The organism is Tychonema sp. LEGE 06208, from assembly GCF_015207505.1.
In the GTDB taxonomy this organism is placed as follows: Bacteria; Cyanobacteriota; Cyanobacteriia; order Cyanobacteriales; family Microcoleaceae; genus Microcoleus.
The window spans coordinates 1-54,855 of record NZ_JADEWT010000032.1; the positions used below are offsets into that span (position 1 = coordinate 1).

Below are 54,855 nucleotides of genomic sequence, written 5' to 3' on the forward strand. Positions count from 1 at the left end.
CAACCAAAGAAACCGGGTTTTTACTGAATCTGTGGGCTATGACAAAGTATTATCGCAAAAAAACCGGTTTCTGACTATTTTTATGGACTGCTCATGATTATTTTAGGGTAGGGAAACGGCATTGCCATATCCGAATTTGCTTGGTTTTGAGATAAACCGATCGCACTCCCTACCATATCCTATTCCCAATAGGACCTTTATAAACTCAATTTATCGTTACCAGGCTCTGCCTGGGAATGCGTATAGCTGGGCGATCGAGTTTTCTTAACTTCTATTTTTGTGGAAGTTTTGCTAGCAAATTTGTATGAAGATATTCACTTTGATGTTATACCTAATCCGGCTTAAATACCTAGAGGGATTAGGCTTGTCTAAGAGCGGTTTTAACCGCCCACTCTTATTAATCGATCGCCCGTGAATTCCTCGCCCTGACTAACAAACCGTGTTTCGGAGCAAAAATCATCGCCAACACAAACAGCAGCGTTTGCAAAACAACAATACATCCGCCCGTCGCCCCATCTATGTGATAGCTGATATAAGTTCCCATGACGCTAGAAAATACCCCACTCGCCATCGCAATTAGCATCATATGGTCAAAATTATCGCTCAATAAATAGGCGGTGGCTCCCGGAGTTACCAACATTGCTACTACTAAAATAATCCCGACAGTCTGAAGTCCAGCCACTGCGGTGAGCGATAGTAAAGATAGCAGCACGTAATAGAGAAACGTGATATTTAAACCGATCGATCGCGCGTGAGTCGAATCAAAACAAAACAAAATTAAATCTTTGCGTAAAACTGCCAGCGTCACTAAGCTGATGACACTAATAATTACAGTTTGAACAATATCCGAATCGGAAATTCCTAAGACATTACCAAATAAGATATGCGTCAAGTCGATCGAACTTCTGACTTTAGAAACTAACACCAAACCAAGGGCAAAAAATCCAGTAAACACTAAACCGATTACCGTATCTTCTTTGATGCGAGTTTTCGCTTTGATAAAGCCGATCGCAATTACGGATCCCACACCAAACACAAACGCCCCCACCGCCAAAGGAATATTCAGCACATAAGCAATCACCACCCCCGGCATCACCGCATGGGAAACCGCGTCACCCATCAATGCCCATCCTTTTAAAGTCATGTAGCACGAAAGCGCCGAACAAACAAGCCCGACTAAAGCACTGATTAAAATTGCTTTTAGCATAAACTCATGCTGCAACGGCGCGGCAAACCACTGAATTAAATCCATTATTTTTTCTCCAAATCGACTTGAGTTAACTGAGATCGGACACCACAATCAATAATCCTATAGGGGCGGGTTCGCGATCGGGCATTAAACCTGCAAACCCACCAAAAAATCCTTTGTTGACATTGCTGCAATATCTCAGGTTGACCGACTTTTGGCAGAGGAAAAATCGCCAACGGAACCGCCAAAAGTTAGCGAAAGATTTTCCTCTGTAAACACATCAGAGGTATTGCCATAGGCGAGAATGCTGCGATTAATTAACACTACTTGGTCGCAAAACGTGGTAATAGACTCTAGATCGTGAGTTGAAACGAGAATTGTATGTCCTGTTTGACGCAGTTCCATCAACAAATCAATCATCAATTTCTCAGTTTTGATATCGACTCCGGCAAAGGGTTCATCCAGTAGCAAAACCGTTGCCTGTTGCGCCAGAGCCCGCGCAAAAAAGGTGCGTTTCTTTTGTCCGCCGGATAACTCTCCGATTTGCCGATCGCGCATCGGCCACATTTCCACCCTTTCCAAGCTTTCTCGCACCACTTGTTTGTCCATCGATCCAGGAATCCGCAACAGATTCATGTACCCATAGCGCCCCATCATCACCACATCGCGAACATTCACCGGAAAATTCCAATCTACCTCTTCCGACTGAGGCACATAGGCAACCAAATTGCGTTTTTGCACTTGACGAATCGGCAACCCATTAATTAAAATGCGTCCGGTATTTGGCTTCACAAACCCCATAATCGCCTTGAACATCGTCGATTTTCCCGCGCCATTCATCCCAACCAAACCGCAAATCGTCCCCGCTTTGAGTTGCAGCGAGGCGCTGTGCAAGGCGACTTTGCCGTGATAGGCAACTGTCACATTCTCAAGATTGATGCCGATTTCATTCATCTTTTTTATTTTCCTTAAGTAACTTTACTTAATTAAACGTAAGATACAGATGGCTAAAAAGCTTGCTGTATGAGAATTCTTCCTTCTTCCGACTTCCATCGGACTGATGACGTTGGACGGAAAGCTCGGGGGGACAGCATTAATAACTAATGACTAATGACTAATGACTAATGACTTCTTCCTTAATTTCCCTGTAACCCTTTTATCAAAGTATTGACATTGTATTCAAGTAACTTAAGATAGGTTGATGCTGGGCCATCCGCTGGAGAGAGAGAATCGACATAAAACACGCCAGCAAATTTTGCGCCTGTTTCCTTGGCTACCTGAAGCTGTCCTTCATTGCTGACGGTACTCTCACAGAATACAGCAGGTATTTGATTTGCTTTGACTGTATTAATCACCCGTTCGACTTGTTTCGGTGTGGATTGCTGTTCGGCGTTGACAGGCCAAATATAAACTTCTTTCAAACCGTAATCGTTAGCAATGTAAGAAAAAGCGCCTTCACAACTTACTATGTAGCGTTTGTCCGGGGGAATGGCAGAAATCGCTTGTTTGAGTTTTTCGTCGATCGCCCGAATTTGTTCACTGTATTTTGCCGCATTTGCGTCATAGGTTGCAGCATTAGCAGGATCGATACTTCCTAAAGCCTTACGAATATTATCAACATAAATCAAAGCATTTTTGGGTGACATCCAAGCATGGGGATTTGGTTTACCTTGATAGGAATCTTCTGAAATATTAACTGGTTGGACTCCCTCGCTCAAAGTAATGTGAGGAACCTTGGGAAAACTGTTATAAAATCGAGTTGCCCAGCGTTCTAAACTCAAGCCATTGTCTAAAATCACATCGGCTTTTTGCCCTCGTGTTAAGTCACTGGGGGTGACTTCGTAGCCGTGAATTTCTGCCCCTGGCTTGGTAATAGATTCAACAGTTGCCTTGTCACCGGCGACGTTCTGAGCCATGTCTGCCAGCACTGTGAAGGTAGTGAGAATGACTTTTTTGTCTTTTCGGGTCAAATCGGTGGCGGTTGGGTCTGAAGCTGGATTTTGGTTGGTTTGAGGCTGGGTCGTCTGAGTGTTGCACCCGCTGAGACAAACTGCCAGCAACAGCCCGAATCCTAGGAGATGATGTTTTTTACTAGGGGGAGAGTCCGGGAGGGGGAGAGGGAAATTTAGGGTAATTTGACGGTTTTTCCGCATATATTCAAAAATTCCAAGTGAACTTCGCTACAGTTTGCTGCTGACGGTACGATCGCCCGCCGCTATTTTTCATAATCGTTTCATTTTTGACTTTACCACAAAATCACAAAGAATGAAAGGATTATGAAAAAGGAATGAATGCGGGCCCGTGCAGCATCAGTCTTGTGTCAAAGAACTCAAATAGTGCTAGTATCTCGCCTGGTCGATCGGCTGTGATGGCGAAGGGCGATCGAACGTTTGGGGGAAAGTTGGGTGAAAATCCGGCGCTGTCCGCCGACTGTAATGGGACGATCGTATGGTTAGTTAGATTGAGATTTTTTTGACCGCAGATATCAGCAGATAAACACAAATGAACGCTGATGGATTTTTGTGATTTTGATGTCAATTTGTTGCAAAAGTTTGCTTTTTTGGCAGTTCAGTGTTATGAACAGGTATGCAAGGGCTGGGAAGAATTTTAACCCTCCCGGAAATCCTTAAATTAATCTAACTTTCTCAATGTCGAAGCAAAAATCAATCTCTATTTCTAAAGTGACTCGCTACCAAAATGCGGCGCTGAATTACTATTTGGGGTTGACGGATTCGCCGTATCTTCATTACGGTTATTGGAAATCTCTACCTGTGCCCGCTGAGGATCTCACTATCGGGCGGCTGCGTTTTGCTCAGCAAGCTTACACAGATAAACTTTTGGATTTTATTCCTAAACAAATTAAGACTGTGTTGGATGTTGGGTGCGGGATTGGCGGAAATGCGGCTTATTTGCTCGATCGCGCTTTTGCAGTGGAAGGGCTAGCACCAGATCCGTTTCAACAACAGCGCTTTCTTAAGTGTACGGGCGATCGGGCAGTTTTTCACCTCACTAAATTTGAAGATTTTCAAGCCACCCATTCCTACGATTTGGTTCTCTTAAGCGAAAGCAGCCAATATATGTCTGCTGTCGATATAGCCAAAGGTGCAGCGGCTGTACTCAATCCTGGAGGCTATCTGCTGCTGGCGGATATGATGCGCTCTAATCCTAATTATACAGAAGGAATGTTTTCTAATTGTCATGTTGTCAAAGAACTTAATGCTGCTTTGTTGCAAGCTGGGTTCACGTTAGTAAAAACTGAGGATATTTCGACTCATATTTTACCGACTATTGATTTGTATGTCGATAGTTTTCGCAGGTACGGACTCAACACAATGATCTATGTTGCGGATTTGATTTCGATTGCGGTTCCGCCCATCCACAAATTCCTGCGCTGGATATTTCGCCGCTGGTTTAAGAAATTGGTGGTTGAAGGCTTGGAGGCGAGTAAACTTTTTGAAGAGCATCTTTGTTATGAAATTCAACTTTGGCAGTTGACAGTTGATAGTTGACAGTTGACAGTTGTTAGTTGTTAGTTGTTAGTTGTTAGTTGTTAGTTGTTAGTTGTTAGTTGTTAGTTGTTAGTTGTTAGTTGTTAGTTGTTAGTTGTTAGTTGTTAGTTGTTAGTTGTTAGTTGTTAGTTGTTAGCAGCAACCAATAACTAATGACTGATGACTGGCCTTCGACTTCGCTCAGGCTAAAATGACTGATGACTATAGCAATCCTAAATGATTCACAAAATTTGTAGATAGTGCCAAGAATGCCTACCCTGGATGGGGGAAACCGAGCGGGGCATTCTCCCTACAATAAATTATACCAATAATCTGAGGATTGCTATAATAAAAGATAACAAATAACAACTAACAACTAACAAATAACAACTAACAAATAACAAATAACAAATAACAAATAACAAATAACAAATAACAAATGACTAATTTCTCACTCCCAATTCTCGAATTCGATTGCACTTTCTACTCCTATCCCTGCGGTTCGCGAGTAGCAATTCAGGACTTAAGCCTCAAAGTCCCCGCCGGGAAGCGCTGCGGGCTGATCGGTCAAAATGGCTGCGGCAAAACCACCTTTTTCTTGTTAGCAAATGGTTTGTACCAACCGCAACAGGGAATCATTCGCTGGGAAGGTGAACCCTTTCGCTACGATCGCAAATCTCTCACGCAACTGCGCCAACAAATCGGACTCGTGTTTCAAAATCCCGAACACCAATTAGTAGCTTCTACGGTAGAAGAAGATATCTCCTACGGGTTGTACAATTTGGGTTTGGCAGAACCGGATATTGCGAGAATGGTGCAAGAGGCGATCGACCAATTCGATCTAAACGAACTCGCCCGCGAACCAATTCACAACCTCAGCTTAGGACAAAAAAAGCGCGTTTCCATCGCCGATATCATGGTTCTCAAGCCCAAACTGCTGCTGCTAGATGAACCTACGGCCTATCTCGATCCGCGTCACACGCGACAACTGATCGGTTTGCTGCAACAAATTCATGCAGCCGGAACCACTATCCTTTTAGCAAGTCACGACCTCGATTTCATCTACCGCTGGGCTGATTGGGTGTTTGTGATGGATCGCGGAAAATTGATTCTAGAAGGAACACCGGAAGCTGTTTTTGCTCAGCGGGATGTCTTGGAACAGTTGCAGCTTGGCGTACCACTGGCGATCGAGCTGATGGAGCAAATAAGGGCGATATTTGAGAAAGATAGTAGCTCACAAATCCCCGCTTTCGAGGAATTGCAACAACAAATTTTAGACACGCGGCGACGGCTTTAAAAATTAAGCAGTTGTGTCATCAGTATGGACTGATCATCCCGTGCATACCGGAATTGATCTTATGCCCCTTTTGATGACGTTACAGACTGTACAATTGGCTGGGAGGGGGAATGTTGAATCAGTCGCATCAATAGGCGCAACCCTTCATTAACTGCGCCAGAATCTGGAAAAATTGTTGCAACATCAGGATCTAGTTGGACTGTTAGGGTGGATTGTTTGCGTCCTTGACCGCGGGCTACAACAGAGAGTTGAGTAAAGTCATATTCGGGGCGCAAATCATCATCCATTTCAGAGGTCTGACTCATAAGCTTTACGTTCTTTGCGGGTAACGGGACGAGCGCTGATTAGGCGCGTGATGCCTGCACGGTCAGTGTAAGCGACAACTAACAATCGTCCTTTGGCTGATTCTCCCATGATAATGAAACGTTGCTCTTGAAAGGAGTGTTCTGGATCACCAAAGGTTAAAAATAACGGATCGTCAAACACAGAAGTGGCTTCATCGAAAGAAACACTATGCTTAGCAAGGTTGCTTCTGGCTTTTTCCTCGTCCCAATCAAACAACATGGGTTCAATTTACAACGTCTGCTTTTTCAGATTATACCAGCATATGTGTCGTCCGACTGCATAAACTACGCCATGCTTCAGCCTTACTGACCAAACGGGGAGAGCGCACTATGCCCGAAAGGCGATTAACTGCGTCTTCCAAAACTCAAAGAATAACAAAATCCCGATCGCCCTGCCGGTGAGAAAAAGTGACAGGCTTTTGTAAAGGTTTGTAAATTGGTAAATTGTTGAGCTAGGGGAAAGAGCGATCGCACTTGCAACCTTCATTTCCTGTTATTTGGTGAGGAGATGAAGAAGTGACGAGGTGCGATCGCTACTCTAATAACTAGCAGTTTGGCTTACCACTAACTTCTCGGCGGTCGGTGTGCATGGGCATTGTTAGGCCGCGATGACTAATGCTGCAAGAACTCATAAACACGGCGCATTCTTAGGAATCGAACAATAGATTAGGACGATTTGTATTCGGGAATGCCCCCAATAGCAATGGCGACCACTGTTGCCAGAGCTAGCTAAGAAAAGCCATCTATAGGCGATTTCATTAATCGCTTAATAGTTTTAGAATTTTCCCAATCCGTACCTAGCGAACCATCAACATCAAGTGGATCTCCCGGATTATGCTTATTCCAGAGGCTTTGGAAGGCTTTAATTCCTAAACTGCGAAGATCGGTCCCTCCCGCAACAAAATCATAATGAGGAGGATCGACAGGTCCAAAATGTCTCCATCCTTGATCTTCGAGGAAAGGTTTCCAAGTCAAGGGTTCATTTATGTCTAACGCTAGGCCACTTTCATGGTTGCTGGTTCCGGGTCGAGCAACAGGATTAGGATTGCACCCACCGAGATGCTTCAGGCGGAACAGTAGGAACTGTTGGGCAAAAGTTCGATACCCAGAATTAATGCTAAGTGTTATGCCGCGCTTATCGATCGCTGCTTTCAATTTTGCTTTAGCGGTAGGTCCCCCTACAAAAGGAACTGCCGCCGCCGCCCTACTGAGAGACACATTGAGATCGTCAATTCTTATGAGTTTACCGGGAGCAACTACATCGAACTCCGCCAGAATCTGATCATTGAGACCCTTAATGATTGGGGTAGAGGGACAAAGACGAAGATTAATTTCTTTGAACAATACCATGATATTTACTCACAAAAAATAATGATTTTGGTTTTTTAGAACTTACTCAGGATCTCGTTCAATCTTTAGCAAGCCCAAAGATTCTAAGACGAAAACACCTGCTACACCATCAGGTGCAAATCCCTGACTGTCTTCAAAATCGATCACTGCTTGTTCGACTTCTTGACCAAAAAGACCATCAATTTGTCCACTATAAAAGTCAAGTTCTTGTAACTTCTGTTGTAGCTTTTCTACATCTGTACCCGTACAGCCTACGTATAAGTTAGGCATCAATTCATTCATTGAATTTGACATGGTTTTGTTCCTCAATTTGATATACCTATACAGTATTAATTCCACCCGGCAAACTTCTGAAACCAACCTGCTCGATCTAATACGTCTTTACCGTAATCACCTCCTGCCGTGACCGAATCAACATCAATTCCTCGATCGAGAGCACGTAAAACGGCTCCAAGTCCGGCATTATAGCTGGCGAGAGTTGCCTTCAGTAGCTGCCTTCCAGTCAACCCTTCACGTTTTTGAACAGCCCTATTATCAGCGAGAAGATCGCAACCATAACGAATATTGGCTCTCGGGTCTTTCCAGTTACCAGTTCTAGCGAAATCATGAGCACCATCATCAATTTGCATCAGCCCACGACCATGCCCAGCATCCCCTGTACCTGCTGCTCCTGGTGGGCTAAGAATTATCCCCCAAAGGGATTCACGCGATCCCACACCGCCAATTACCGAAGGTTGAATGTCAAAGTCTTCAGCCGCTTCCATGATTAAGGTTTCATAACCACGGCTTCTAATCTCATCAAGTTGAGAGATAATTTCACCTTTGGCATAAGATGTTGTGAAAACAAGTCCATCAGGCATCGTAAGTACGTCATAGTAGACATTTGCAGTTTCCTTGCCAATCACACCTCTTAAACTACCGTGATTACCCCCTGGTAGATGAATGTCCTTAAAGCGGATTACACCTTCATTAGATAGATCCAGTCGCTTTTTTTCAGCAAGGTCAAGAAATTTGAAGAGTGTATCTGCATCAAGCAAGTCTGAGGAGCCACTAATTTTCAAAAAGTCTTTCTTGAGCTTGCTAAAGCGTTCTATAGGCAAGTTAGTCATGATTGCAAGCGCATTTCTTTGTTCTTCACTTAGCCCATCACCGATTCCTTCAATTCGTATTGACATACATTTTCCTCAATTTTGAGACTACTGATTCATATTCACTAGAAGCATTTATTTTACATAGCCTTACAGCCGTGCTTTAACGGCTTGTCGAAGGTCTTTTAGCCGAGCTTCTCCCATGCCTGGACAAATTGTATCGACTCGATCGCGGTGTCCAATAATACGGGGAAGACTCTTAGGGGAAGGTTCTCTATCCTTATCAATTGGTGTAGAGACTAAAGTCGTTGGATCAGTAATCCCAATTTTTTTACATAGCTGGGTACACAATGCAACGGTAGAGTCAAATTGCTCATCTGTGATATTGCTTCCCGACAGATGGAAAGACCCTTCCATTGCAATTCCAAAACCATCATTAAATACATCATGTGCACCTTTTTTGCTGTTGGGACGGCCTTCATAGATACGACCACTAGGCATGATCACATAATGATAGCCAATGTCACTAAAGTTTTGGGGAGACTTCATTTCTGATGCTTGAATATCTCTCATTCTTTGTTCTTCAGTGGCTTGACTCGCTGTAACAAACAAAGTTGGAAAGACAGTATGATGTATGGTGATACGTTTCGGACTAGGAAGATCAGCTAAGGAATTGTTCGGTGGTTTTGCTCCCCAAACCCTTCGAGAAATGATTTTTATCTCGCCGCTTTCCAGACGAAGCGTAATTTCTGCGCGATCCTGATCCGACGCAATGACCTCAATCTTGCGATCGCCTGTTTGATTAAAAATCAAGGTAATTTCCCATTTACCTCCTTGGACGCGAGGACGTGCCACTTCAAATTTGTCATCAACTAAGATTAACAACTCATCTCCGTCGTCTACGTTAGTAGTAGTTCCCTTTAAAACAAAGGGTTCGGATGTGTTGGCTTTTGGGGGAAACTCAGTAATTCTTACAGACATAATAAACTCCTGTGAACTTATAGCAGGTCGAACAGTTGATGTTTAAAATCAGCCCTACTCTCAACTCATAAAGATGTTTGAAGGTAAAGAAAGTATGCTTTCTTATAAATTAGAGCTTGAGTAACCGATTTCAATCTAAGTTAATCATGATTTCAGAACTATGGGTCACAAGTTACGCCCAAACAGATGCTCAAGCGGTCTAACTTATAATTGCGTCGCAGATGCAGTAAAAGACTCTTCCTAGTCGGTTTATTCCGCACACCAGCGGTTTATTGAACAGTCTTAACAACTTGTTCTCTGACGTAACTTAAAGAATAAACTACCCCGATCGCCCTGCCGGTGAGAAAAAGTGACAAGCTTTTGTACGGCTGAAATCATCAGTTTTGAATAGCCGGAACACCTTCTGATCTGCCTTAACTCAAAGAATAAACCCCCCCGATCGCCCTGCCGGTGAGAAAAAGTGACATGGTTTTGTAAACTTACGTAAATTCCTCGATCGATAATCGATTTTAGATTTGAGATTGTGGAATTAACCTCCTCCCAAGTCCGGCTTAAATATCCCTCTTACTTCTTAGTCCGCATTGGCGGACTTTGTTTGTGTAAACCTGGTTTCAACCGCCGAATATAAAAGGGACTACGTTGCGGTTAATTAAGTAAATTTGTTTTCTATCCTGAAAAGCAACCCCCACTCAGAATAATCGGTAAATCTACTGAATTAATCAATCAAAATAACAACTATGACAGCAGAAGAAGCGATCGCCCTAATCGACCATCTGTTACACGCGAACAACCAGCAAAAACTCACTGACTTTCAATCCTGCGTCTTTCTGGGAACTTGGGAAGGACATTCTTATCAAGAAATAGCCGATCGCTTAGCCCATCGCTTACTTTATTACGAACACGATTATATCAAACACGTCGGTTCGCATTTGTGGCGAAATCTCTCTCAAATCATCGGCGAAAAAGTCTCAAAGCAAAATCTGCAAGCAGTCTTGCGCCGCTACCAGCATGGCCGCGCATCAGATAACTGCATCCAAGACTGGGGAGAAGCGATCGATGTTTCCGAATTTTACAATCGGCAACAGGAACTCGAAACATTAGAAACTTGGATTAGCGGCAATTCTACTCGTCTGATCGGTATTTTTGGACTTGGCGGTATCGGCAAAACTTCTCTGTCTGTAAAACTCGCTCAGCAAATTCAATCTCAGTTTGAATTCGCGATTTGGCGGAGTTTGCAGCAAGCACCAACCTTAGATGTTATCCTCAGCAATATTTTGCCGATTTTAACTAATTCAGAACACACAAACAATCACTCTATTGATGCTCTCATGGAACAGTTGCGGCAAAAACGCTGTTTGTTAATTTTCGACAATTTGGAGTCGATTTTGCAAGGTGGAAATCGCAGCGGACAATATCAACAAGGCTATGAAGATTACCGACAGTTGTTGGCGCGCATTGCTGACGAACCCCACCGAAGTTGTCTGATTTTAACCGGAAGAGAACAACCGGGCGGGTTTGCTGTGCGATCGGGCGAAAATTTACCCGTGCGATCGCTCAAACTCTTCGGAGTTTCACCGCCAGTATGCCAGCAAATCCTCGCGGCTAAAGGATTAAAGGCAACGCTATTGCAGTGTCAAGATATTGTCAACTACTTTGGCGGCAATCCCCTCGCCCTCAAACTTGCTGCAACAACTATTAAAACACTTTTTGGCGGTGATATTCACGCATTTTTAGTGCAAGGAAATACTGTTTTTAGCGATTTGTGGGATTTGCTCGATCGCCAGTTCGATCGCTTGTCTCCCCTGCAACAAAAAATTATGTACTGGATCGCCATTAATCAAGAAGGAGCGACCCCTGCAAAGTTAAAAACGGAAATTTTGCCCAAAGTTTCGGGAAGGCACCTGATGGAAGCATTGGAGGCGCTAGCTGAACGATCGCTCATCGAAGATCGGCGATCGCTCAATGATACCGCATCAACAAGTTTAATGCTACAACCGGCGATCGTCGAGTATGTCAGAGAATGCTTGCTCCAAACTGCTGAGCAATAAACGATCGCAAACAAACTTACAGCATATTCCAGGTTTATGGAGTGTAGGGACACGGCAATGCCGTGTCCCTACGGGAATCGAACGATAGGCGGGTGTACTTCATAAACATAGAATCTGCTGTAACTTTACGAAAATACTGCGTTTTGGCCCGCAGATTCGGTATAAAAACCCGGTTTCTTGGTCGGATTGCGATCGCGAACTGATTAAGTGCGATCGTACCAACTTTGCAGCGCCAAGCGGTGAACTTCCCGCCAACTAATATTTTTCACTCGCGCAATTTCCGCGCAATCTTCGTATTCCGGTTGCACGTTAACAATCGTTTCTCCAGACTTCGCAACTTTGATCTTGACTTCACCGTATTCTGTTGTAACTGTCTGGATTTCTCGATCCAAAATCGTTCTTTGTTGAGTCGAGATTCTAATTCCCAGAGTAGTAGTCTCCCGAAACATCACAGCTTCGCAAGCATCCTGAAATTCGGGATGACAAATTGCAGTTAACAAAACCCCCAGCCGCGACTTTTTCATCACAACTGGTGCAGTAAAAACATCCAGAGCTCCGGCCGCAAACAAAGCATCAAAAACATAGCCGATCGCCTGCGGACTCAAATCATCAATTTGCGTTTCCAATACCGCAATAGTTTCTATGGAATTGGTAATCGGTAATTGGGAATCGGGAATGGGGAATTGGGAATTAGTAGCCGTCTTTCTCCCACTCTCCCACTCTCCCCCTCTCCCCCTCTCCCCCTCTTCCTTCTTCCCAATCCAGAGGCGCAAAATATTAGGAATTGCCAGATTGCGAGAACCCGCACCCAATCCGATCGCCTGAAGCTGCATCGGCGGCGGCGGGCCAAAAGCAGCAGCGAAAGTACAGGCGATCGCAGTTCCCGTAGGAGTGCACAATTCGCGATCGATCCCGTTGCTATAAACCGGCACTCGGTGCGTTTCCCACAACCGCATCACCGCAGGCGTGGGCACAGCTAACCTACCGTGGGCGGCCTTCACCGTACCCCCACCAGTCGGCATCGGCGAAAAGTAAAACTCGTCAATATCCAACCAATCCAAACCCAAACAAGTACCGACAATATCAATAATTGCATCCGTAGCCCCCACCTCGTGAAAGTGAACCTCGCTTGGGGGTATACCATGTACTGCAGCCTCTGCATCTGCCAATTTGCCAAATACGGCCAAACTCCAAGCTTCCACGCGCGGAGGCAATTTTGCAGAGACGATGATTTGCTCAATTTCTGGCAAATGGCGGTGATGACTGTGGCTAATTTCGGCATCTGCTTCGCCGTGACTGTGAGAATGTTCTTCCCCGTGATGGTGGTGGTGGCGGTTGTCGAAAGTTGGGGATTCAGTTTCCGAGGGATCGAGGGCGGAGTCAGCAGCCGGATTGTTTGATTTTAAGGGCAAATCGGCAGCTATATCGACATAAAATTTAGTTGCTTGTTGAGTATTCCGGTGGACTAATTGGGCCCGCAATTGGTACTCAGTCGAAATGCCGAGTAAGTTGAGTTTTTCGATTAGGTAGTCTAAGGGAACGCCCGCGTGGAGTAGGGCTCCGATACACATATCGCCAGCAATGCCGGTGGGACAGTCAAAATAAGCTATTTTATTCATTATTAGCAATTAATTTTCAACATTGATTGTTTTAGCACATTTGTCGATCGCCCACTTAGCCTACAAAATCTTAACATGGCAATTATTTACGGACTGCATCCAGTTGCACCCCAAAAAGACAGGATCGAGAAGATTGCAAAAGCTCTTAAAGATGGAGCAGTGATGCTTTATCCCACAGATACAGTTTACGCGATCGGCTGCGATCTCAACTCCAAATCAGCCGTAGAACGAGTCAGGCGGATCAAGCAACTATCCAATGATAAGCCTTTAACGTTCCTGTGTTCTTCACTGTCAAATATCACCGAGTATGCGAGTGTCACGGATGAAGCATATCGAATTATCAAGCGGTTAATCCCCGGCCCTTACACATTTGTGCTACCAGCTACCAAGTTAGTGCCCAAATTGGTAATGAGTCCAAAACGCAAAACCACAGGTATTCGTGTTCCCGACCACCCGCTTTGTTTTGCACTTGTGGAAGCCTTGGGAAATCCAATTATTTCCACATCCGCTCACATTACCACTGATGAAGAAGGTACAGCAGCAGTGCCGTCTGGAAAAGAAGAAAGCTTTGGCAAAGCTGAACTTTTTGATTGTTTTTTAAAGTTAGTAGATATCATTGTCGATGATGATTCCGATCCCGGTCATCACATTTCTACCATTCTCGATTTAACAGCAAGTGAACCAATTGTTGTTCGTCGCGGCTTGGGATGGGAAGCAGCCGCTGGTTGGGTAAAAGATTAAAATTTGAGGGGGCGGCTTAAGTGCAAAAATCGCACAAAACCCGCCCCAAATTTTTAACTCATCCACTCGTGTGATATCGTTTCCGATTGCATCGGTATTGTTCAAATATTCAAATATTCAAATATTCAAATGTCCAAACAGTCAACAGCCAACAGTTATTTCTGATTGCATTGATCTTGTCCAAATGTCCAAATATTTAAACAGTTAACAGTCAACAGTCAACAATGATTTCTGAATTCAACCGGAATTGATATCAAGCCTCAACCTTAACTCCTTTCCAAAAAGCAACATATCCTGCAATATTCTTAGCAGCATCTTTTGGAGTAGGATAGTACCAAGCAGCATCCTTATTCACTTCCCCGCCGACTTCCACACTGTAGTAACTAGCAACACCTTTCCAACCGCAAGTAGTGTGAGTGCTGCTATCCTTGAAATACTCGCGGTTGATTGCATCCGCCGGGAAATAATAGTTGTTGTCTACAACTTCGCACTTATCGCTTTCTGCCAAAACGGCACCATTCCAAATTGCTTTCGGCATCGGTTTCTCTGGTTAAATTTAGATTCTCAAATATTGTAACTGTATTTGTGCTCAAAAGACCTAGAATAGGGTAGAAGTCAACAACCAATTACTACAAATGTCAGGGTCGAATCCGCCAACATCTCTCGCGCCCTCATCCCTCGAACAATCCCTCAAACATTTTTTTGGCTATGACTCTTTCCGCACCGGGCAGCGGGAAATTGTCGAAGCTGCTTTACAAAAACGCGATATGATGATTGTCATGCCGACTGGCGGTGGCAAGTCTTTGTGTTTTCAATTACCGGCTTTGTTGAAACCGGGACTGACTGTGGTTGTTTCGCCGCTGATTGCTCTGATGCAAGACCAGGTGGAAGCTTTGCAGGATAATGGCATTGGGGCGACTTTTCTTAACAGCACTTTGAGCGCGATGGAAACCCGATCGCGCCAAACAGCAATTCTCGAAGGTAAAATTAAATTGCTGTACGTTGCGCCCGAAAGATTGTTGGGTGAAAGATTTTTGCCGTTTTTGGATATAGTAGCAGAAAAGTTAGGAATTTCGGCATTTGCGATCGACGAAGCCCACTGCGTTTCAGAATGGGGACACGACTTTCGACCAGAATACAGGCAAATGCAGCGAGTGCGCGATCGCTACCCAAACATCCCCATTATGGGACTCACCGCCACCGCCACCGAGCGCGTCCGTGAAGACATCATCCAGCAGCTAAATCTGCGAAATCCCTACATCCACGTCGCCAGCTTCAACCGCCCCAATTTATACTACGAAGTTCGCCCCAAAACCAAACACAGTTTTGCCCAAGTTTTGCAAATCATCCAAAAAAAAGGCGGTTCAGGAATCATCTACTGTCTCAGCCGCAAAAAAGTTGACGAAGTTGCCTACAAATTGCAACAAAGCGGCATCCAAGCTTTACCCTATCACGCCGGCATGAGCGATAGCGATCGCACAACCAACCAAACCCGCTTCATTCGCGACGACGTACAAGTAATGGTAGCAACAGTCGCCTTCGGTATGGGAATCAACAAACCCGACGTGCGGTTTGTAATTCACCACGACTTACCCAAAAATCTCGAAGGTTACTATCAAGAATCAGGCCGCGCAGGCCGAGACAACGAACCGTCCCACTGCACCTTATTTTTTGGATTCGGCGATGTCAAAACCATCGAATACATCATCGAGCAAAAACCAGACGAACAAGAACAAAGAATAGCCCGCCAACAGTTACGGCGAGTAATTAACTATGCAGAATCCAGCGAGTGCCGCCGCACAGTCCAATTAAATTATTTTGGCGATTCATTTCCCGGCAATTGTGGCAATTGCGACAACTGTTGCAACAAAAAACCAGTTGAAGATTGGACAATAGAAGCAATGAAATTTCTTTCCTGCATCGCGAGATGCCAAGAGAAATTCGGCATGAATCATATTATCGACGTACTGCGCGGCTCAAAAAATCAAAAAATATTGCAATACCAGCACCAGCAACTTTCTACTTACGGCATTGGCAAAGACAGAAGTGCAGAGGATTGGAAAAGATTGAGCCGTTCGCTGATCAATCAAGGTTTATTAGATGAAAAAACCGACGGTTTTCCCATCTTGAAACTCAACGAGAAAAGTTGGGAAATCATGAAACGCCAGCGAACTGTTGAAATTGCCATAGAAGCACAGCGAGAAGTACAGGGAAGAGTGCGGTCTTTGGCTGTAGAAGTCGAAGGTTTATTTGCCATACTTCGCACGCTACGAAAACAAATTGCCGACGAACAATTTGTGCCGCCTTACGTAGTTTTTGCCGATAGAAGCTTGCGAGACATGGCAGAAAAACGCCCGCAAAATCTCACCGAATTTGAGGATGTTTACGGTGTTGGTAGCAATAAACGAAATAAGTACGGTAAGGTTTTTTTAGAGGCAATTCACACTTTTTGTAAAGAACAAGGATTGTCCACAGGTGCTGCACCTTCTGATGTGGTTAATCCTCCCAATCTTGCTAATGTTCCGTCTTATTCGCAGATGCAAACCTGGGAATTGCACAAGCAAGGTGTGACTGTAGAAGTTATTGCAGAAATGCGGGGGATGAGCCAGAATACTATTGCGGGACATTTGGTAGAATTGATGGATACGGGCCGGGAAGTTGATATAAATTTGTTGGTGGAATCGGAACGCCAGCAGGCTATTGTAAACGCTATTGAAGTTATTGGAGATGAACGGTTGAGAGCGATTTATGATTTTTTACAAGAATGTTATACGTTTGAGGAGATTAAGTTTGTGCGGGCTTGGTGGCGGCAAAATTATGTTAGTTTTTAACCGCAGATGTTGGCTGATGGACGCTGACAATTAATGGATTGGAGGGGGAAATGAGCATCAATAAAGTAGATTTTTTATATTTTATGAGAGTGGCTTTTTGAACTAATCTATTTTTCTGATTTTGCCTTACTGGTTGGGGTGTCTGGTGTTGGCAAAATTGAAGTGTTTAAGGGAATTTTGAGGTTGACAAAAATAGCGAATGGTGTTTTGTTAAATGGCTGAGGGCGGGATATTACATTTTCGACAATTGATGAGGATGTGGAGTACAAATGGCAAGGGAAGTTTGAAACAAAAAGTGACGCTGAGGGGAATTGTCGGATCTAAAATCCGGCTGATGTTTATAAAGTTGTGTTTTCTAGTAAGGGTTATGATGAGGCACAGTATTGGCTTTTAGAGGATGAGTATGAAGCCGTGGAAAGGCGGCGCAGAGTGTCGGAGTTGGTTTGAATGATACAGTTCCCAGAGGTCGCGCTTTTTGACAATTTGGGATGTAAGGGCGATCGCTAAACTTATCAGGTAATTATGGTAATCTCAAAGTTAGGTAACTAGGACTGACAAGAATGGAGGAATGTGACAACACAATTTTTCTGTCCATATCTCGATAGTGAGGTTGAACTCACTGAAGAGCGAGAACTACATATTGTCGAGACACATCCCGATTTGCTACAATCTTATCAGGAAAGAATTGCTAAAACTCTAGCTGATCCAGATGAGGTTCGATGTGATTTACGTTTCGGCAATACTCTTCTATTTTCACAGCAGTCTGGTAAGGGTCGCAAGGGTAGGTATGTTGTAGTAGCTGTTGTGAATGATACAGATCCCACACAGCGCTATTGGATCGTGACAGCTTACTTAACAAAAAATGTTACCCAAGGAGAGATAATATGGCAGAAAAATTAACTTTTAAATACGATGCTATTGGGGATATTTTGTACGTCAATAAATGTTCACCTTATGCAGAGCAAGAATCGCAAGAACTAGACTATGGAATTGTAGCTCGTCTCAATCCTGACACGGAGGAAATTGAAAATCTGGAAGTTATGTTTTTCTCAAAGCGGTTGCGAGAAAGTAATGTATTTGAATTACCAATTGTCGGTGATTTGCACTTGAGTTATCAGACTTAAAAAAGAATGGATTAAATCTGTCTAAAATAGTGTATTCTCAACCGAAACGGCACGAAGGCTTGGGATTTTCGTGGCTTTTTTGAAAAACACAGGCGAGGGGCGATCGCACTTTGTGACAATTTGGGATTTAAGGGCGATCGCTCTTTTTCAGTAACTAGGATTTCAGAAGCTAAGGTTTTGGCTTAATCTCTGGTAATTTAAAACTTAATTAGTAATATGGATAAAATCAAGGAGTTTCAGTTTTAATTCTGCTGCTTATTATTACATAATTATTCTGATAATCGGCAAGCTTTTCTTTAGCTTTAACTTCCACAAATGTACCTTGAGGAATAGCATTTAACAAGTTGATCGCCTGCTGCAATTTTGATTGAGCATTCTGCCAGACTTCTTTAGAATGAGGTGGCTTATTCACGATGACGGCAGCTTCCCATGCTAGTTTTTTGGCGGCTTCTAAATTAGTGGCTGCTTTCTGTTCAGTGACGATTCTATTAGTAATCGCCTGATAGTTAGTTCGATAAACACTTAGCTTTTCTTGAGCTTGAGTTGCAACAGGCGAACTGTCTGGAATTGCCTCTAACAATTTGATTGATTCCTGCCACTTCACTTGTACTTGCTGCCAATTTTCTAGTGGATGAGGCGGGTTTTGAGTCATAACGGCAGCTTCCATTGCTAGTTTTTGGGCTGCTGGCAAATTTGTTGCTGTTGGGTCTGGCGGAGAAGCTGGTGTTAAGGTGGGTGAAGGTTCAGAATTTGTTTTTTGCTCTCCAATACTTAGGGGAATTTCAAAAGTTGCTATCGTCTGCTGAACCTGTGAAAGTTGAAAGTTAGTTTTCCAGCCGATATAACCCAAAACTCCTAGAGTCAGTGTGGATAGTATCAGTATCCAGCCACTTTTACCCCCGCGTCTTTGATCAGAAGACATGGTACGCTCAATAGGATTTAGAGATTCTCCTGTCTGTGTATATCTTTCGCTTCGCTTACGACTAGGTTTTTTTTGTTCCTTGTGACGGCGTTCTTCTTCTAACTGTTTAAGAGATTGTTCGACCTGTCCTCTTAACCTATTAGCCCGGTCAATTAAAGCATTAGCTTTTTCTTTTAAAGATACACATTCATTGAAGATAATTTCTAATGTTGTAGTTTGACCCTCGTAAGATATAATAAGCCCATGCTCTTCATCAAACCATTCTATCGCAAACACTGATTCCCCAAAGTAAGAAATCAAAGCTTTTATGCGCTCAATTGGCTCGACATTACGTTCAAGATATTGTACGAGAATATCCAGTTTTGGGTGAACCTGTTTTAGCTGTTCTTGAGCTACCTTTATTTGCTGAACCTGTTGCCTTAAACTTTGCTCTTCATCAAAGTCTATGTGAATTCTTAAATTTTCATCAATTTGCCTTACTTCTTCTGGGATACTTAGAGATTTCCTTTCCCATTCTAGCTGGATCAATAATTGTGAATCAGTTAAAATATTTTCTGCTATATTCTTTAAACCATCGCCCCACTCAATTAAGTTTTCAACATTTTCTATTAAGTCAGCAAGAGACGTTTCCTTATCTGGATCGCCCAGTTTTTCAAAAAGTAAGCCACTCCCTGCCGATACAAGTGCATCTACTAAAAATCCACCAGGTAGGAACAAGCCGGCAACTGCCCCTAACCAAGGTATCGCTCCCAAGAATCCTTTATTGAATCTCTCATTATTTAATACTTCTTCAAGTTCCTTGCCAATAGTATTTAGTCGCTTTATAAGATTATCGATCTTCCCAATTTCACGTCTGATTTCGCTAGGATTGCCAATAGTAAGTTTCATTGCCTCGGCAATTTCTGGCAGTTGGTTTAGAAGGTTTTCAATGTCAGCCATGATTTACTCTCCTTTAGAGTGGGGGAATCCCCACTCTAGTTTATCACTAATGGTTTAACAGCTAGCTAATTAAAACTTCCACTCGTGGTTTGGATCGGCGAGAGCAGCCTGCACAGAAGATAAATTAGCCAGTTCTTTAAACGGGCTAGACTTAGCAAGCTCTGTAATCGAATCTAATGCTAATCCCAGTTGCTCATTATTACCAGATGCTATTGCTCGATCGACCACATCGAAAAGTTGCTGAAAATTTTTCGATCGTTCATCAAAGGAGCGATCGAGGTACTCCATTAACAAGTCACGTTGAGCTTTAATCTTGGCGAGGCTTTCCTTTTCCCAGGCTTTGATTTCACGCCGCTTTGTCCGCTCTTGTTCAGCGATTTGCTTGTACTCAAAGTAATGTGCAGTAAGTTGCTGCAAGGCATCAGCACCGCTAACAAACGCTGCCATTTTGCTCATTGTTAATTTCCTCACATATTCCGGTATTTTGCTTGAATATTCGCCACTGTTGAATTCAGATTTCCTTGGCTGTCTAACACAGGGGTTTTCATAATTTCTACAAGGGCTTTCACTAGCATTAGTGCCTGTTGAAACTTAGCAGCATCTTGAACTATATCAAAGGGTTTTGATTCAAGTTCGTTGAGAAGTAGAGCAACGCGGCTATCTAAATCAGACACCAATTTGCCTAATTCTTTGACTCGCCGTTCGACTTGTCTGATGAAATCTCTAGCCTCTTCAATTTTGGCAACTTCAACGTTAACCTGAGCTTCGTATTCACGTGCTTTCGTTAAAGCTTCCTCACCTTTACCTGCAATTTGGAAACCGCCAACAGCTAAAGCAGGGCCAAGTGCAATACCTCCGAGTACAGCGCCACCTAGTGCCATGCTGCCACCGCCTAACCACGCCGCCACACCAGACATACCGAGTTGAGAAACAGCTACATTGGTACTAAACAAGCCAAAAAATTGAGGAACTGCGACTGTCCCAAAAGTTTGCGCCACGCCTACTGCTGTAGCGCCAGCAGCCGCGCCTGCCCCTGCGGATGAAGTCACACCTTGGAATACTTCCTGACCTTCCAGCGCGACAGTTTTGTATTCTTTGAGCTGCTGAATTGATATGCCTTCTAGTCCAGCTAAAAATTTCATATCACTTTGGGAAGCTTTCTGGCCAATGCGTTCGATGAAAGCCACAAACTGCCCAATAGTACGATGCCTTACACGAATTTGCAGTTGACCGTAAACTTCTGCTAATCTGTTGGCTGCTTCCCAGTCTACTTTTAGATCGCTGACTGCTTTCTCGTGTCGATGTTGGGCTCGTTCTCCTATTTCCTTGGCTTCATTCATTTTGCCCATGCCTTCAGAGCCTTTAACCGATCCATACGCAGCCGCAGCCACAGCTAAAGCGCCCATAATAAACGGAATTACAAAAATCATAAACCACTCCTTTTATTCCCAGTAAATCAATCACCCAAAGACACGTTTAGCTCCCAATTTTTATCCTTCATCTCTTGATATGAATATGTCAAGTCGCCGCGCCTACCGATCTGAATTGTGTAAAACTCTGCTTTTCGTATTCCATTCACTTCGATAGCAAATTGGCAGTGGTTATCAGATATTATTTTACCTGTGCCTAACTCTCCAGTCGCAATAGTTTCTCCTTTATGATCTTTTACTAGCACCTGCCTACCACTTTTAATATCCCCGTAACCTCCTTTTCCATTACAAAACTGACCCACTCCACCGAAGAAGTCATCCTTGAGTGTTAGTGAGCCTTTAATATTGTGATTGAAACCTAAAAAAGGTATTCCTTTAAAGGTTAGAGTTGCTAAGACAATAACTCCTACTACAATCAAACGTTTTTGACGATCGGGATTTTCATTAAGATAATTTTTGCCGATGTCTAACAATTCTTTAAATTTTCGTTCTCTAAGCAAATCAATAATCGGAGTCAATAGATCAGTCAAATTTGCAAATTTATCTGTTGATAATTTTTTTGAATCTGAACTAACCTCTGCCTTTAGCTCAAACTCTCGATTCCAAGCCGGGAAATCTTCACCCACCTGCTGCCCGTAAACCTTCACAGAAGCGATCGCCCCCGCCTTCAAATTCGTCAACTCCCTGCGGACAATCCTGATAGAAACCTCCTCATCAGGAACCCGATCGCCCTCCAACATCACCTGCAAACAACCATCTTGCAAACTCGCAGTCGCCGTAATTCCCTTATTTTGCAACGGCAGATTTAACAGAGATGCGATCGCCTCCACATCCCCAAGCTTAGCCCGTTCCTTCAAGCTAAGCTGATTGGACTCCGTATTATCACTAGAACTTGCCCGCCCCTGTGTGACATTTGCAACAGGCAACTTTAGCCCCGCCACTTCAAACTCTTGACTCCACGCCGGCACCTTTGCGCCCGTCTGTCGCCCGTAAACCTTGACTTTCTCAATCGAGGCAGCCCCCAAACCAGCGATCGACTTACTCACCCACGCCGCCAAAACTTGCTGACTAGGCGCTTCTGCCGCTTCCAGCATCACCTGTAAACAACCATCCTTAAGGGAAGCTGCGGCGGTGATGCCCTTGGCTTGTAGCTGACGGTTCAGCAGAAGCGCGATCGCCTTTGCATCTCCCTGTTTAGCGAGTTCCAGAATATTCGGTTGTGTCATAACAGGTAGATACAAGTAGCGCTTAGCATAATCTTTTGCTCTCTTAAGTATAAATCTTTCCCTAAATACCAAAGCTTGTCAAGCCATATTTAGTCATATTTAGTAGTTTTTTTCCATCCCAACTAGGCCATAAAAAGTAACATTTAGCTGGTTGCTACCGAAAAAGTCATGTTTAGTTGGGTTACAATCAAGTCAAACCCTTGCATCTACGTGACTAATGGATATTGAAGATGCCTTAAAATTTACTGACAATCTAGCTTTAACTACTACGGGAAAACACTTAGATAGCCTGCAAAAAGCTATACTGCGCGGCGCTTGGAACAATCAAAAATATAAAGAAATTGCACAGGAACACCACCGTTCAGAAAAATATGTTAAAGAGGTTGGCTTCAAATTGTGGAAACTTCTATCAGTTGCATTAGGCGAGGAACAAGTATGTAAAGCAAATTTTAGAGCAAAGCTGGAAAATTTACGAGTTGGCAATATCTCGCTTTTTGGCAATGGCTGTATTCATATTGGTAACATCTCTGCTGATAGTTCGCAATCCTCAAAAAAATTACAATCTGAACCTCAAGACAAGGATAAGTTTAACGAACCAACAAGCAATACTAAACCAAAAGTTCGTCAAGACTTATCCGATGCACCAGAACCCAACCTATTCTATAACCGCACATCCGAACTTTCCACCCTCGAAAACTGGATTTTAGGCCGCACCCGTCTCATCACCATATACGGCTTATCCGGTATTGGCAAAACCGCCCTAACACTCCAACTAATCCCACAAATTCAACACGAATTCGATCGCATAATCTGGCGAAGTCTCCGCGACGCGCCACCGCTGGCTTCACTCCAAACCGACTTAATTAAATTCTGTAGGGGCGGTGCCCCCGTGCCCGCGCCCTATCCCGAAGAAATGGCAACCACAGGGAGATTGCCCCTACTAGAATATCTACGATCGCACCGCTGTCTCCTAATCCTCGATGATATCCAAACCATCTTCAGCAGCCAACAACTCGCAGGAAATTACCAACCAGGCTATGAAAATTACGGCCCATTCTTCAAACAAATAGCAGAATCATCCCACAACAGTTGTTTAATCCTCCTGAGTTGGGAAAAACCCAGAGAAATCGCCGCAGTAGAAGGTGAAAACCGCCCCTGCAAATCTCTGCAACTCAACGGTTTAGGCCCGGAAGCACAGGAAATATTCAGAGAAAAAGGATTAGCAGAACCGGAAAAATGGTCACAACTAATCGACCTTTACCGAGGTAATCCCTTATGGTTAAATATAATTGCCACATTAATTCAAGACTTATTCGGCGGCAGCGTTTCCGAATTCCTCTCCTATGATACCCTATTTTTAGGAGACTTAGAATCACTATTGCAGCAGCAGTGCGATCGCCTAACCGCATCCGAACAACAAGTGATTTATTGGCTAGCAAGTGCGATCGAACCAGCAGACATCTCAAAAAAGCCAGACAACCTGCAACTATCACCGCCAGAACTCTTGAAAGTCATGCAATCTTTAGGACGACGGTCATTAGTTGAAACAGTCAAGCAAAACGGGCGATCGCACTTCACGATCGAACCAGCAATCAGAGAGTACATAACAAACAAGAAATGAAAATCGCCACCTGGAACGTCAACTCAATCCGCACCCGCATCGAACACGTTACTAACTGGTTGCAAACCAACCAAATAGACATTCTCTGCTTGCAAGAAACCAAAGTCACAGACAAAGACTTCCCCCTAGAGCCCTTCACCAACCTCGGCTACAACTGTTACATTTCCGGCCAAAAATCCTACAACGGCGTAGCTATTTTTAGCCGATCGCCCATGTCACAAATCAGCACCGGATTTTCCCCCCTTCTCGACACCGAAACCGTCGGCAGCTTCGACGAACAAAAACGCCTCATAGCCGGGGTTATCGACGATATTTGCATCATCTCAGTCTACGTTCCCAACGGTTCCGAAGTCGGTAGCGAGAAATATGAGTACAAACTGCATTGGCTCAAACTGCTGCAAGAATACCTCAAAATAGCACTAGACAAATCGCCCAACCTGTGCATTTGCGGCGACTTCAATATCGTACCGGACGATCGAGATATTCACAATCCCAAAGCTGCTGCAAACTCAGTTGGCCTATCAGTAGCCGAACGCCAAGCATTAACAGAAATCATCGAATTAGGATTAAACGACCCCTTCCGCAAATTCACCTCAGAAGGCGGCCATTATAGCTGGTGGGACTATCGCGCCGCCGCATTTCCCCGCAACAACGGTTGGAGAATCGACCACCATTATCTCAGCCATTCCCTGTACGAAAAAGCAAAAAACTGTACAATAGACATTGCTCCCAGAAAATTAATCAAACCCAGCGACCACACCCCCGTAATTGTCGAAATTTGAATTGTGAGTTATAAATAAGATTAAGGCAAAATAAACCCGGTTTCTACGATAAATCCTAGGTTTAACAACCAGAAATTTAAGAAACCGGGTTTATTTCTATAATCCTAAGCGATCCTTGGCAAAATAAACCCGGTTTCTACGATAAATCTTAGGTTTAGCAACTAGAAAATCAAGCAACCGAGTTTCTAAAACCCCTTGCAGAAAATTGCTCGTTCCATCCGTTACATCCGTTACAAAATCCGCTGCCGAACTTCCTTCTCCCATAACAATAAACCCCAAAAAATTATGTTCTTAGTAACCGGAGCAACAGGCGCCCTAGGCCGCCGAATAGTACGAGAAATCAGACAGCAAGACAAGCCTGTCCGCGCCTTTGTTCGCCTCGCCTCTCGCTACTCGGAACTAGAAAATCGAGGAGCAGATATTTTTATCGGCGACTTGAAACAAGACAAAGATATTAAAAAAGCCTGCCAAGGAGTCCAGTACATCATCAGCACCCACGGCACCGGTGGCGACGTTCAAGCAGTACACTACCGCGCCAACATAGAACTTATCGACTGCGCCAAAGAAGCCGGAGTTGAGCATTTTGTCTTTATTTCTGTACTGGGAGTCGATCGCGGATACGAAGATTCCGCAGTATTCAAAGCCAAACGAGAAGTCGAAAAATACCTGCAAAACAGCGGATTAAACTATACCATTTTGCGGCCCGCCGGTTTTGCTTCCAGCCTGCTGCCACTCGCCGAAAGATTTCGAGAAACCGGACTTTACCTGCTGATTGGCGACGCCAAAAACCGCACCTCAGTTGTCAGTACCGACGACTTAGCAAAAATTGCCGTAAACTCGGCAACAGTCGAAGGCGCGCGCAACCAAATTTTAGCAGTCGGCGGCCCCGATGTTCTGAGCAGAGACGACATTGCCCGGATTTTCGGACGCTTGTTCAATCGTGAACCTGTGGTAATTAATCCCCCCTTGGTTGTGTTTGACGGCTTGCGAAATGTCTTGGGTTTGTTGAATCCTCAAGCTCAAAAAAGCTTAGGAACTTTGCGGGTATTGTTGGGTAACGAGTTTTTCTGCACTCCCGAAGAAGTGCAAAATTTGGAGTCTATCTACAACATGAGAATGGAATCCCTAGAAAGCTTTTTGCGGCGCAATTTAAGCGTTTAATATTTTCTAATTTTCTGGCTTTCTCGTTACCAGGCTCTGCCTGATAATGAATATCTAGAGGCTCTGTTTGGAAATTTGATCGTTTTGCTGGAGACCGATCCAGATGCTCTGCCGGGGTACCAATAAGCCATAGAATACCATTTTAAACGGACAGAGAAACAGGTTCAGCACCACCAATATATTTGGTAACTGCGATGGGTGGAGAACAAGGCTTAGCAATCAAAAAACCTTGAACAAAATCTGCTCCCCGCTGTCGCACCCACTCTAACTCCTCCACAGTTTCCACACCTTCAGCAACAGTTTTAATCTGTAATTGAGCGGCAACTTCTAACATTTTTTCAGTAATTAGTGCCTTATAAAAATCTTGATGAACGTTGCGAATTAATTGCATATCCAACTTTAGAAAATCCGGTCGCAACTGGTGCATCAAATTTAAATTAGAAGAACCGCTACCAAAATCGTCCAAGGCAATTAAAAATCCCGCTTCTCGGTAAAAACTCAGAATTTTAATCAAGTGATCCATATCGGGAGGGTGCTGAGATTCCGCTACTTCAAAAACAATATTGCTGTGAGGAATTCCCGATTCATCAATAGCCTGCACCGTCATTCGCAGGCACGTAGCGGGATCGTAAACAGCAGTCGGAGAGAAATTAATAAAAAGTAGTTCTTCGATCTCGTGTACCTTGGCTTCGCGAATAGCGCGTGTCCGGGCTAAAGCATCTAGTTGAAAAATTATACCTGCTGATTCAGCTTGACCAAAAATCCGACCTGGAGGAATTAAGTTTCCTTGCTCGTCAATACCTCGGAGTAGCGCTTCGTGGGCAAAAATCTTAGAAGTATCTGAGGTATAAACAATGGGCTGAAAATGTGTAGTAATGCGTTCTTCGTACAATAAATCTAACAGCCAATCAGAATTGCTGAAGTTAATAAAAGAGTCTAAGGAAGTGCTGCGATAAAAATCGCTAAATTGTGGCTGCTCAACTTCCCGCATCCACAAAACTTTTGTTTCTTTCAATTCTTGATTTGTCAACACCGAGGCTGCTAGGGCACAAAACTTTTCTTTTGCTATTCCCTCCAGGGTAATGTACAAACACTTGCTCTCCTCTAAAAGCTGGAATTCAAGTTTTGTCTCCCTCAGTGCAGAAATAACCTTGCTCAGCGTGTGCGACACTGGAAACCACAGGTATAAGCCTCCGCGACCCTCTATTTTTTGGGGTACTGTTTCGCAGCGAGAACAGGAGCCGAAGGCTTTGCCACTTCTTTGCACTAGAATATCCTCCGATTTTTGGATAAATTTCACAATTAATATAATATTGGTTACAATTGTAAGCCTATTCAGCTATTAATATATCTACCTCAAGGTGTAAATATTGATTAAGAAATCGTTAAGAATTACTCTGGCAGTGTTTTTACTTGCCTCTGGTTTCAAACCTTGGTAAAATTTCTCAGCATCGATCGAGTACATACAATCAAACACAGTCTCGAATCTCAACAAAGAGAGAATATTCAGACTTGCTCTCTACTGTCTACTGCTGCTCTGATTCTTGACACATTATTCTCTACATTGCTTGGCAAAAATAACCGTTACAGTTGATTTTTAGAGTCAAGAGGGATGAACAGCCCGATCGACAATTTCAGCTCACTACAAGTATAGACAGCCGGACGATCGCCCGAAACAAACTTACTGGCTGCAGAATATCAAATTTAATTTTAAAATCGGGATGACAGGATTTGAACCTGCGACCCCCTCGTCCCGAACGAGGTGCGCTACCAAGCTGCGCTACATCCCGAATTTAGTCACTATATTTTACGATATCACATTCAATTCCAAATTCACCAAGCTCGTATATAATGATTTGTAAAACACTACTCAGGCGGAGACAGGCGTGACAGTTAAGCCCCAGTGGTTGCGAGTTAAAGCCCCCCAGTGGGAGCGCGTCGGCAACGTCAAAGAAATTTTGCGGGATTTATCCCTGAATACGGTTTGCGAAGAGGCGTCGTGCCCCAACATTGGGGAATGCTTCAACGCGGGTACTGCGACATTTTTGATTATGGGCCCGGCTTGCACCCGCGCCTGTCCTTACTGCGATATCGATTTTGAGAAAAAGCCCCAAGCTTTAGATCCGACGGAACCCGAAAGATTGGCGCAAGCTGTGCAGCGGCTAAAACTGAATCACGTTGTGATTACTTCTGTAAACCGGGACGATTTGCCGGATGGGGGCGCGTCTGTGTTTGTCGAGTGCATTCAAGCGGTGCGATCGACAATGCCCGATACAACCATAGAAGTTTTGATTCCCGACTTGTGCGGCAATTGGCAAGCTTTAGAAATTATTCTCGCAGCCCGCCCCGATGTACTCAACCACAATACCGAAACTGTAAAGCGACTTTACCGGAAAGTGCGGCCGCAAGGAAAGTACGATCGCACGCTGGAACTTTTACAGCGCAGCCGCCAAATCGCACCGGGGGTTTACACCAAATCCGGCATCATGGTGGGACTGGGAGAAACAGACAGCGAAATTCGGGAGGCGATGCAGGACTTGCGGGCTGTCGGCTGCGATATTTTGACAGTTGGACAGTACCTGCAACCGACTCAAAAGCACTTGAATGTAGAAAGTTTTGTGCCGCCCGAACAGTTTGATGCTTGGAGAGAGTTTGGCGAATCTTTGGGATTCTTGCAAGTTGTTGCTTCTCCCTTAACTCGCAGTTCGTATCACGCCGAACAGGTGAAGGAGTTGATGAAACTTTACCCGCGCTAGCAATTTAAACTCGCGGTGCACTGGCGATCGATCGGGCGCTAGCTCATATCATGTGCGATCGATTACCATCAAAAAAGGGTTTGTAGTGCGGACTAAATTCCGCAGTCTGAGAACAAACTGAAGTCCGCACGCGCGCTCCAAGAGTGCGTGCGGTTAATCTAGTGCACGCCGTATCAAACCCGATCGACCTCCGGTAACAGCAGGAACAACCAGCCCTTTCCGTCCAAGCGCGAGTGCAAAAAACTCGGTTTCCGATGCCGTTTCTCTTGGGTGAGGTTGAACCAGAAGCCACAGCCAACACCAAAATAATTATCGGCTGCTGTTTCCTCAAAAAAAGCGATTCCGGCAAAAAACCTCGATCGATCGAGTTTTTTCCTCAAATTATCAGTTTAAATCCTAAATTTTTGTCGGGAAACCCGGTTTTTTCGTCAGTCGCAACTCGGTATTGAAAATAAGATCAACTCTGAACCTCATATTCTGCAAGAGATTAAACTTCCATCCACAGCAGGTATTTAGTCGATCGCGCCGAGTTATATAAAGTTTTATTAAAAAAATCCTTAATTTTCCGAAGTGATCGGGAACCAGGTTATTGGTGATGAAGATTAACTTAACTTCTGACGAACGTCACTTGTTTTTAGCCTGTCACTATCTATACTAGCTATACAAACAAAGAAGTACAACGCACTTTTCTGGCCTTCAACCTGTTACATCAGAAAGTTCTTAGGGTTTTCCTGAATCTTTGTAAAAGAAGTGGGGCTGCCAAAGTTCGATCGAACAACAGCAAAAAAAGTCACGAAAGTTAGTAAAGAAACAAACAGCGGTGATGGTTCGTCTTAATAAAGCGGGCCTCATAATTATAAATAACCGCTAAGCGTAGCATCTTTTCACCCGGAGCAACTGAGAAAATCACTATGCCAGCCACCTCTTTTTACGCTGAAGCTGAATTCGACGAACAACTGCAAGTCAATCCATTGCAAGATGTAGATGTGTTGGATGAAGATGCTGAAGAAGCTGGGGACGAACTCATCGACCAACGCGCAGCAGAGATTGAGGATGCAGAGACAGCATCCAAATTGCAAAAAAATGCCAGCCGCCGCACTACGGATTTAGTGCGCCTTTACTTACAAGAAATCGGTCGCGTTCGTCTCTTAGGTAGAGACGAAGAAGTCTCTGAAGCTCAAAAAGTTCAGCGCTATATCAAACTACTGGAATTACGCAGTACCGTCGCCTCTCAGGAAGAAGGGCTAATTGGGCGCTTCGTTCATGTAATAGAGGTGCGCGATCGCCTGTCCGCACAGTTGGGACACAAGCCTTCCCTGGAACGCTGGGCATTAACAGCAGGTGTAGGCGACGTGCCAGAACTAAAACGAATTATGTCCGAAGGCAAGCGCCATTGGGCAGAATTAGCAGAGATGACTGTCGAGGAGATAGAAAGAATTCAAGCTGAAGGCATCGAAGCAAAAGACCACATGATTAAGGCGAACCTGCGCCTAGTTGTTTCGGTAGCGAAAAAATATCAAAATCGCGGTTTAGAGTTGCTAGATTTAATACAAGAAGGTACTCTCGGATTGGAGCGAGCCGTCGAAAAATTCGACCCGACGCGGGGCTATCGGTTTAGCACCTATGCCTACTGGTGGATTCGGCAGGGAATTACGCGGGCGATAGCTACTCAAAGCCGCACCATCCGCCTCCCCGTTCACATCACCGAAAAACTTAACAAAATCAAAAAAGCCCAGCGCAAAATTTCTCAAGAAAAAGGTCGGACAGCTACCATCGAAGATATCGCGATCGAGCTGGAAATGACACCATCCCAAGTCCGAGAAGTTTTGTTGCGAGTCCCGCGCTCTGTTTCTCTGGAAACTAAAGTGGGCAACGAAAAAGATACAGAATTGGGCGACTTGCTCGAAACCGACAGCATCTCCCCAGAAGAAATGCTGATGCGAGAAGCTCTGCACCGCGACTTGCAGCAACTTTTGGCAGATTTGACCAGCCGCGAACGAGATGTAATTCTGATGCGCTTTGGTTTGGGCGACGGACACCCCTACTCTCTGGCAGAAATCGGTCGTGCTCTCGACTTGTCCCGCGAGCGAGTCCGTCAAATAGAAGCTAAAGCGTTGCAAAAACTCCGTCAACCAAAGCGCCGCAACCGCGTCCGTGATTATCTGGAGTCTCTCAATTAAATTAATGGGCGTGCATCTACTGTCGGTTTCTGAATCTAGATAGAAGACGGAAAGCAGAAGTATTGATTTCTACTTCTCAAGGATTTCTATGTCTTCTGTCTGGGGCTTTCGGGCCTATTTGCCATCGAAAAATATCAAAAAATAAATTTTTTCCTCAACCTTTTTTCAATAAGCTCGGATATTTGCACAATATCTCGATCGTTGTGTATGATTGTCAATAGGCAGACTTTCTTGAGAGGGTCATAATGGCACTTTACACCGCGTCTTCATTCAAATCCGAACTCAATGACAAAGGCTGGCGGATGACTCCCCAACGGGAAACCATCTTGCACGTTTTTCAAAACCTCCCCAAAGGCAATCACCTGAGTGCCGAGGATTTGTACACTTTGTTAAAAAATCGCGGAGAAAACATTAGCTTGTCCACCATTTACCGAACTTTAAAGTTAATGGCAAGGATGAGCCTACTCCGGGAACTCGAACTAGCAGAAGGTCACAAACATTATGAAATAAATCAGCCTTATCCGCACCACCACCACCACTTAGTCTGCGTTCAGTGCAACAGAACGATCGAATTTAACAACGATTCGATTTTGAAAACAGGTATGAAGCAAGCTGAAAAGTCTGGATTGCACCTGCTAGACTGCCAGCTAACTATTCATACGGTGTGTCACGAAGCTTTGCGGATGGGATGGCCGTCTTTGGTTTCGAGCAATTGGTCTTGTCCGAAGTCGATCGCCGAAAACGGCCACAACGTTCTGGAGTCAATCGAGTGAAGGTACACTATTTTCGCGTTTCAAGTACAGATTGTTACAATAATTAACAAAAAAACGGCGCAAGTGCGATCGCAGTTACGCCGAAACCGGTTTTTTAAGGAAAATACATCATTTGACGAATGACTCGGAAGTTAGAAACCCGATTTGTTTGATGTAGCGCCCGCAAGTCCCTAAAAAGTTTGTCAACAAATCGTCACTGCTAACGCCGTAACTGCGCTGATCTCGATCGAGGGCATATCTCGTCTGAGCATCCAAAACTCCGCTGACGGAACCCCTGTAAAAGCCGAAGTCTTGCAGTCGCCTTTGTCAGTATTAAATGCTCGATCGACGAGAATTAACAGTGCTGCTAATCGGAACAGCAGGAACAGGCAACCTCCGAGCCAATCTGTTTTGAATTTCGGTCAAAGTTGCCGGAGTGGCAATACCCGTCGCCGGAGACAAATTGCGTTCCTGCTGAAACGACAGCACCGCCCATTCAGTCTCGGCTCCAAATACTCCGTTCATCGGGCCGGGATTTTTGCCAAGACTTCTGAGCGCTGATTGAAGCTGTAGCACCGCAGGCCCTCTATCACCCCGCCGGATACCCCTTGCGACTGGCTGCTGCGCCTTTGCTGCCTGCCTGTGGCCTAGTCGCAAAGCCGATCGAGTGCTGCGATCCACCCGACCAGTCCCGAACATCCCGCTATCTTTCTGAAACCGGATCAAAGCTATCTGAGTTGGTCGATCGAACCAACCGTGAATCTGGCTCCTGTAATAACCCAATTGTTGCAGCCGCCGCTGCACAAATTCAACTTCTCGGCCTGTGTCGCCCAACTCCAGAAAATCTCCAGCATTACTCTGCTCGTCATTTTCTCCAGGATATAAGGTAATTTGATTAGACCTCATCTCGGCATCGATAGCAGTCAAAGTTGCCGTGTCAGCGCAGCCGTCAGAAACCAAATTATAATCTTGCTGAAAACGAGTCACAGCGTAAAGAGTGCGCTCGCGAAACTTGCCGTCAACGTCGCCTTCAAAATAACCCAAAGCTTTTAACTGCCGCTGGATCAAGTCTACCGTCGCCCCTCTGTCCCCGAAGCGCAGTCCCTTGCAACCGCCATTTCCCGAAATATTCCCCCCAGGCGTAGCGGGCGGAATCTGCCCGATGGAGCCAAACAGCAAAGCTAAAGTTTGCCGGTCAGCAACTCCAGTCACCTGCAGCCCATTAATTCGCTGGAAATATCTCACCGCACGGACAGTAACTTCGCGAAAATTTCCTGTGGGATGAGCGTTGAAGTAGCCTAGCTGCTGCAACCTGCGCTGGAGGGCCGAAACCTCTGCACCGGTGTCTCCAAAACTGAGTTCGGTATAGCTATAGTTTGTATAAGTAGTTTTAAAAGGTCGATCGTCCTGGGCTAAACTGTTGAGAGCGATCGCTGTAGCTCGATCGGGCCGGCCAGTCAGCGACAATTGATAGTCTCGTTGAAAGTTAGTCAGAGCTTGTCTAGTTACCGGGCCTAGCTGACCGGTGGAAGATCGGGGAAAATAACCGAGATCCCGCAACCGGTCTTGAACAGAGCGCACATCTGGACTAACAGGATCTATTTGAGCAAAAGCCGAACCGGCCGCGCTCAAAACCGACAGCATCAAGGCCAGAGACAGCAAACGGACATAAGTATGAGTCGATCGATTTTGCCACTTTGGCCCATCAACAATTTTCGACTCTGCGGGTGCTTCGCAAACAAGAGCAAGTTCGAGGTAGGCTAGGGATTCCATAAATTTTTACTGTTAAATTGTGGCTGTGGTGTACGAGCAAACTCAAACTGAGCTTTGGATTGCTGCGATTCTATCAAGACTGAGTTTTACCTGTTCGCGCGAAGCAACCCTGTTTGTCTAAAAAAATTGCCTTCAAAAATAATTACAGGTAACAACCAAGATAGCATCGCTGTTTGTACTGACGCGAGTGTCAGGCAAAAAGTTTGCAGCCACATCTTAACCTCGATCGCCAAAAATGATAAATTTTTGGGTCAGTCCTGACATACTGCCAAGAATACGGTTTATGCCTCTATCACCGATTGGATTGACAGCACAGGCGCGGTTAAGGTTCGTAGTGCTCTCCTTGCATACGCTCCATGAAAACAAACTAAAGTCCGCACTACGAAAAGTTTGTCTTGCGGTCATCGACCGGAAACGATGTTATGGGTATTTTTGACTAAATTTTTATTTTTGATTGAGAAAAATATTATTTATTGAAGAATCGATCCAATATCCCACCCTTGCTGGTTGCAAATAGGGGTGGGATCTTGGATCGAGTTTGATCTATTACAATCACAAAAACCAAATCAAAGGGACACAATATTATTGGTTAAATGTTCGTCTTAAAAATGGGACATTAACTTAAATTAAGCCGAACCGATCGCAAATCAAAGCTACTCCCGCCGCAAAAACAGTAATTGCCAAAGCTACCAGCGGGTTTTGGCCTCTGCTGACTGCAAAAGAAGTGACCACCCCAGCTCCTAATGCCGCAGTTACAGCAGCAGTCGCCAAATCTCGATCGGGACGTTTGTCGTACATATCTTTTATTTTTGGTAGCTATTAAGCTGAAAAGTTACCTCTTGGGATCAAAGCTATCACTGTTGCTTCTGCCTAGGTCACAAATCCCTCAGTTTTGCAACTAAGCTTAAAATTTTGCTAAGTTTCTTAACATACTCTAATTAATTAGATAGCTTTTACTTATACAAAGCCTGGTCTGGGGGTGGGATTTTTGGTTAAAAAACCTTTGCGCTGCTTGGCTTTTATGTCAAATTGCTGATTTTGCTCGGACTCGCACCCACAGTCTCAGAGTCTCTGATTGCCATCCCAAATATTGCAAATAAACTTTGCTTGACTTTTATAAATAAATGTGATATTGAATTTTAAAATCGGAGATTAAGATGAGACTTCTTGCGTAGATTTTCGCTCTCGGAAACCCCAGCTATCAGGCCGATCGACGCTTTCTTAAGGCTGGTAATTTCCCGATCGCGGATCAGGGTTGTCGTGCAGGACTTGAGATCGGCTATTGTCCTATTCACCTTCGACTTTTGCAGTATTGCCGCCCTTTACCCAACCTTCCCGATTGCCATCCTCAACCCGAATTCGCTGCCACTCTTTGTCCGGGGAATCTTCTAAAACTACGACTTTTTCGTTGTAACCGACACCGCCAATCCGGTTTGAGTCTCTGCTCCCACTGTCTCGGAGAATTAAGCCGATCGGCTGAGTCACTAAAGCTCGGTAAGCTCCCGGTTCTAAGGGTTTCGGAGACTGCTCATCGCTAGATGTAGAAACAGGGCTAGCTTGCGCTGTAGACTTGGGTTTTGCGCCGGCAACCTGAACTGCTGTTTTGTCGTTGGAAAACATCGGTTTTTCGGGCACAGTAGTTAGCTTAGCGGCAAAGTAAAGTGCAGCCGCCACGCTAGCGCCTGCCATGAGGACGATCGCTAGCAGAAAACCCACTAAAAACTTGAAAACGCTATATATACTGTTCATATGAAAAAGGAAGAAGGAAGAAGGAAGAAGGAAGAAGTCATTAGTCAGTAGTCAGTAGTCAGTAGTCAGTAGTCAGTAGTCATCAGGAAGACGGAATCGGGAATCGGGAATCGGGAATCGGGAATGGAGGAGTCTGGAATGGAGGAATCGGGAATGGGCGGGATAGACTCTGGGAGCTAAGTTTTAGCTGCGGGTAAATGGCGAATACTGACTATCTGCACAATGTCTTCGAGCGACTATCCCTGAATCCGGCGGCTCAGACTGCCGTATCTAGAAGCAAGGCGAGCTTTCCCAGCAGCGGCCCAATCTTGTAAAAATTGGATTTGCTCGCTCGCCGTTCTGGCTAAGGGTACCATCTGACTGGCTGATTCTAAAATATCATCTGTGGTAAAGTCTCGATTTTGGCTAAACCCAATGTGCATGGCTTCAATCAAAGTTTGCTCGATTTCGGCACCCGAAAAATCGGGAGTTTCGTAAGCCAAGCGCTCTAAGTCGTAATTTTTGATACTGTGCGATCGCAACCGCAATAAATGTACCTCAAAAATTGCCCGCCGTTCCTCCTGACTGGGCAAACCTACAAAAAATATTTCGTCAAACCTGCCTTTTCTGAGCATTTCCGGCGGCAAAGACTGGATGTTGTTCGCCGTAGCGACTACAAAAACCGGTGAAGTTTTTTCTGCCAGCCAAGTAATAAAAGTCCCGAACACGCGGCTGGTTGTCCCGGAATCGCCTTTACCGTCCAATCCCGAAAAAGCTTTATCAATCTCATCAATCCACAGCACGCAAGGGGCCAAGGCTTCCGCTAGCTGAATCATTTGTCTGGTGCGCGATTCCGATTCGCCGACTAATCCGGCAAATAAGCGCCCGACATCCAATCGCAGCAAGGGTAAATGCCAGTGGTGGGCGATCGCCTTTGCAGTTAAGGATTTGCCTGTTCCTTGAATTCCGACTAACAACAGGCCTCTGGGATGCGGCAAACCGTATTGGCGGGCTCGTTCGGAAAAAGCACCGCCGCGCCGCAGCAGCCATTCTTTGAGATTGTCCAAACCGCCGATATCGGAGATGTTTTCGCGGGCTGGGTAAAAATCGAGAATTTGAGTTTGGCGGATTGTTTGGCGCTTTTCTTCTAAAATCAGTTCCGCGTCGTCTGGGTGCAGTTCGCCTCTGGTGGCGATCGCCTTTGCCAAAACTCGCCGGATTCGTTCGATCGACAGACCTTGACAGGAGCGCACTGTTTCGTCCAGCAAACGCCCTTCTATGGCTTGTCCGGTAGACCCTAACAGTCTTTCCACCTCAATTTTTATTTCCGCCGCCGCAGGCAGGGGAAACTCCAAAACTGTGATTACTTCGCTGAGGTCTTCGGGGATCGAAGTTATTGGAGAGACGATGACAATATTTTTGGGCATCGATTTGAGGAGTTTCGCCAAATTCCGCAGCTTGCGGGAAATTGAAACATCTTCTAAAAACCGCTGAAAGTCTCGCAAAATAAAGATCGCCGGCGCGGATGCGGGCAATTTTTCGAGAAATTCTAAAGCTTGCAGCGGGTTGCGCTTGCCAAAACCGGCATCGTTAGGATTTCCTTGGTAGCCGTCAACAAAATCCCAGATGTAGACTGCACGAGAACCCTGTTTTTTGGCGCATTGGGCGATCGCTGCTTCGACGCGCTCTTCTTCCCGTGTGGGAATGTAAATTAGGGGGTAGCGCGATCGTAGCAGCAGTTCAAACTCGTCGCTAAAAATAGTCATTAGTTATTAGTTATTAGTTATTTGTTATTTGTTATTTGTTATTTGTTATTTGTTGTCCGGTAGATTGACCTAGTAAAATTGGAGTTGTGTGGACTTTAGAATACAAAACAATGCGGAATAAAGTCCACACTACGAACCGTTTTTGTTATTGTAATCGACCGGGTACGATATCATTAGTCATTGGTGGCTAGTTGGTGTTATTTTTTTGAACTCGTTATTCCACAGTTCTTAGTGGTTAGCTAGGGAAGCATTTGTTTCGGAGAGTAAAAATATTTTTTGTTTGAGTGCGAGCTAGGACGATCGCACTCACGTGTAAAAGCAAAACTCAAATACTTCATTAGCTAATGACTAATGACTAATGACTAATGACTAATGACTAATGACTAATGACTAATGACTAATGACTAATGACTAATGACTAATGACTGATGACTAATGACTAATGACTGATGACAACTGACTAAGGCAATTGCCGTTTAAGTGCTGCCAAAGAAGCCCAGCGACTGTCCGATAATGTTCCTGAGCTTTCTGTCTCAGCAGCATCATCATCATCATTTATATCTATTCCCGGACATTCAGTATCGCATAGATGTTTGTGCGGTAGTTCCAAACACATTTGCTGGTACACCCAATCACTCGGAGAAAAAGAGCCTGTAGGTGGCAAGTTTTCCACCAAATCTTCTAAATCAACTTCATATTCTCCTGAACTTGCATCGGGCTGAAGTTTTTTTTCTTCCAACCAAATTATTTCAGAAGATAGCAGTTTTAAACGATGATTGTATTGTTTCAAGCATCTGTGGCAAGTTAGAGTAACAATTGTTTCTGCTTTTGCTTTCACTTCAAGATAATTACCTTGGTGAGCAACTTGCAATCGTCCCCGCACCGGAGTGAGAGTTTCTAAATCGGGAATAAATTCTTCAAAATCAATAACCTCTTTCCGCTCTAATTTTGTGAGTAGATGAGGAATATAAATTGTCTCCATAATCATCTTTCGCCGTTTTATGCTTTTCGTCTCCAGGCACAAGTCAAAAGTCAAAAGGAATAGCTAATTTTGGGCTGTTTCCTTTTTCCTTTTTCCTTTTTTCCTTTTTTACCGTCAGCGCCGACGCACTACCAAACGCCGATCGGGTTCATGTCCTTGACTGTAAGTTTCTAGATCTTCATATTCGCTCAAAAAACCGTGAACTTGACGGCGTTCTGCTGAAGACAACGATTTTAGTTCAATTTCAGTTCCTGTCGATCGCGCTTGATCTGCGGCATACTCAGCCATCGAGCGCAATTCCTCTTGGCGGCGGATGCGATAGCCATTGAGTTCCACCGTATAAGGAATGGACTCTTCTGATTCGTTACCGATGTTCGCAATCGCGTTGCAGAGGTACTGAATCGCATCTAGTGCATCACCGTCAGGCCCGACTAAGATTGCAACTTGTTCGGGAGTCAGATTGCTGTGATCTATGGTCATCCAATAGCAATCTTTTTGTTGTTCGCATACCACTGTTGAAGGAATTGCGGACAGTTTTAGCAATTCTTCTAACCATTCCTGTCCGCGCTGCATTTGAGAGTCTTTCATTTTTGTTAAAATCAAGCCTTTTTCTTAGAACGCTTTGGTTCAAAGGGAAGTGCATCTAATCCCTGTTCTTTTTGAGTTTTCGCCTCTGCTTCGTCCACGATTTTTTGGAGATTTTCAGGCAGCGGTTCTCTGGACAAAATAAACGCTTGAACTGTTTGGAAGATGTTAGCAATCAGCATATACATCAACACGCCAGCGGGCAGCGGGAAGAACAAAAACATCCCCGAAAATATGACTGGCGTTAGTTTGTTGACTGTCGCCTGTTGGGGGTTGTCGTTTGGCCCTTGTGCTTGTCCCGAAAGGGTTTGGTTGATGTACAAACTAATGCCGAAGCCGAGGATCATCACCAAAATATCCCAGTGGATCTTACCATCTGGGTCGATCGCGCCAACGCGGCCTAGAGCTTCAATAAACAGGAATCCTTTGTTGGCGGCCAATCCGGGGATTATGCCTTCAACAGTGATTTCACCGGGCGCTAAGGCTGTGATGTTGCCCTGTTCGTCTACGTTGACGAGTTCTTCGCCTTTGATAATTTTCCAGCGGGGTTCAAGGTCTATTTCGGTGTTATTTTCTGCCGCTATGCTTTGAAGAGCCTTGCCCTCTGAGGTTTGAAAATTTATTTTGGTTGTGTCGCCGACTGCGAGTTTGTTGCCACCTGGAATCACGCCCACAATTGGAGCGTGAAAAGTACCTGTGAAGTAAATATTTTGGGGCGGTGTAGCAAAAGCTTGCGGTTGAACAGTTTCGATTTGTTCTTTCGGGACAATTTCAAGGTTGACGTTGTAATTTATGTCAGAAAATGGCGAGCCCCTGAGCGTTGCGAAAAGTGCAAACAGCACTGGCATTTGCAGCACCAACGGGAAGCATCCTGCTAGAGGGTTGCCAAATTCTTTGTAGACTTGGCTCATTTCCTCCTGCTGTTTAGTAGGATTGTCTTTATAGAGTTTTTGAATTTGATCTACTCGCTCTTTCATCAACGGCTGGGCTACTTTCATACGTCGCATATTGCGAAGAGAGCCTGCGTTGAGAGGATAAAGAGCAAAGCGAATCACGAGCGTCAGAGCTACGATAGCTAAACCGTAGCTTGGCACGATCCCGTAGAAAAAATCTAGGATCGGCAGCATTAGGTTGTTGGAGAGAAACGAGATACCAAAATCCATTCGCTTGTTCGTTAATTTAGCTGCTCTTTGTTTGCTGTTGAGAACTATTTTTACCCGCTGAAGGCGGGCCGTCTCACTTTTTAGGCTTTTGTCTATATCTTAGGACATTGCCTGTCGATCGACCGCCCGGCCGGCAGGTTTTTGTAATCAATTGGCTAATACTCGCCCTTACTATCACCCAACAAACGGACACAAGCGCCCGAATTCTGTCGTTAGCAGCCTCTAATTTTAGACCTTTGTTCAACATTCCAGATTCATCGGCAGCAAATAAATCTCAAATTTCAAACTTGTTCACTTGCGTTGTCGAAGAATCTGCAAATGCAAAAATAGACTAATTTGGGCTTCAAACTAGGGTGAAAACGCTGCGGTTATTTAGTTTTAGCCGCGTTGGCTTTTTGAGCGGCTGCGGGCAGTTTTTCGTTAATGTAATCATACATGGCTCGGAATTTCGGAATCGATCGCAATTCTAAGCGGCCGCCATTTTTCATTGTCAGCACCATGTCTCCGTAACTCCCGAAACCGCGAGGTACTGTGACCATTTTGACTATATCGGAGTAGATAACATCTGTGCGATCGCGCCCCATCCAACCGCTAGTTATGGAGACACGGCGGCTGGTGATCCGGTAGCGCAGCCACAGAGCCCGTACAATTGCTCCTACTGCGAGGGGGATTCCCACGACAGTAAGCCCCAGGAGCAAGTTCACGATCAAGTCTCCAAGCGCGGGGCCGCCTTCATAATATACTTCCTCTCGAATTCCCATCTAGTACCTCGGCTTCTACCAACAACTGCTCTAATTCTTGCAGAATTTCTGCATAATTGCACTCTTGTGCGATCGGACGCACGACAATTACTAAATCCCACCCAAATTTTAATCTGGGCAATAGCTCTCGCAAAGCTGCCCGAATCTGGCGCTTAATCCGGTTGCGGACTACAGCGCGCTTGCTCACCTTGAGGCTGATAGAAATACCCGTGCGAGTGGGCGGCACCGATTTCTCGGCTGTCGTTGGTTTGTTTAATTCGAGGCTTTTGGGTTTGCGAAGAGCTCTTAAGCTGAAATGAGCCGAGTTGCGGCGCATTCCCTTGCGGTAAACGGCGCTGAAGTCTTTTCGGTGCTTGAGTCGGTTTGTAGGAGGCAACATGGTAGCTGCGATCGTTGAGGCTTCTCCACCAAGGCTGCAGTGCTAGACTGCGAGGCGGTGGCGACCTTTGCTGCGGCGGGCTTTGATTACCAATCGACCATTTACGGTACGCATTCTGGCGCGAAAACCGGATGTTCTTTTTCTTTTGCGGCTGGTTCCGTGCAGGGTTTGCTGTGTCATTTAGATTTCTCCCGGCTTGTTACTTTACTTTTGATTAATATTCACAATCTGGTAGTTTACCATAGAGTGGTTTTCTTGGCAAACAAATTTAAATTCATGATATTAGTTTGTGGGTAATTCCCAGAAACCCGGTTTCTTTCGAGATATTTCGTATCCCAATTAAGATTATCGAAGAAACCGGGTTTCTTAGCCTGTGGGTAATTCCCAGAAAAAGGTAATATGGATGTAATTTTGGGAGGGTTAGGGATATGACTCCACAACCGAATGGAAAAGTGACTATCGTCCGCACAGAAAGGGGGCTGACGATCGCGGGAACACGCATCACCCTTTATGATGTAATAGATCATCTCAAAGCCCAGTATCCCCCTAAATTCATTCGTGATGTATTTAACCTTACGGATGAGCAGTTCCGCGCGGCTCTTTCCTACATAGAAGCGCACCAAACAGACGTAGAAGCTGAGTATCAAGAAGTTTTGAAATCAGCCGAAGAGACTCGGCAGTATTGGGAAGAACGCAACCGCGAACGCTTTGCTCGCATCGCTGCAACTCCCCCTAGCTCTGAATATGAAGCTGTGCGACTCAAACTTCAAGAACGCAGAGCGCAGCGGGAAGCAACAAAGCAATGATGATTCTGGCTGACTACAATTTGAATCGGCAAGCTCTTTTGCTTTCTGGAAGTCTGGTGACAGGAGGGTGGTTAGATATTGCTCCCATTCGGTTAGTGACATTTCAAGACATTGGCTTACCATCTAATAGCGACGATCGAGTTGTTTGGCGATTGGCTCAATCTAATCAAATGCTTTTATTGACAGCAAACCGTAATGCAAAAGGTGAAGACTCTCTGGAACAGGTGATGCGGGAAGAAAATCAGCCAACTTCATTTCCGATTATCACGATTGGCGATCCGGATCGCGTTAACGAATATGATTACCGAGAGCGTTGTGTTGAAAAGCTTGTAGAAATAGCGATCGATATCCAATACTATATGGGAGCAGGTAGGTTATTTATTCCGTAAACATATCTATTAGACATCTCCAATAATTATTGTGGAACAGGCCCTCGTTGCCTGTTCAAAGCTGGCTATTCGGTCGATGTCTGTTAGAGGAAACAGAACAACAGCACGATACGGATAGCACGGATACACGGATGATATTGCAAGGGATCTCGCCCTTAAACGAAAAAAATCCGATCCCCGCGGCTAAGGCGCAGTCAGCGCGATCGTCGCCGCGAGTTTGGTAGTGTCATGGTAGTCTGTAATGAAGTTATACTATAAGTGTCAGCTCAGCTCTTTCTCATCGATCGAGTTGACTTTTCACCCCCCGCCCACCTCGATAAGGATGAGCGTTTTGCTGCTTTACGTAAAATTATCAAATTTCTTCACAGAGGTGAGTTTTGGATATTATTGAAGTACCATTTAATAGTTTTATTGGAATTGAGAGAGCGAGTCACTCCAGCGAAGTTCTGCTTAAACTGAGCAATTCCCCAAATTACAAAAATCACCTGGATACTGTTCATGCCAGTGCTCAGTTCGCTCTTGCTGAAGCTTGCAGTGGAGAATATTTATTAAGTCGCTTCAAGGGAAATTTATCTGACTACGTTCCAGTGGTGAGAAGAGTTGAGGTTAAGTATAAGAAACCAGCGACAGGAGAGATATATGCAAAAGCTCAAGTCTCCGATGACGAATTTCAGAGGTTTATAAATGCTCTACAAACAAAAAGTAGAGCAATGTTATCTATTAGTGTTGACATCGTTGACTCAAACAATATTGTTACGATGAATGCTTCTATTGAATGGTTTGTTCAGAAACTAAAGCAATAGGGAGCCTAACTTTCCAAAATGAAATTGTAAGGTCGATCGCCCTTAACCGAAAAAAATCAACTCCCCGACTTCTGACGAGAAGTCGGGGATTTCGCCTGCTAGTCGCCCTTAACCGAAAAAAATCAAATCCCCAACTTCTAAATTCATCCGTCTATCCGTGTCAACATCCGTGTTCTTCCCTTATTTCAGTTCAACATTCACTGTAGCAGACATCCCCGGTGCGATCCGAGTTTCGTAGCCTTTAATGCTTTCGGCATCAAACACAACTTTTACCGGAATCCGCTGCACAACTTTGGTGAAATTTCCAGTAGCATTATCGGGAGGCAATAAGGAGAATTGAGCGCCAGAAGCAGGGGAGAAACTATCGAGATGACCTTCAAATTTGCGGCCACCAAAAGCATCTAATTTGATTTCTACTTTTTGGCCTGGTTTCATGTTTGCCAGTTGCGTTTCTTTGAAGTTAGCAATTATCCACAAATCATTACTGACGATCGCCATTAATGGACTTCCCGGCTGCACCCGCTGCCCGACTTCAACCGATTTGCGGCCGATTTGTCCGGCGGCTGGTGCGGTGATATTCGTGTAGGAAAGTTGCAGTTGAGCGTCTTTAACCGCAGCTTCCGATTGGGCGATCGCAGCCTTAGCAGCATCATACTGCGATCGGCTGACTTTAGTTTGTTCGCCCGTAGCTTGAGCTTGTTGCAACCCGCCCTGGGATGCAGCGAGTTTCGCTTCGGCGGTACTGATACCTTCTTGGGCTACGGCGACTTTAGCTTCGGCGCTGGCGATGCCGACTTTAGCTTGCGCTACTTGGGCTTCGGCTTGTTTTACCCCTTCTTTAGCTTGGGCTACTCCTGCTTGGGCTTCGATTACGCCTTCTTTGGCTTGGGCTAAGCGCGCTCTAGCTTGGGCAATTCCTTGTTGGGCTGCGGTGGTTTGGCCTCGGGCTACTTCATAGGCGGCTCTAGCTGCGTCTAGTTGCTGGCGGGCGATCGCACCTTCTTCTTGCAAGCTTTCGTAACGTTTATAATCGGCTTGCGTTTTAACCAGACTAGCTTGCGCTTGTACTAGCTGAGCTTGCGCGGCCGCAATACCGGCTTGGGCTTCCGTCACTTTGGCTTGTGCTTGGGGAATTCCGGCTTCGGCTTGGGCGACTTTGGCGATTGCTGCGGGCACGCCGGCTTCGGCTTGGGCGACTGCGGCTTCGGCGGCGGGTACGCCTTGTTGGGCTTCTTTAATGGCTGCTTGGGCGGTGGAAATGCCAGCATTGGCGGTGCTGATATCTCCTTGGGCTTGGGCTGTTTTGCCTTGGCTGGTTTGAGAGGCGAGGGCAATATTGGCTTGGGCTGCTTCGGCTTGGCGGCGGGCGTTTTCTAAGGCTGCTTGGGATTGTTGCAGTTTAACTTGGTAGTCGCGGGGGTCGAGTTTAATCAGCGGTTGTCCGCGTTTGACTTGTTGGTTGTCTTGCACTAAGACTTCGCCGACTGTACCGTTGATGCGGCTGCTGACTTGGTGGATGTGTCCGGCAACTGTGGCGTTGTCGGTTTCTTCGTGGATGGAAGCGTATTGCCAGTAGTGGTAGCCGAAGCTGCCCGCTGCGATCGCCCCGATGCCCAATACAGCGAAAATTAGTGGTTTCTTGGACTTTTTCTTGGGTGTTTCCGACGGCGGCAGGGGTGGTTGGATTTCTGTTTCTGGGCCGGTTTTGAGCTCGGTGCTGACTTCTGTTTCTGGGGCGGGGATTACTGGTAGGCTTTTGGCTATGGTGTCATCGATCGGCTTTTCTAATACCGCGACTGCTTTACCGTTGCCGTTGCCGTTGAATTCTGCTGGGTTGGTTTCGTTGGTGGGTTTCATGGTAGTTGACTCCTGAGATTTTAATAAGATGCCGTTTGGTTAGAGTACGTAGTTTTTATTTATTAAGACTGCTGTTTTTAAGAGTGCGTAGTATTTTGCGGTTATTTGTAATTTAGTAGAGGTAGATGCTGCTGCGCTTCATCCGTGAGAGTGATTTGTCGGTTTAGGAAAGATTGGCGATCGCAATATCGATGAGTTCTGAGAAGCGTTCTCGATCAACCGGGGAAATTCCAGTCATTGACTTCTCTCTGATAGTCGCTACCAGTGGCGGCAGCACGTCTTGCAGTTCCCTGCCTGCATCTGTCAGCCAAATTCGCCAAATGCGCCGATCGCGGGTGTCTCTCTCGCGGCGGACTAGGCCTCTTTCTTCCATGCGATCGATCACGCCCGTCAGCGTCCCGCCTACCTGTTGCAGTTTGTCGCCAATGCTGGAAGTAGGCAAACCGTCTTCTTGCCACAAGCAGCACAGTACCAGCCAGTGAAAAGGTGTCAGCCCGAAGGGTTCGAGTATTTCTTGCAGCCTGCGAGTTCCTAGCTGCCCCAGCAGTTTGAGCCGGTAGCCCAGGCTATGGGGAGCAAGAACGTCGTGCCACTGAGCTAGATATTTGCGATCGACAGTGGATGTAGTAACCATCGGCTTATTACTTAGTGTTCGTACTATCAGTGTAAAGTGTATTTTGGAAGTTGTCAAGGGGGAAAGTAGAATTTTTGGTTAGGGCAAATGCTGCGCTAAAACTGCGAACCCAACCGGGTTGAAACCCCTGGCGTGGCGGACTGGCGAACTCGCCCGCTGGCCGACTCGCCCACTCGCCCAGACTGTGGCGTTGCAGAGGGTGTCCAACTTTCAACTATCCATCGCGCCCTCAACCACCGTGCAAGCCGGATGTCCTTCTGGGGAAAGGTGTTTACAAATCTTAATTGTTCTTAAACTAGAAAGAGTACATCTTATTTGCGATCGGACTTTATGTTGCTTCCAGACTCTTTGCGTACCAAGTTAGACGACACCGACGATACACTGTTCTATTCCTCTCCTCGGTTTGTGACTCATGTAGATGACGGGTTTATTCAGCAACTAACCGATTTGTATCGGGAACGGCTCAAACCCAATACTCGGATTTTTGATATGATGAGCAGTTGGGTGTCTCACTTGCCGGAAGAAATGGAATTTGCCCATGTCGAAGGCCACGGCATGAATGAAGAGGAGTTAGCAAAAAATCCCAGACTGAATCATTATTTCTTGCAAAATTTGAACGCAAATCCCAAATTGCCGCTGGCAGATGCAGAATTTGACGCAGTTGTCAACTGCGTATCGGTGCAGTATTTGCAACAGCCGGATGCGATTTTTGCTGAAATTCGCCGCATTTTGAAGCCCGGAGGCGTAGCAATTATCAGCTTTTCCAACCGGATGTTTTATCAAAAGGCAATTGCGGCTTGGCGGGAAGGTGCGGAGGGCGATCGGGTACAATTGGTCAAGAGTTACTTTGATTCGGTCAAAGGAGCGAGCATACCCGGATTTAGCAAACCGGAAGTAGTTAGTAAACAGTCTAACTTACCGAGTTTTATGCAAATGCTGGGGATGGGAGGCGGCGATCCATTTTATGCGGTAGTTGCTTACCGCCAAAGTTAGAATTTTTTAGGTTTGTAGTGAAGACTTTAGTCCGCTGATTTTTTTAAGGACTAAAGTCCTTACTACAAACCGAGCCAAGGTTAGGTTCTTTAAGTTAGAATATATTTAACAGTTGCTCCTCAAATATGGAAAACCAACTTTTGCAGCGCATCACACTTGACCCCAATATTTGTCACGGAAAACCCTGTATTCGCGGTCTTAGATATCCAGTAGAGTTGATTCTTGAATTACTTAGTTCTGGTATGAATTTTCAAGAAATAATAGATGATTATGACGATTTAGAACATGAGGATATTTTAGCTGCTTTGCTTTTTGCAGCGCGGCTTACTCAAGTAAAAAGCATATATCGAGTATTAGTGTAATGAAGTTTTTGGTAGATGCACAATTACCAGTACGTCTGGCGCGCGTTCTGCAATCTGCTGGTCACGATACTATTCATACTAAGGATTTACCTCGACAAAACGCAACTCCCGATTCAGAAGTTAACTTGTTTTCAATCCAAGAAGGCAGAATTGTTATCACAAAAGATAGAGATTTTATCGATTCATTTATGATTAAGCAGCAACCTTACAAGGTGTTAATATTGACCACGGGCAATATAAATAATAACCAACTTATCGACTTATTTATAAATAATTTGTCGCAGTTGACTGAACTATTTCAGCAACATTCATTGATCGAAATGAATCGCGATACAATTGTAGTTCATCAATAATAATCAAACAGGTAAAACCTTGATATGAAACCATATCAGCAAATAGCGATCGATGAATGCGGCGAACCCTTAGTGCCAATTCCCACCGAACATTTTGCCTTGGAAACGCCGCACCCCTATCAAAAACTGGGTGCTCCTTATCACAACAGCAAAGCAGATTCGCCTTACTATTTGCGGCAAGGAGTTGTCAATAGTTTAATAAAAGCTAAAACACAACTACAGCAACATTATCCTCATTGGCAAATTCTGATATTTGACGCTTATCGGCCGGTAGAAGTTCAGCAATTTATGATAGATTATACTTTCAATCAAATTGCTGTAGCTCAAGGCTGCGAATTTCCGGTTTCCGAAGACAAACGTGAAGTAATTATCCAACACGTATATCAATTTTGGGCTGTACCGAGTATGGATCTGGCTACGCCTCCGCCTCACAGTACAGGCGCTGCTTTAGATATAACTTTAGTGGATGAAAATAATCAACAAATTGATATGGGTTCTCCGATTGATGAAACATCAGAACGCTCTTATCCCGATTATTTTGCCAAGAGCAAACAGCCTCACAAACAGGAATATCACCTGCACAGGCAAATATTAAAAGATGCCATGATAGCGGCTGGTTTTCAGCAGCATCCTAAGGAGTGGTGGCATTTTTGTCTGGGCGATCAAATGTGGGCTTGGTTGACAAATAACAATAATAGTGGTAAGAAAGTTATCGCTAGATACGGTCGCTATTAAACTATTTGAGATTTTCCATTTTTCGATTTGAGATGACTGAATGCTCGATCGACTATAAATCAATTGGACAGCAACCGCCAAGAGACTGAGAAAGTTTTCGCATTGCTCAAACCCTTGCTTTGATTGCTGCTTCCTTCTTCCTTCGTGCTTCTTTTTACCTCGATTGAAGCCTTTGAAGCCTTCTTTCTGCTATCGAGGCTATTGCCAGCGGGGTAGCGGTGCTTTAAAATTAACCAGAGCGAACAAGTGCAGGCAAATCGAGCCAGCACCGCAAACCCTAAAGGATAACTTAGATTTCACCCCATGAAAGCACTCATCCTCTCTGGCGGCAAAGGTACACGCTTGCGTCCCCTAACCTATACGGGTGCTAAGCAGTTGGTTCCTGTGGCAAATAAGCCGATACTGTGGTACGGAATAGAAGGAATTGTGGCGGCTGGGATTACGGATATTGGGATTGTTATTAGTCCCGAAACTGGGGAAGAGGTGAAGGCGAAAACTGGAGATGGATCTCGCTTCGGTGCAAAAATTACTTATATCTTGCAATCAGAACCGGCGGGACTCGCTCACGCGGTGAAAGTTGCCCGACCGTTTTTAGGCGATTCTCCGTTTATTATGTATTTGGGAGATAACTTAATTGAAAATTCGCTAGATCCGTTTTTAGAGATTTTTCAAAAGCAAAAACTAGACGGTCTAATTTTGTTGCGTCCAGTTGTAAATCCTTCGGCTTTCGGTGTGGCAAAAGTTGATGAAAACGGGCGAGTTTTGCAGTTGGTAGAAAAACCAAAAGTTCCACCGTCGAATTTAGCACTGGTGGGAATTTACTTTTTTGCTCCTACTATTCATGAGGCGATCGATCAAATTCAACCTTCGCCCCGCGGCGAACTGGAAATTACTGATGCTATCCAACAGCTCATCAATCAGAAAAAACAGGTAGAAGCCTGTAATTTAGAGGGTTGGTGGCTGGACACGGGGAAAAAAGATGATTTGCTGAGTGCAAATCAAATCATTTTAGATAGCCGTATCGTAGCTTCATCTGAATTGAAAGTAGAGAGCACAAGTCAAATTATCGGGCGCGTGCAAATAGGCGAAGGAACGGAAATTATTAATTCTACAGTTCGCGGGCCTGTGGTAATTGGAGAAAATAGCCGCATTGAAAATTGCTTTGTCGGGCCTTACAGCAGTATTGGCGATCGCGTGACGATGATTGATGCTGATATCGAACACAGTGTAATATTGCAAGGGGCGAAAATAATTGGCATTCATCAGCGAATTGTTGATAGCGTGATCGGGCAGCGAGCTCAACTGATTAATGCGCCGGCGCGTCCAAAGGCTTTGCGGTTTATGATCGGTGATGACAGTCAAATTGAGTTATAGCATTTCGAGCTCTCATATAAGGTGCCGCTGGGCATAGGCCTCCGTGGGCATACCTCACAACGCGATCGAACCGCTATAGCTTAAGTTGAGATGATGCCAATATCGGAAGCAATAATCATGATTTAACAAGAGATACATTTTCTTGTGGGGTGGGCATCCTGCCCGCCCTCGAACAGCCAAAACGCCTGTTCCGTAATAAGTCATACTACGTTATCTCAAGGAGGTGAAAGATTGGAGTCCGAAGAAATACCAACTCAACAAATTATAGATAAATTGCGACAAACTTTGGAGCCGCGAATTGGTATTGCTGATTCGCTGATGTTTGCAAGAGAAAATAATGCGATCGCCCGAGATGAAGATGACGAGGATATCGCCCTTTTGAAGACTGGTTTCGACATTTACAACGTCCCCATTACTTCTTACCAAAGGCGACTGGGTTCCGCAGTCATAGCCGTTAGGAAAATCGTCCGAAAATTGCTCAGGCCGGTACTCGAACGACAAGTAATTTACAATTTTGCTAATACCCGCGTGGTGCAAACGTTGAGCAGACAGTTGCAAAAATTGCAAGAAAATCAACAAACTCTAGAGAAAAAAATTGTATCAGAGTTCAATGGCTGTTTTCCCGAAGTTAAAGCACAGCTTGAGACTCAACAACAGGCGATCGCAAATTTTCAGTCAGAAATAGAGGAAATTAAAGCAGTGCAGCAGCAACATACTGCTATTTTAGAGATGATTACCGCTCAATTGCGCGATCGACAAAAATAAAGCATCAAAAATGACCACACTGCCAATATGCTCGTTAATTATAGTCAACTATAACGGTCTTCGCCACACGAAAGATTGCTTAAAATCTCTACAAAAACTTGCGTATCCCGAACAGCAACTCGATTTACTTGTAATTGACAATTGTTCTAAAGACGATTCGGTTAATGCTTTGCGCGAACTGTTTCCTAAAGTTCGGATATTTGTTAATTCCGCGAACAACTTCGCCAAAGCTCTCAACCTCGGAATCGGCGAAGCAAAAGGGGAATATATCGCCTTTTTAAATAATGATGCAACCCTTGACAGTCACTGGTTGGAAATATTAGTAAAACGGCTAGAAACTGACGATAAAGTCGGCGCTGCTAGCGGTAAATTATTGTTTAAAGACGGGCGAATTAACAGCGCGGGAATTCAGCAATTACCTGAGTTTTATTGGCAAGATATCGGTTTTGGCGAGAAAGATTCGGGACAGTACGATAAAGAAGAAAAAGTCGAGGGACTTTGTTGGGCGGCGGTGCTTTTTCGCAGGGAATGTCTAGAAGATGTGGGGTCGATTGATGAAGATTTTGTGATGTATTTTGAGGATGTAGAGTTTGCGAAACGCTGCTCTAAACGGGGTTGGAAAATGCTTTATGTTCCCGCAGCTATCGCCCATCACGAGTATCGAGGTTCTAGTAAAGGTAGCAAGCTGACTGAGTATTTCTGCAACCGCAATCGGTTTTTGTATTTGGCGAAACACGAACCTTTGCAATTAGTTAAGGCGATTCATACTTCAGATTTTTTTTCTAACAAACAGTACAATTTGCTGTTCGAGAGTTTGTTTGTGGCGATTAAAAAACTGCTAGATTATCAGAAACCGGAAATCATCGCAAATGTACTCCCGCAGTTGTTGGAAAAGTTGGCGGTGATTTACAGCCGCAGCAAGGTCGATCGCATTTTACCTCGATTGCAGGTGGTTCGGGGCGATCGCAAAATGTCGATCGCCATTTACGATCACGGACTTCATTTTATCGGCGGCGGCCAAAAATACGTCGCTACCATCGCCTCCTTGCTGCAAAATGAATTTGATATTACCTTCATCGCCAACAAACCCGTTGCTGTTTCCGACTTAGAATCGTGGTACGGGCTGAATCTTTCTCGATGCAAAATTAAAATTATTCCGTTGCAGTTTTACGACAAACGCGGAATGCAGTGTATCGATTCCAGCATCATCGTGGAGGACATGGAAAATCCCTTTGATGAAATTTCCAGAGAAAGCAAAAATTACGATATTTTTATCAATGCTAACCAACTAGAAAAAGTGAAACCGCTATCGCCGATATCAATATTTTTTTGCCATTTTCCCAATGTTTTTCGCAACCGTCACTTTGCTGTGGATGACTACACTTTTATTATTGCCAACAGTCAATTTACTGTCAAGTGGCTGGAAAAACGCTGGAACTTGCAGCCAACTTTTTTACTTTATCCGCCCGTGGAAATGGCAACGGTGAAAGTGGCGAAAGAAAAGGTCATTTTAGCTGTGGGACAGTTTGAAGCTGGGGGAACAAAAAAGCAAATTGAACTAATTAAAGCTTTCCGCAGTTTGCTAGCAGATTATCCCGATCGACTTCAAGGATGGCGGCTGATTTTAGCTGGTAGCAGCATTCCAAAAAATCCTTATTTAAAGACGGTTCAAAATTTATTGAGGCAAGATTCAAGGGCGATCGAACTCAAAGTTAATGCTTCTTTTGAGGAGGTAAAATTGCTTTATGCTAAAGCGAGCATTTTTTGGCACGGCTGCGGTTTGGGTGAAGTGAATCCTCAAAGGTTTGAACATTTCGGGATGGCGACTGTGGAAGCAATGCAAAACTGTTGTGCTCCGATCGTCTTTGCTGGTGGTGGCCAAGTGGAAATTGTCGAACACGGGCGATCGGGCTTTTTGTTCAATACCGTTGAGGAACTTTGCCAGCATTCGCATCAACTAATTGTTAATCCCGATTTGTTAGCTGAACTTCAAGCTGGTGCACAGCAGCGCAGTCAGAACTTTAGACTTGCAGGTTTTGAGAAAAAAGTCAATAGTTTTTTTGAGATTATTCACCAAGAATATGCTACAATTCGGCTGCCAAATCCTGCTGATATTGCTCAAATGCTCGATCGACCTTAAGCATACAAATATGGATGCGGCTAAGGACGCGGCAGTGCCGTTTCCCTACGGATCGAGGACGCGGCAGTGCCGTTTCCCTACGGATCGAGGACACGGCAGTGCCGTTTCCCTACGGATTATTCGTTACCCATTAAAATTATTTTTTACTCAAAGCGTGTCCAATCAACTTTTAATCAATTTGTCTTTCTTAACTCCCGAACCTACGGGAATCGGAACCTATGCCGCCAATCTTTTCCCGCAACTACAACAGCTAGAACCAACATTACTCGCTTCCCAGCAAATTGATAATTATAGTTGCTATCAAATCCCCGAAACTCTGACACCGAATCGCGGCCCGAAAGGACAAATTAACAGGCTGCTGTGGACTCAATTTGAATTACCCCAAATTTATAATAAATTGCAGTCAAACCTAATTTTTTCCCCAATTCCCGAAGCACCTTTATATTCAAAATGCCGCTACATTGTTACGGTACATGATTTAATTCCTTTGCGGTTTCCCCAAAAACTTTCTCGTTTGACGGCTTATTTTCGCTACTACATACCGCAGGTTTTGCGGCAAGCGGAACACATTATTTGTGATTCTGAAGCAACGGCGACAGATGTTGCTAACTTTTACCAAATCCCGCGTCAGAAAATGACCGCAATTCCCCTAGCTTGCGATAATATTAATTTTAGATATCTCGACTTGCCCGCCAAAAATTATTTTCTTTATACCGGCAGACACGATCCTTACAAAAACTTAGAAAGATTAATCGCTGCATTTGCGAGTTTAGCCGATCGCGCCAACTACGAATTGTGGCTGGCGGGGCCTCCCAACGCCTACACAGCGCAGTCGATCGCCCAAGTTGAAGAATTAGGCTTACAATCTTCAGTAAAGTTTCTCGGTTACGTTGCCTATGCTCAATTGCCCGTACTAATGAATCAGGCGATCGCCCTCGTATTTCCCACACTTTGGGAAGGATTCGGCTTGCCAATTTTGGAAGCAATGGCCTGCGGTACACCAGTCATCACTTCCAACCTGTCATCAATGCCAGAAGTCGCCGGAGATGCAGCATTATTAGTCAATCCTTACAGCGTTGGAGAAATTGCCCACGCCATGCAAACAATAGCCAGAGATTCCAAAGTGCGATCGAACTTAAAAAAAGCTAGCTTAGCACGAGCAAATCAATTTAGCTGGAAAAAAACCGGAGAAGCAACCGCCAACATCTTGCAAAAATACCTTTAAAACCTCCCTCTCTGCGCCCTCTGCGCCCTCTGCGGTTAAATAAAAAAAAATCCCACCACAAAACCGCAATCTAAATATTATCCCATGTCCAATCCCCAATCCAACCTGCTAATTAATCTTTCCTTCCTAATTTCTCAACCAACAGGCTTAGCCATCTATGCCAAAAACCTATTTCCCCACCTAAATCCTCTCAATCCCACCTTACTTACAGCCCAGAATTTCCCCAACAATAACTGCTACGAAATTCCCGCCAACCTCACACCCGAACAAGGAAGCAGAGGACACATCAATCGATTGCTGTGGACACAAACCCAACTACCCAAAATTTACAAACAGCTAAAATCTAACTTATTATTTTCTCCAATTCCCGAAGCTCCTTTATTTGCAGGTTGTCGCTATATAATTACAGTACACGACCTAATAGCGCTGCGATTTCCCCGCCGCTTCGATCCGCTGACACCTTATCACCGCTACTACATTCCGCAAGTGCTGCGACAGGCTGAACATATCATCTGCGATTCCGAATCGACGGCCAACGATCTCATGAATTTTTGCAAGATTCCCAGTTCTTTGATTTCGCGAATTTTTCCCGGCTATGATGCGAGTTTTTTTAAGTTTCTAGACTTACCAACAAGCAATTATTTTCTTTATATGGGCCGCCACAATCCCCATAAAAACGTGCAGCGAGTTGTATCAGCCTTTGCAGCTTTACCCAAGAATTCCGAGTACGAATTGTGGATAACAGGTTCCGAAGATCGGCGCTATACGCCGCTGCTGAAGGCGCAGGTTCAAGAATTGGGATTGTTCGATCGAGTAAAATTTCTAGATTATCTCCCGGCGGCTGATTTGCCCAAAGTCATCAATCGGGCGATCGCCCTGCTATTCCCCAGTCTTTGGGAAGGATTCGGCCTCCCCGTACTCGAAGCAATGGCCTGTGGCACTCCTGTTATCACCTCTAACCTATCTTCGATGCCAGAAGTCGCGGGGGACGGCGCACTGTTAGTCAATCCCTACAGCCTCCAGGAAATAGCCTCTGCTATGCAAGAGCTTGCAACGGATGCCAAAGCTCGATCGCACTTGCGGCAACTCGGTTTGGCCAGAGCAAAACAATTTAGCTGGGAAAAGACAGGCCGGGAAACTGCTGCTATTCTCGATCGATATCTTTAATGAAGGAAGAAGTCATTAGTCATTAGTCATCAGTCATTAGTCATCAGTCATTAGTGTTGTCGCCTCCGAGCTTTCCGTACAACGTCATCAGTCCGAGGGAAGAGGGAAGAAGGAAGACGGGAGAGCGAAGACGGGAGAGGGAGAGGGAAGAAGGAAGACGGGAGAGGGAAGAGGGAAGAAGGAAGAGGGAAGCAGGAAGATTTTTCCAATCTCCCCCTCTCCCAATCTCCCCCTCTCCCCCTCTCC

59 protein-coding genes, 1 tRNA gene and 1 pseudogene are annotated in these 54,855 nt (G+C 44.8%); 26 read left to right on the forward strand and 35 right to left on the reverse strand.

Going from position 1 to position 54,855, the window contains the following annotated elements; all coding sequences use genetic code 11:
- Window positions 1-397: 397 nt before the first annotated feature.
- The 4 genes from IQ263_RS10930 to IQ263_RS10945 all read right to left on the reverse strand — a co-directional run bounded on the left by IQ263_RS10930 (window position 398) and on the right by IQ263_RS10945 (window position 3,727).
- A complete protein-coding gene (locus IQ263_RS10930; RefSeq protein WP_194067449.1) occupies window positions 398-1,252 on the reverse strand; it encodes a metal ABC transporter permease in 855 nt (284 codons plus the stop codon).
- Between the two features lie 135 nt (window positions 1,253-1,387).
- Window positions 1,388-2,143 carry a metal ABC transporter ATP-binding protein gene (locus tag IQ263_RS10935; protein WP_194067450.1) on the reverse strand — a complete coding sequence of 252 codons (756 nt, stop codon included), beginning with the start codon at window positions 2,141-2,143 and terminating at the stop codon, window positions 1,388-1,390.
- A 182-nt stretch (window positions 2,144-2,325) separates the two neighbouring features.
- Window positions 2,326-3,342 (reverse strand): metal ABC transporter substrate-binding protein, encoded by a 1,017-nt coding sequence (locus tag IQ263_RS10940; protein WP_194067451.1) that lies wholly within the window; start codon window positions 3,340-3,342, stop codon window positions 2,326-2,328.
- A 121-nt stretch (window positions 3,343-3,463) separates the two neighbouring features.
- On the reverse strand, window positions 3,464-3,727 hold the full coding sequence (locus IQ263_RS10945) for a hypothetical protein (RefSeq protein WP_194067452.1): 264 nt from the start codon (window positions 3,725-3,727) through the stop codon (window positions 3,464-3,466).
- A gap of 110 nt (window positions 3,728-3,837) precedes the next feature.
- Between IQ263_RS10945 and IQ263_RS10950 the strand changes: the two genes are divergently transcribed.
- Both IQ263_RS10950 and IQ263_RS10955 read left to right on the forward strand, forming a co-directional pair.
- Window positions 3,838-4,698, forward strand: a complete 861-nt coding sequence (locus tag IQ263_RS10950) for a class I SAM-dependent methyltransferase (RefSeq protein WP_194067453.1) — start codon at window positions 3,838-3,840, stop codon at window positions 4,696-4,698.
- Window positions 4,699-5,116: 418 nt separating this feature from the next.
- On the forward strand, window positions 5,117-5,974 hold the full coding sequence (locus IQ263_RS10955) for an energy-coupling factor ABC transporter ATP-binding protein (protein ID WP_194067454.1): 858 nt from the start codon (window positions 5,117-5,119) through the stop codon (window positions 5,972-5,974).
- 59 nt (window positions 5,975-6,033) lie between these two features.
- Here IQ263_RS10955 and IQ263_RS10960 read toward each other — a convergent pair whose 3' ends face one another.
- The 7 genes from IQ263_RS10960 to IQ263_RS10990 form a co-directional block, all read right to left on the reverse strand.
- Window positions 6,034-6,279, reverse strand: coding sequence for a hypothetical protein (locus IQ263_RS10960; RefSeq protein ID WP_194067455.1), 246 nt, complete (start codon window positions 6,277-6,279; stop codon window positions 6,034-6,036).
- Window positions 6,263-6,538 carry a BrnT family toxin gene (locus IQ263_RS10965; protein WP_194067456.1) on the reverse strand — a complete coding sequence of 92 codons (276 nt, stop codon included), beginning with the start codon at window positions 6,536-6,538 and terminating at the stop codon, window positions 6,263-6,265. Before IQ263_RS10965 ends, IQ263_RS10960 begins: the two co-directional genes overlap by 17 nt.
- Before the next feature lie 108 nt (window positions 6,539-6,646).
- The gene (locus IQ263_RS10970) at window positions 6,647-6,805 is read right to left on the reverse strand and encodes a hypothetical protein (RefSeq protein WP_194067457.1); all 159 of its coding nucleotides are present in this window, start codon (window positions 6,803-6,805) and stop codon (window positions 6,647-6,649) included.
- Between the two features lie 242 nt (window positions 6,806-7,047).
- On the reverse strand, window positions 7,048-7,668 hold the full coding sequence (locus IQ263_RS10975; RefSeq protein WP_194067458.1) for a M15 family metallopeptidase: 621 nt from the start codon (window positions 7,666-7,668) through the stop codon (window positions 7,048-7,050).
- Window positions 7,669-7,710: 42 nt separating this feature from the next.
- On the reverse strand, window positions 7,711-7,962 hold the full coding sequence (locus tag IQ263_RS10980) for a peptidoglycan-binding domain-containing protein (RefSeq protein WP_194067459.1): 252 nt from the start codon (window positions 7,960-7,962) through the stop codon (window positions 7,711-7,713).
- Between the two features lie 35 nt (window positions 7,963-7,997).
- Window positions 7,998-8,843 (reverse strand): transglycosylase SLT domain-containing protein, encoded by an 846-nt coding sequence (locus IQ263_RS10985; RefSeq protein ID WP_194067460.1) that lies wholly within the window; start codon window positions 8,841-8,843, stop codon window positions 7,998-8,000.
- 63 nt (window positions 8,844-8,906) lie between these two features.
- Window positions 8,907-9,737 carry a peptidoglycan recognition protein family protein gene (locus IQ263_RS10990; protein WP_194067461.1) on the reverse strand — a complete coding sequence of 277 codons (831 nt, stop codon included), beginning with the start codon at window positions 9,735-9,737 and terminating at the stop codon, window positions 8,907-8,909.
- Between the two features lie 737 nt (window positions 9,738-10,474).
- On the opposite strand from IQ263_RS10990, the gene IQ263_RS10995 reads away from it, so the two are divergent.
- The gene (locus IQ263_RS10995; protein WP_194067462.1) at window positions 10,475-11,785 is read left to right on the forward strand and encodes a helix-turn-helix domain-containing protein; all 1,311 of its coding nucleotides are present in this window, start codon (window positions 10,475-10,477) and stop codon (window positions 11,783-11,785) included.
- Window positions 11,786-11,988: 203 nt separating this feature from the next.
- On the opposite strand, the gene larC is transcribed toward IQ263_RS10995, so the two are convergent.
- Complete coding sequence (gene larC, locus IQ263_RS11000; RefSeq protein ID WP_194067463.1) at window positions 11,989-13,404, reverse strand: nickel pincer cofactor biosynthesis protein LarC; 1,416 nt, start codon at window positions 13,402-13,404, stop codon at window positions 11,989-11,991.
- 75 nt (window positions 13,405-13,479) lie between these two features.
- Between larC and IQ263_RS11005 the strand changes: the two genes are divergently transcribed.
- Window positions 13,480-14,145 carry an L-threonylcarbamoyladenylate synthase gene (locus IQ263_RS11005; RefSeq protein ID WP_194067464.1) on the forward strand — a complete coding sequence of 222 codons (666 nt, stop codon included), beginning with the start codon at window positions 13,480-13,482 and terminating at the stop codon, window positions 14,143-14,145.
- A gap of 253 nt (window positions 14,146-14,398) precedes the next feature.
- Here IQ263_RS11005 and IQ263_RS11010 read toward each other — a convergent pair whose 3' ends face one another.
- Window positions 14,399-14,683 (reverse strand): DUF427 domain-containing protein, encoded by a 285-nt coding sequence (locus IQ263_RS11010; protein ID WP_194012269.1) that lies wholly within the window; start codon window positions 14,681-14,683, stop codon window positions 14,399-14,401.
- A gap of 97 nt (window positions 14,684-14,780) precedes the next feature.
- Here IQ263_RS11010 and recQ point away from each other — a divergent pair, with 97 nt between their 5' ends.
- The 3 genes from recQ to IQ263_RS11025 all read left to right on the forward strand — a co-directional run bounded on the left by recQ (window position 14,781) and on the right by IQ263_RS11025 (window position 18,100).
- Window positions 14,781-16,976, forward strand: coding sequence for a DNA helicase RecQ (gene recQ, locus IQ263_RS11015; RefSeq protein WP_194067465.1), 2,196 nt, complete (start codon window positions 14,781-14,783; stop codon window positions 16,974-16,976).
- Between the two features lie 570 nt (window positions 16,977-17,546).
- The gene (locus IQ263_RS11020; protein WP_194063715.1) at window positions 17,547-17,876 is read left to right on the forward strand and encodes a hypothetical protein; all 330 of its coding nucleotides are present in this window, start codon (window positions 17,547-17,549) and stop codon (window positions 17,874-17,876) included.
- Window positions 17,861-18,100: a DUF2283 domain-containing protein gene (locus tag IQ263_RS11025; protein ID WP_194067466.1), complete on the forward strand. Its 240-nt coding sequence runs from the start codon at window positions 17,861-17,863 to the stop codon at window positions 18,098-18,100. The genes IQ263_RS11020 and IQ263_RS11025 overlap by 16 nt, the downstream gene beginning before the upstream one ends.
- Before the next feature lie 226 nt (window positions 18,101-18,326).
- On the opposite strand, the gene IQ263_RS11030 is transcribed toward IQ263_RS11025, so the two are convergent.
- The 4 genes from IQ263_RS11030 to IQ263_RS11045 all read right to left on the reverse strand — a co-directional run bounded on the left by IQ263_RS11030 (window position 18,327) and on the right by IQ263_RS11045 (window position 22,617).
- On the reverse strand, window positions 18,327-19,961 hold the full coding sequence (locus IQ263_RS11030; RefSeq protein WP_194067467.1) for a hypothetical protein: 1,635 nt from the start codon (window positions 19,959-19,961) through the stop codon (window positions 18,327-18,329).
- 69 nt (window positions 19,962-20,030) lie between these two features.
- The gene (locus tag IQ263_RS28460) at window positions 20,031-20,417 is read right to left on the reverse strand and encodes a hypothetical protein (protein WP_228049967.1); all 387 of its coding nucleotides are present in this window, start codon (window positions 20,415-20,417) and stop codon (window positions 20,031-20,033) included.
- Window positions 20,418-20,428: 11 nt separating this feature from the next.
- Entirely contained in the window at window positions 20,429-21,391 is a 963-nt protein-coding gene (locus IQ263_RS11040; protein WP_194067468.1) for a hypothetical protein, read from the reverse strand.
- Between the two features lie 26 nt (window positions 21,392-21,417).
- Window positions 21,418-22,617, reverse strand: coding sequence for a hypothetical protein (locus IQ263_RS11045; RefSeq protein ID WP_194067469.1), 1,200 nt, complete (start codon window positions 22,615-22,617; stop codon window positions 21,418-21,420).
- A 217-nt stretch (window positions 22,618-22,834) separates the two neighbouring features.
- Between IQ263_RS11045 and IQ263_RS11050 the strand changes: the two genes are divergently transcribed.
- Entirely contained in the window at window positions 22,835-24,238 is a 1,404-nt protein-coding gene (locus IQ263_RS11050; protein ID WP_194067470.1) for a helix-turn-helix domain-containing protein, read from the forward strand.
- Window positions 24,235-25,020 carry an exodeoxyribonuclease III gene (gene xth, locus IQ263_RS11055; RefSeq protein ID WP_194067471.1) on the forward strand — a complete coding sequence of 262 codons (786 nt, stop codon included), beginning with the start codon at window positions 24,235-24,237 and terminating at the stop codon, window positions 25,018-25,020. The genes IQ263_RS11050 and xth overlap by 4 nt, the downstream gene beginning before the upstream one ends.
- A 96-nt stretch (window positions 25,021-25,116) precedes the next feature.
- On the opposite strand, the gene IQ263_RS11060 is transcribed toward xth, so the two are convergent.
- Window positions 25,117-25,299, reverse strand: a complete 183-nt coding sequence (locus IQ263_RS11060; protein WP_194067472.1) for a hypothetical protein — start codon at window positions 25,297-25,299, stop codon at window positions 25,117-25,119.
- Between the two features lie 6 nt (window positions 25,300-25,305).
- Between IQ263_RS11060 and IQ263_RS11065 the strand changes: the two genes are divergently transcribed.
- Entirely contained in the window at window positions 25,306-26,181 is an 876-nt protein-coding gene (locus IQ263_RS11065; protein ID WP_194067473.1) for an SDR family oxidoreductase, read from the forward strand.
- Between the two features lie 142 nt (window positions 26,182-26,323).
- On the opposite strand, the gene IQ263_RS11070 is transcribed toward IQ263_RS11065, so the two are convergent.
- Entirely contained in the window at window positions 26,324-27,481 is a 1,158-nt protein-coding gene (locus tag IQ263_RS11070) for an EAL domain-containing protein (RefSeq protein ID WP_370589092.1), read from the reverse strand.
- 416 nt (window positions 27,482-27,897) lie between these two features.
- A tRNA-Pro gene (locus IQ263_RS11075) sits at window positions 27,898-27,971 on the reverse strand.
- A gap of 93 nt (window positions 27,972-28,064) precedes the next feature.
- Between IQ263_RS11075 and lipA the strand changes: the two are divergent.
- Window positions 28,065-28,937: pseudogene (gene lipA / locus IQ263_RS11080) on the forward strand (lipoyl synthase); the annotation flags it as partial.
- A gap of 173 nt (window positions 28,938-29,110) precedes the next feature.
- Here the strand turns inward: lipA and IQ263_RS11085 are convergent.
- On the reverse strand, window positions 29,111-29,317 hold the full coding sequence (locus IQ263_RS11085) for a hypothetical protein (RefSeq protein WP_194067475.1): 207 nt from the start codon (window positions 29,315-29,317) through the stop codon (window positions 29,111-29,113).
- A gap of 531 nt (window positions 29,318-29,848) precedes the next feature.
- Between IQ263_RS11085 and sigC the strand changes: the two genes are divergently transcribed.
- Both sigC and IQ263_RS11095 read left to right on the forward strand, forming a co-directional pair.
- The gene (gene sigC / locus IQ263_RS11090) at window positions 29,849-31,117 is read left to right on the forward strand and encodes an RNA polymerase sigma factor SigC (protein ID WP_194067476.1); all 1,269 of its coding nucleotides are present in this window, start codon (window positions 29,849-29,851) and stop codon (window positions 31,115-31,117) included.
- 245 nt (window positions 31,118-31,362) lie between these two features.
- Window positions 31,363-31,890: a ferric uptake regulation protein gene (locus IQ263_RS11095; protein WP_194010916.1), complete on the forward strand. Its 528-nt coding sequence runs from the start codon at window positions 31,363-31,365 to the stop codon at window positions 31,888-31,890.
- 108 nt (window positions 31,891-31,998) lie between these two features.
- On the opposite strand, the gene IQ263_RS29800 is transcribed toward IQ263_RS11095, so the two are convergent.
- The 12 genes from IQ263_RS29800 to rpmH form a co-directional block, all read right to left on the reverse strand.
- Window positions 31,999-32,187 (reverse strand): hypothetical protein, encoded by a 189-nt coding sequence (locus IQ263_RS29800; RefSeq protein ID WP_370589093.1) that lies wholly within the window; start codon window positions 32,185-32,187, stop codon window positions 31,999-32,001.
- Window positions 32,188-32,202: 15 nt separating this feature from the next.
- Window positions 32,203-33,642, reverse strand: coding sequence for a peptidoglycan-binding domain-containing protein (locus tag IQ263_RS11100; RefSeq protein WP_194067477.1), 1,440 nt, complete (start codon window positions 33,640-33,642; stop codon window positions 32,203-32,205).
- A 621-nt stretch (window positions 33,643-34,263) separates the two neighbouring features.
- Window positions 34,264-34,440 (reverse strand): hypothetical protein, encoded by a 177-nt coding sequence (locus tag IQ263_RS11105; protein WP_194010918.1) that lies wholly within the window; start codon window positions 34,438-34,440, stop codon window positions 34,264-34,266.
- Between the two features lie 341 nt (window positions 34,441-34,781).
- On the reverse strand, window positions 34,782-34,937 hold the full coding sequence (locus IQ263_RS11110) for a hypothetical protein (protein WP_194067478.1): 156 nt from the start codon (window positions 34,935-34,937) through the stop codon (window positions 34,782-34,784).
- Window positions 34,930-35,391: an SH3 domain-containing protein gene (locus IQ263_RS11115; RefSeq protein ID WP_194067479.1), complete on the reverse strand. Its 462-nt coding sequence runs from the start codon at window positions 35,389-35,391 to the stop codon at window positions 34,930-34,932. Before IQ263_RS11115 ends, IQ263_RS11110 begins: the two co-directional genes overlap by 8 nt.
- 236 nt (window positions 35,392-35,627) lie before the next feature.
- Window positions 35,628-37,136 (reverse strand): AAA family ATPase, encoded by a 1,509-nt coding sequence (locus IQ263_RS11120; RefSeq protein ID WP_194067480.1) that lies wholly within the window; start codon window positions 37,134-37,136, stop codon window positions 35,628-35,630.
- Between the two features lie 460 nt (window positions 37,137-37,596).
- Entirely contained in the window at window positions 37,597-38,118 is a 522-nt protein-coding gene (locus tag IQ263_RS11125) for a YceD family protein (protein ID WP_194067481.1), read from the reverse strand.
- A gap of 114 nt (window positions 38,119-38,232) precedes the next feature.
- Window positions 38,233-38,706 carry a Jag family protein gene (locus IQ263_RS11130; protein WP_194010922.1) on the reverse strand — a complete coding sequence of 158 codons (474 nt, stop codon included), beginning with the start codon at window positions 38,704-38,706 and terminating at the stop codon, window positions 38,233-38,235.
- Between the two features lie 11 nt (window positions 38,707-38,717).
- Complete coding sequence (gene yidC, locus IQ263_RS11135; RefSeq protein WP_194067482.1) at window positions 38,718-39,866, reverse strand: membrane protein insertase YidC; 1,149 nt, start codon at window positions 39,864-39,866, stop codon at window positions 38,718-38,720.
- 368 nt (window positions 39,867-40,234) lie between these two features.
- Window positions 40,235-40,627 (reverse strand): PH domain-containing protein, encoded by a 393-nt coding sequence (locus IQ263_RS11140; RefSeq protein WP_194010924.1) that lies wholly within the window; start codon window positions 40,625-40,627, stop codon window positions 40,235-40,237.
- Window positions 40,599-41,006, reverse strand: a complete 408-nt coding sequence (gene rnpA / locus IQ263_RS11145) for a ribonuclease P protein component (RefSeq protein ID WP_194067483.1) — start codon at window positions 41,004-41,006, stop codon at window positions 40,599-40,601. The genes IQ263_RS11140 and rnpA overlap by 29 nt, the downstream gene beginning before the upstream one ends.
- Before the next feature lie 42 nt (window positions 41,007-41,048).
- Entirely contained in the window at window positions 41,049-41,186 is a 138-nt protein-coding gene (rpmH, locus tag IQ263_RS11150) for a 50S ribosomal protein L34 (RefSeq protein WP_193974120.1), read from the reverse strand.
- Window positions 41,187-41,434: 248 nt separating this feature from the next.
- On the opposite strand from rpmH, the gene IQ263_RS11155 reads away from it, so the two are divergent.
- The 3 genes from IQ263_RS11155 to IQ263_RS11165 all read left to right on the forward strand — a co-directional run bounded on the left by IQ263_RS11155 (window position 41,435) and on the right by IQ263_RS11165 (window position 43,004).
- Window positions 41,435-41,812 carry a DUF433 domain-containing protein gene (locus IQ263_RS11155; protein ID WP_194067484.1) on the forward strand — a complete coding sequence of 126 codons (378 nt, stop codon included), beginning with the start codon at window positions 41,435-41,437 and terminating at the stop codon, window positions 41,810-41,812.
- On the forward strand, window positions 41,809-42,201 hold the full coding sequence (locus IQ263_RS11160; RefSeq protein ID WP_194067485.1) for an ACP S-malonyltransferase: 393 nt from the start codon (window positions 41,809-41,811) through the stop codon (window positions 42,199-42,201). Before IQ263_RS11155 ends, IQ263_RS11160 begins: the two co-directional genes overlap by 4 nt.
- Window positions 42,202-42,578: 377 nt before the next feature.
- Complete coding sequence (locus IQ263_RS11165; RefSeq protein WP_194067486.1) at window positions 42,579-43,004, forward strand: YiiD C-terminal domain-containing protein; 426 nt, start codon at window positions 42,579-42,581, stop codon at window positions 43,002-43,004.
- Between the two features lie 180 nt (window positions 43,005-43,184).
- Here the strand turns inward: IQ263_RS11165 and IQ263_RS11170 are convergent, their stop codons facing one another.
- Both IQ263_RS11170 and IQ263_RS11175 read right to left on the reverse strand, forming a co-directional pair.
- A complete protein-coding gene (locus IQ263_RS11170; RefSeq protein WP_194067487.1) occupies window positions 43,185-44,861 on the reverse strand; it encodes an HlyD family secretion protein in 1,677 nt (558 codons plus the stop codon).
- A gap of 163 nt (window positions 44,862-45,024) precedes the next feature.
- Window positions 45,025-45,495 (reverse strand): MarR family winged helix-turn-helix transcriptional regulator, encoded by a 471-nt coding sequence (locus IQ263_RS11175; protein WP_194067488.1) that lies wholly within the window; start codon window positions 45,493-45,495, stop codon window positions 45,025-45,027.
- Between the two features lie 330 nt (window positions 45,496-45,825).
- On the opposite strand from IQ263_RS11175, the gene IQ263_RS11180 reads away from it, so the two are divergent.
- From IQ263_RS11180 to IQ263_RS11225, 10 genes are all read left to right on the forward strand, one after another.
- Window positions 45,826-46,488 carry a class I SAM-dependent methyltransferase gene (locus IQ263_RS11180; protein WP_194067489.1) on the forward strand — a complete coding sequence of 221 codons (663 nt, stop codon included), beginning with the start codon at window positions 45,826-45,828 and terminating at the stop codon, window positions 46,486-46,488.
- A gap of 125 nt (window positions 46,489-46,613) precedes the next feature.
- Entirely contained in the window at window positions 46,614-46,850 is a 237-nt protein-coding gene (locus IQ263_RS11185) for a DUF433 domain-containing protein (RefSeq protein ID WP_106333745.1), read from the forward strand.
- Window positions 46,850-47,203, forward strand: coding sequence for a DUF5615 family PIN-like protein (locus IQ263_RS11190; protein ID WP_194067490.1), 354 nt, complete (start codon window positions 46,850-46,852; stop codon window positions 47,201-47,203). The genes IQ263_RS11185 and IQ263_RS11190 overlap by 1 nt, the downstream gene beginning before the upstream one ends.
- A gap of 24 nt (window positions 47,204-47,227) precedes the next feature.
- Window positions 47,228-47,938 carry a M15 family metallopeptidase gene (locus IQ263_RS11195; protein WP_194067491.1) on the forward strand — a complete coding sequence of 237 codons (711 nt, stop codon included), beginning with the start codon at window positions 47,228-47,230 and terminating at the stop codon, window positions 47,936-47,938.
- Between the two features lie 303 nt (window positions 47,939-48,241).
- A complete protein-coding gene (locus IQ263_RS11200; protein ID WP_194067492.1) occupies window positions 48,242-49,312 on the forward strand; it encodes a glucose-1-phosphate thymidylyltransferase in 1,071 nt (356 codons plus the stop codon).
- Between the two features lie 231 nt (window positions 49,313-49,543).
- Window positions 49,544-50,077: a hypothetical protein gene (locus IQ263_RS11205; RefSeq protein WP_194067493.1), complete on the forward strand. Its 534-nt coding sequence runs from the start codon at window positions 49,544-49,546 to the stop codon at window positions 50,075-50,077.
- Window positions 50,078-50,087: 10 nt separating this feature from the next.
- On the forward strand, window positions 50,088-52,217 hold the full coding sequence (locus tag IQ263_RS11210; RefSeq protein WP_194067494.1) for a glycosyltransferase: 2,130 nt from the start codon (window positions 50,088-50,090) through the stop codon (window positions 52,215-52,217).
- A gap of 154 nt (window positions 52,218-52,371) precedes the next feature.
- Window positions 52,372-53,442: a glycosyltransferase gene (locus IQ263_RS11215; protein ID WP_194067499.1), complete on the forward strand. Its 1,071-nt coding sequence runs from the start codon at window positions 52,372-52,374 to the stop codon at window positions 53,440-53,442.
- 84 nt (window positions 53,443-53,526) lie between these two features.
- Complete coding sequence (locus IQ263_RS11220) at window positions 53,527-54,609, forward strand: glycosyltransferase family 4 protein (RefSeq protein WP_194067495.1); 1,083 nt, start codon at window positions 53,527-53,529, stop codon at window positions 54,607-54,609.
- 56 nt (window positions 54,610-54,665) lie between these two features.
- Window positions 54,666-54,855, forward strand: a 190-nt coding sequence (locus IQ263_RS11225; RefSeq protein ID WP_194067496.1) for a hypothetical protein, incomplete at its 3' end; no start/stop codon positions are given.

Coding starts and splice junctions, on each gene's coding strand:
- IQ263_RS11190 (WP_194067490.1), top strand. CDS start 46,850: ATGAAGTTTTTGGTAGATGCACAATTACCAGTACGTCTGGCGCGCGTT.
- IQ263_RS11025 (WP_194067466.1), top strand. CDS start 17,861: ATGGCAGAAAAATTAACTTTTAAATACGATGCTATTGGGGATATTTTG.
- IQ263_RS10950 (WP_194067453.1), top strand. CDS start 3,838: ATGTCGAAGCAAAAATCAATCTCTATTTCTAAAGTGACTCGCTACCAA.
- IQ263_RS11125 (WP_194067481.1), bottom strand. CDS start 38,118: ATGGAGACAATTTATATTCCTCATCTACTCACAAAATTAGAGCGGAAA.
- IQ263_RS11185 (WP_106333745.1), top strand. CDS start 46,614: ATGGAAAACCAACTTTTGCAGCGCATCACACTTGACCCCAATATTTGT.
- rpmH (WP_193974120.1), bottom strand. CDS start 41,186: ATGACACAGCAAACCCTGCACGGAACCAGCCGCAAAAGAAAAAGAACA.
- IQ263_RS10965 (WP_194067456.1), bottom strand. CDS start 6,538: ATGTTGTTTGATTGGGACGAGGAAAAAGCCAGAAGCAACCTTGCTAAG.
- IQ263_RS11045 (WP_194067469.1), bottom strand. CDS start 22,617: ATGACACAACCGAATATTCTGGAACTCGCTAAACAGGGAGATGCAAAG.
- IQ263_RS11030 (WP_194067467.1), bottom strand. CDS start 19,961: ATGGCTGACATTGAAAACCTTCTAAACCAACTGCCAGAAATTGCCGAG.
- rnpA (WP_194067483.1), bottom strand. CDS start 41,006: ATGTTGCCTCCTACAAACCGACTCAAGCACCGAAAAGACTTCAGCGCC.
- IQ263_RS28460 (WP_228049967.1), bottom strand. CDS start 20,417: ATGAGCAAAATGGCAGCGTTTGTTAGCGGTGCTGATGCCTTGCAGCAA.
- IQ263_RS10955 (WP_194067454.1), top strand. CDS start 5,117: ATGACTAATTTCTCACTCCCAATTCTCGAATTCGATTGCACTTTCTAC.
- xth (WP_194067471.1), top strand. CDS start 24,235: ATGAAAATCGCCACCTGGAACGTCAACTCAATCCGCACCCGCATCGAA.
- yidC (WP_194067482.1), bottom strand. CDS start 39,866: ATGGATTTTGGTATCTCGTTTCTCTCCAACAACCTAATGCTGCCGATC.
- IQ263_RS11140 (WP_194010924.1), bottom strand. CDS start 40,627: ATGGGAATTCGAGAGGAAGTATATTATGAAGGCGGCCCCGCGCTTGGA.
- IQ263_RS10975 (WP_194067458.1), bottom strand. CDS start 7,668: ATGGTATTGTTCAAAGAAATTAATCTTCGTCTTTGTCCCTCTACCCCA.
- sigC (WP_194067476.1), top strand. CDS start 29,849: ATGCCAGCCACCTCTTTTTACGCTGAAGCTGAATTCGACGAACAACTG.
- IQ263_RS10930 (WP_194067449.1), bottom strand. CDS start 1,252: ATGGATTTAATTCAGTGGTTTGCCGCGCCGTTGCAGCATGAGTTTATG.
- IQ263_RS11115 (WP_194067479.1), bottom strand. CDS start 35,391: ATGAACAGTATATATAGCGTTTTCAAGTTTTTAGTGGGTTTTCTGCTA.
- IQ263_RS10990 (WP_194067461.1), bottom strand. CDS start 9,737: ATGTCTGTAAGAATTACTGAGTTTCCCCCAAAAGCCAACACATCCGAA.
- IQ263_RS11175 (WP_194067488.1), bottom strand. CDS start 45,495: ATGGTTACTACATCCACTGTCGATCGCAAATATCTAGCTCAGTGGCAC.
- IQ263_RS11220 (WP_194067495.1), top strand. CDS start 53,527: ATGTCCAATCCCCAATCCAACCTGCTAATTAATCTTTCCTTCCTAATT.
- IQ263_RS11100 (WP_194067477.1), bottom strand. CDS start 33,642: ATGGAATCCCTAGCCTACCTCGAACTTGCTCTTGTTTGCGAAGCACCC.
- IQ263_RS11040 (WP_194067468.1), bottom strand. CDS start 21,391: ATGATTTTTGTAATTCCGTTTATTATGGGCGCTTTAGCTGTGGCTGCG.
- IQ263_RS11120 (WP_194067480.1), bottom strand. CDS start 37,136: ATGACTATTTTTAGCGACGAGTTTGAACTGCTGCTACGATCGCGCTAC.
- IQ263_RS11065 (WP_194067473.1), top strand. CDS start 25,306: ATGTTCTTAGTAACCGGAGCAACAGGCGCCCTAGGCCGCCGAATAGTA.
- IQ263_RS11200 (WP_194067492.1), top strand. CDS start 48,242: ATGAAAGCACTCATCCTCTCTGGCGGCAAAGGTACACGCTTGCGTCCC.
- IQ263_RS11170 (WP_194067487.1), bottom strand. CDS start 44,861: ATGAAACCCACCAACGAAACCAACCCAGCAGAATTCAACGGCAACGGC.
- recQ (WP_194067465.1), top strand. CDS start 14,781: ATGTCAGGGTCGAATCCGCCAACATCTCTCGCGCCCTCATCCCTCGAA.
- larC (WP_194067463.1), bottom strand. CDS start 13,404: ATGAATAAAATAGCTTATTTTGACTGTCCCACCGGCATTGCTGGCGAT.
- IQ263_RS11210 (WP_194067494.1), top strand. CDS start 50,088: ATGACCACACTGCCAATATGCTCGTTAATTATAGTCAACTATAACGGT.
- IQ263_RS11180 (WP_194067489.1), top strand. CDS start 45,826: ATGTTGCTTCCAGACTCTTTGCGTACCAAGTTAGACGACACCGACGAT.
- IQ263_RS11050 (WP_194067470.1), top strand. CDS start 22,835: ATGGATATTGAAGATGCCTTAAAATTTACTGACAATCTAGCTTTAACT.
- IQ263_RS11130 (WP_194010922.1), bottom strand. CDS start 38,706: ATGAAAGACTCTCAAATGCAGCGCGGACAGGAATGGTTAGAAGAATTG.
- IQ263_RS10985 (WP_194067460.1), bottom strand. CDS start 8,843: ATGTCAATACGAATTGAAGGAATCGGTGATGGGCTAAGTGAAGAACAA.
- IQ263_RS10960 (WP_194067455.1), bottom strand. CDS start 6,279: ATGAGTCAGACCTCTGAAATGGATGATGATTTGCGCCCCGAATATGAC.
- IQ263_RS11155 (WP_194067484.1), top strand. CDS start 41,435: ATGACTCCACAACCGAATGGAAAAGTGACTATCGTCCGCACAGAAAGG.
- IQ263_RS11005 (WP_194067464.1), top strand. CDS start 13,480: ATGGCAATTATTTACGGACTGCATCCAGTTGCACCCCAAAAAGACAGG.
- IQ263_RS10980 (WP_194067459.1), bottom strand. CDS start 7,962: ATGTCAAATTCAATGAATGAATTGATGCCTAACTTATACGTAGGCTGT.
- IQ263_RS10940 (WP_194067451.1), bottom strand. CDS start 3,342: ATGCGGAAAAACCGTCAAATTACCCTAAATTTCCCTCTCCCCCTCCCG.
- IQ263_RS11195 (WP_194067491.1), top strand. CDS start 47,228: ATGAAACCATATCAGCAAATAGCGATCGATGAATGCGGCGAACCCTTA.
- IQ263_RS10970 (WP_194067457.1), bottom strand. CDS start 6,805: ATGAAGGTTGCAAGTGCGATCGCTCTTTCCCCTAGCTCAACAATTTAC.
- IQ263_RS10935 (WP_194067450.1), bottom strand. CDS start 2,143: ATGAATGAAATCGGCATCAATCTTGAGAATGTGACAGTTGCCTATCAC.
- IQ263_RS11010 (WP_194012269.1), bottom strand. CDS start 14,683: ATGCCGAAAGCAATTTGGAATGGTGCCGTTTTGGCAGAAAGCGATAAG.
- IQ263_RS10995 (WP_194067462.1), top strand. CDS start 10,475: ATGACAGCAGAAGAAGCGATCGCCCTAATCGACCATCTGTTACACGCG.
- IQ263_RS11105 (WP_194010918.1), bottom strand. CDS start 34,440: ATGTACGACAAACGTCCCGATCGAGATTTGGCGACTGCTGCTGTAACT.
- IQ263_RS11095 (WP_194010916.1), top strand. CDS start 31,363: ATGGCACTTTACACCGCGTCTTCATTCAAATCCGAACTCAATGACAAA.
- IQ263_RS11160 (WP_194067485.1), top strand. CDS start 41,809: ATGATGATTCTGGCTGACTACAATTTGAATCGGCAAGCTCTTTTGCTT.